This is a genomic window from Streptomyces sp. A3M-1-3, from assembly GCF_024213665.1.
Taxonomy (GTDB): Bacteria; Actinomycetota; Actinomycetes; order Streptomycetales; family Streptomycetaceae; genus Streptomyces.
Map to the genome: position 1 here is coordinate 115,343 of NZ_JANAVP010000016.1, position 51,095 is coordinate 166,437.

Annotated in this window: 51 protein-coding genes and 1 tRNA gene; 19 read left to right on the forward strand and 33 right to left on the reverse strand. The window is 69.9% G+C overall.

Translation table 11 applies throughout. The annotated features are described in order from the left end of the window. Positions 1-65 precede the first annotated feature (65 nt). On the reverse strand, positions 66-419 hold the full coding sequence (gene bldG, locus NLX86_RS19870; protein ID WP_093799810.1) for an anti-sigma factor antagonist BldG: 354 nt from the start codon (positions 417-419) through the stop codon (positions 66-68). A gap of 82 nt (positions 420-501) precedes the next feature. Between bldG and NLX86_RS19875 the strand changes: the two genes are divergently transcribed. Next, positions 502-2,955, forward strand: a complete 2,454-nt coding sequence (locus tag NLX86_RS19875) for a DEAD/DEAH box helicase (RefSeq protein ID WP_254373081.1) — start codon at positions 502-504, stop codon at positions 2,953-2,955. Here the strand turns inward: NLX86_RS19875 and NLX86_RS19880 are convergent. From NLX86_RS19880 to ssd, 7 genes are read right to left on the reverse strand one after another with little or no spacing between them, the layout of a single operon-like run. Beyond that, positions 2,933-3,325 carry an Rv3654c family TadE-like protein gene (locus tag NLX86_RS19880; RefSeq protein WP_308409614.1) on the reverse strand — a complete coding sequence of 131 codons (393 nt, stop codon included), beginning with the start codon at positions 3,323-3,325 and terminating at the stop codon, positions 2,933-2,935. The two genes, NLX86_RS19875 and NLX86_RS19880, sit on opposite strands and share 23 nt — an antisense overlap. Continuing rightward, positions 3,322-3,675, reverse strand: a complete 354-nt coding sequence (locus NLX86_RS19885) for a TadE family type IV pilus minor pilin (protein WP_254373082.1) — start codon at positions 3,673-3,675, stop codon at positions 3,322-3,324. Before NLX86_RS19885 ends, NLX86_RS19880 begins: the two co-directional genes overlap by 4 nt. Next, positions 3,662-3,856 (reverse strand): DUF4244 domain-containing protein, encoded by a 195-nt coding sequence (locus tag NLX86_RS19890; protein ID WP_254373122.1) that lies wholly within the window; start codon positions 3,854-3,856, stop codon positions 3,662-3,664. Before NLX86_RS19890 ends, NLX86_RS19885 begins: the two co-directional genes overlap by 14 nt. Before the next feature lie 47 nt (positions 3,857-3,903). After that, complete coding sequence (locus NLX86_RS19895) at positions 3,904-4,683, reverse strand: type II secretion system F family protein (RefSeq protein WP_254373083.1); 780 nt, start codon at positions 4,681-4,683, stop codon at positions 3,904-3,906. Continuing rightward, the gene (locus NLX86_RS19900; RefSeq protein WP_254373123.1) at positions 4,680-5,483 is read right to left on the reverse strand and encodes a type II secretion system F family protein; all 804 of its coding nucleotides are present in this window, start codon (positions 5,481-5,483) and stop codon (positions 4,680-4,682) included. Before NLX86_RS19900 ends, NLX86_RS19895 begins: the two co-directional genes overlap by 4 nt. Positions 5,484-5,539: 56 nt before the next feature. Then, a complete protein-coding gene (locus NLX86_RS19905) occupies positions 5,540-6,688 on the reverse strand; it encodes a TadA family conjugal transfer-associated ATPase (protein ID WP_254373084.1) in 1,149 nt (382 codons plus the stop codon). Then, positions 6,685-7,806, reverse strand: coding sequence for a septum site-determining protein Ssd (ssd, locus tag NLX86_RS19910; protein WP_254373085.1), 1,122 nt, complete (start codon positions 7,804-7,806; stop codon positions 6,685-6,687). Before ssd ends, NLX86_RS19905 begins: the two co-directional genes overlap by 4 nt. Before the next feature lie 454 nt (positions 7,807-8,260). Here ssd and NLX86_RS19915 point away from each other — a divergent pair, with 454 nt between their 5' ends. Continuing rightward, positions 8,261-9,106 carry an HAD family phosphatase gene (locus NLX86_RS19915; protein ID WP_254373086.1) on the forward strand — a complete coding sequence of 282 codons (846 nt, stop codon included), beginning with the start codon at positions 8,261-8,263 and terminating at the stop codon, positions 9,104-9,106. Between the two features lie 366 nt (positions 9,107-9,472). Here NLX86_RS19915 and NLX86_RS19920 read toward each other — a convergent pair whose 3' ends face one another. Then, positions 9,473-10,294: an oxidoreductase gene (locus NLX86_RS19920; protein WP_254373087.1), complete on the reverse strand. Its 822-nt coding sequence runs from the start codon at positions 10,292-10,294 to the stop codon at positions 9,473-9,475. Positions 10,295-10,396: 102 nt separating this feature from the next. On the opposite strand from NLX86_RS19920, the gene NLX86_RS19925 reads away from it, so the two are divergent. Beyond that, positions 10,397-11,383: an ATP-binding protein gene (locus NLX86_RS19925; protein WP_254373124.1), complete on the forward strand. Its 987-nt coding sequence runs from the start codon at positions 10,397-10,399 to the stop codon at positions 11,381-11,383. Positions 11,384-11,414: 31 nt separating this feature from the next. Here NLX86_RS19925 and NLX86_RS19930 read toward each other — a convergent pair whose 3' ends face one another. Next, on the reverse strand, positions 11,415-12,692 hold the full coding sequence (locus NLX86_RS19930) for a hypothetical protein (RefSeq protein ID WP_254373088.1): 1,278 nt from the start codon (positions 12,690-12,692) through the stop codon (positions 11,415-11,417). 289 nt (positions 12,693-12,981) lie between these two features. On the opposite strand from NLX86_RS19930, the gene NLX86_RS19935 reads away from it, so the two are divergent. From NLX86_RS19935 to NLX86_RS19960, 6 genes are all read left to right on the forward strand, one after another. Continuing rightward, on the forward strand, positions 12,982-15,399 hold the full coding sequence (locus tag NLX86_RS19935; RefSeq protein WP_308409615.1) for a SulP family inorganic anion transporter: 2,418 nt from the start codon (positions 12,982-12,984) through the stop codon (positions 15,397-15,399). Positions 15,400-15,563: 164 nt separating this feature from the next. Beyond that, a complete protein-coding gene (gene acs, locus NLX86_RS19940) occupies positions 15,564-17,561 on the forward strand; it encodes an acetate--CoA ligase (protein ID WP_254373089.1) in 1,998 nt (665 codons plus the stop codon). Positions 17,562-17,771: 210 nt separating this feature from the next. Next, on the forward strand, positions 17,772-19,169 hold the full coding sequence (gene nhaA / locus NLX86_RS19945; protein ID WP_254373090.1) for a Na+/H+ antiporter NhaA: 1,398 nt from the start codon (positions 17,772-17,774) through the stop codon (positions 19,167-19,169). Positions 19,170-19,275: 106 nt separating this feature from the next. Further along, positions 19,276-19,740: a phage holin family protein gene (locus NLX86_RS19950; RefSeq protein WP_254373091.1), complete on the forward strand. Its 465-nt coding sequence runs from the start codon at positions 19,276-19,278 to the stop codon at positions 19,738-19,740. Beyond that, positions 19,737-20,675, forward strand: a complete 939-nt coding sequence (locus NLX86_RS19955) for an alpha/beta fold hydrolase (RefSeq protein ID WP_254373092.1) — start codon at positions 19,737-19,739, stop codon at positions 20,673-20,675. The genes NLX86_RS19950 and NLX86_RS19955 overlap by 4 nt, the downstream gene beginning before the upstream one ends. 115 nt (positions 20,676-20,790) lie before the next feature. Next, positions 20,791-20,970 (forward strand): hypothetical protein, encoded by a 180-nt coding sequence (locus tag NLX86_RS19960; protein ID WP_254373093.1) that lies wholly within the window; start codon positions 20,791-20,793, stop codon positions 20,968-20,970. Positions 20,971-21,022: 52 nt separating this feature from the next. Here the strand turns inward: NLX86_RS19960 and NLX86_RS19965 are convergent, their stop codons facing one another. From NLX86_RS19965 to nth, 3 genes are all read right to left on the reverse strand, one after another. Continuing rightward, on the reverse strand, positions 21,023-22,222 hold the full coding sequence (locus NLX86_RS19965; protein ID WP_254373094.1) for a MarP family serine protease: 1,200 nt from the start codon (positions 22,220-22,222) through the stop codon (positions 21,023-21,025). A gap of 13 nt (positions 22,223-22,235) precedes the next feature. After that, a complete protein-coding gene (locus NLX86_RS19970; RefSeq protein WP_254373095.1) occupies positions 22,236-22,931 on the reverse strand; it encodes a CoA pyrophosphatase in 696 nt (231 codons plus the stop codon). A 66-nt stretch (positions 22,932-22,997) separates the two neighbouring features. Continuing rightward, on the reverse strand, positions 22,998-23,813 hold the full coding sequence (gene nth, locus NLX86_RS19975; RefSeq protein ID WP_254373125.1) for an endonuclease III: 816 nt from the start codon (positions 23,811-23,813) through the stop codon (positions 22,998-23,000). 288 nt (positions 23,814-24,101) lie between these two features. Between nth and NLX86_RS19980 the strand changes: the two genes are divergently transcribed. Further along, positions 24,102-24,776, forward strand: a complete 675-nt coding sequence (locus tag NLX86_RS19980; RefSeq protein ID WP_123460131.1) for a Crp/Fnr family transcriptional regulator — start codon at positions 24,102-24,104, stop codon at positions 24,774-24,776. Positions 24,777-24,892: 116 nt separating this feature from the next. On the opposite strand, the gene NLX86_RS19985 is transcribed toward NLX86_RS19980, so the two are convergent. The 5 genes from NLX86_RS19985 to NLX86_RS20005 all read right to left on the reverse strand — a co-directional run bounded on the left by NLX86_RS19985 (position 24,893) and on the right by NLX86_RS20005 (position 28,410). After that, positions 24,893-25,777, reverse strand: coding sequence for an SPFH domain-containing protein (locus NLX86_RS19985; RefSeq protein ID WP_254373096.1), 885 nt, complete (start codon positions 25,775-25,777; stop codon positions 24,893-24,895). A 114-nt stretch (positions 25,778-25,891) separates the two neighbouring features. After that, positions 25,892-26,722, reverse strand: a complete 831-nt coding sequence (locus NLX86_RS19990; RefSeq protein WP_254373097.1) for an MBL fold metallo-hydrolase — start codon at positions 26,720-26,722, stop codon at positions 25,892-25,894. Next, entirely contained in the window at positions 26,719-27,603 is an 885-nt protein-coding gene (locus tag NLX86_RS19995) for an NUDIX domain-containing protein (protein WP_254373098.1), read from the reverse strand. Before NLX86_RS19995 ends, NLX86_RS19990 begins: the two co-directional genes overlap by 4 nt. Positions 27,604-27,775: 172 nt before the next feature. Then, positions 27,776-28,255, reverse strand: a complete 480-nt coding sequence (locus NLX86_RS20000; protein ID WP_254373099.1) for a RidA family protein — start codon at positions 28,253-28,255, stop codon at positions 27,776-27,778. Beyond that, positions 28,252-28,410 (reverse strand): DUF4177 domain-containing protein, encoded by a 159-nt coding sequence (locus NLX86_RS20005; RefSeq protein ID WP_019063748.1) that lies wholly within the window; start codon positions 28,408-28,410, stop codon positions 28,252-28,254. Before NLX86_RS20005 ends, NLX86_RS20000 begins: the two co-directional genes overlap by 4 nt. Before the next feature lie 72 nt (positions 28,411-28,482). On the opposite strand from NLX86_RS20005, the gene NLX86_RS20010 reads away from it, so the two are divergent. Next, on the forward strand, positions 28,483-29,478 hold the full coding sequence (locus NLX86_RS20010) for an ArsA-related P-loop ATPase (RefSeq protein WP_254373100.1): 996 nt from the start codon (positions 28,483-28,485) through the stop codon (positions 29,476-29,478). Continuing rightward, positions 29,475-30,818: an ArsA family ATPase gene (locus tag NLX86_RS20015; protein ID WP_254373101.1), complete on the forward strand. Its 1,344-nt coding sequence runs from the start codon at positions 29,475-29,477 to the stop codon at positions 30,816-30,818. Before NLX86_RS20010 ends, NLX86_RS20015 begins: the two co-directional genes overlap by 4 nt. A 24-nt stretch (positions 30,819-30,842) precedes the next feature. Here the strand turns inward: NLX86_RS20015 and NLX86_RS20020 are convergent, their stop codons facing one another. Continuing rightward, positions 30,843-31,187 carry a WhiB family transcriptional regulator gene (locus tag NLX86_RS20020; RefSeq protein WP_254373102.1) on the reverse strand — a complete coding sequence of 115 codons (345 nt, stop codon included), beginning with the start codon at positions 31,185-31,187 and terminating at the stop codon, positions 30,843-30,845. Positions 31,188-31,581: 394 nt separating this feature from the next. Between NLX86_RS20020 and NLX86_RS20025 the strand changes: the two genes are divergently transcribed. Next, a complete protein-coding gene (locus tag NLX86_RS20025) occupies positions 31,582-33,831 on the forward strand; it encodes a transglycosylase domain-containing protein (RefSeq protein ID WP_254373103.1) in 2,250 nt (749 codons plus the stop codon). Between the two features lie 89 nt (positions 33,832-33,920). Here the strand turns inward: NLX86_RS20025 and NLX86_RS20030 are convergent, their stop codons facing one another. Continuing rightward, entirely contained in the window at positions 33,921-34,385 is a 465-nt protein-coding gene (locus NLX86_RS20030) for a GatB/YqeY domain-containing protein (RefSeq protein WP_254373104.1), read from the reverse strand. A 100-nt stretch (positions 34,386-34,485) separates the two neighbouring features. On the opposite strand from NLX86_RS20030, the gene NLX86_RS20035 reads away from it, so the two are divergent. Next, positions 34,486-35,424 (forward strand): metallophosphoesterase, encoded by a 939-nt coding sequence (locus tag NLX86_RS20035; RefSeq protein ID WP_254373105.1) that lies wholly within the window; start codon positions 34,486-34,488, stop codon positions 35,422-35,424. 109 nt (positions 35,425-35,533) lie between these two features. Continuing rightward, a tRNA-Pro gene (locus tag NLX86_RS20040) sits at positions 35,534-35,607 on the forward strand. Between the two features lie 77 nt (positions 35,608-35,684). On the opposite strand, the gene NLX86_RS20045 is transcribed toward NLX86_RS20040, so the two are convergent. From NLX86_RS20045 to NLX86_RS20100, 12 genes are all read right to left on the reverse strand, one after another. Beyond that, positions 35,685-36,851 (reverse strand): site-specific integrase, encoded by a 1,167-nt coding sequence (locus NLX86_RS20045; protein ID WP_254373126.1) that lies wholly within the window; start codon positions 36,849-36,851, stop codon positions 35,685-35,687. 215 nt (positions 36,852-37,066) lie between these two features. Continuing rightward, a complete protein-coding gene (locus NLX86_RS20050; RefSeq protein ID WP_254373106.1) occupies positions 37,067-38,227 on the reverse strand; it encodes an AAA family ATPase in 1,161 nt (386 codons plus the stop codon). Positions 38,228-38,357: 130 nt separating this feature from the next. After that, on the reverse strand, positions 38,358-39,254 hold the full coding sequence (locus tag NLX86_RS20055; RefSeq protein ID WP_254373107.1) for a bifunctional DNA primase/polymerase: 897 nt from the start codon (positions 39,252-39,254) through the stop codon (positions 38,358-38,360). Positions 39,255-39,343: 89 nt separating this feature from the next. Further along, positions 39,344-39,859 carry a hypothetical protein gene (locus NLX86_RS20060; protein ID WP_254373108.1) on the reverse strand — a complete coding sequence of 172 codons (516 nt, stop codon included), beginning with the start codon at positions 39,857-39,859 and terminating at the stop codon, positions 39,344-39,346. A 3-nt stretch (positions 39,860-39,862) separates the two neighbouring features. Further along, positions 39,863-40,456 (reverse strand): hypothetical protein, encoded by a 594-nt coding sequence (locus NLX86_RS20065; protein WP_254373109.1) that lies wholly within the window; start codon positions 40,454-40,456, stop codon positions 39,863-39,865. Positions 40,457-40,467: 11 nt separating this feature from the next. Further along, positions 40,468-40,656 carry a hypothetical protein gene (locus NLX86_RS20070; RefSeq protein WP_254373110.1) on the reverse strand — a complete coding sequence of 63 codons (189 nt, stop codon included), beginning with the start codon at positions 40,654-40,656 and terminating at the stop codon, positions 40,468-40,470. A 164-nt stretch (positions 40,657-40,820) separates the two neighbouring features. Then, a complete protein-coding gene (locus tag NLX86_RS20075; protein ID WP_254373111.1) occupies positions 40,821-41,072 on the reverse strand; it encodes a hypothetical protein in 252 nt (83 codons plus the stop codon). A gap of 141 nt (positions 41,073-41,213) precedes the next feature. Next, positions 41,214-43,487, reverse strand: a complete 2,274-nt coding sequence (locus tag NLX86_RS20080) for a cell division protein FtsK (protein ID WP_254373112.1) — start codon at positions 43,485-43,487, stop codon at positions 41,214-41,216. 80 nt (positions 43,488-43,567) lie between these two features. Further along, positions 43,568-43,954 (reverse strand): RRQRL motif-containing zinc-binding protein, encoded by a 387-nt coding sequence (locus NLX86_RS20085; protein WP_254373113.1) that lies wholly within the window; start codon positions 43,952-43,954, stop codon positions 43,568-43,570. Beyond that, positions 43,954-44,604 (reverse strand): GGDEF domain-containing protein, encoded by a 651-nt coding sequence (locus NLX86_RS20090; protein WP_254373114.1) that lies wholly within the window; start codon positions 44,602-44,604, stop codon positions 43,954-43,956. Before NLX86_RS20090 ends, NLX86_RS20085 begins: the two co-directional genes overlap by 1 nt. Then, positions 44,601-45,593: a DUF2637 domain-containing protein gene (locus tag NLX86_RS20095; RefSeq protein ID WP_254373115.1), complete on the reverse strand. Its 993-nt coding sequence runs from the start codon at positions 45,591-45,593 to the stop codon at positions 44,601-44,603. Before NLX86_RS20095 ends, NLX86_RS20090 begins: the two co-directional genes overlap by 4 nt. After that, positions 45,590-45,883 carry a hypothetical protein gene (locus NLX86_RS20100; protein WP_254373116.1) on the reverse strand — a complete coding sequence of 98 codons (294 nt, stop codon included), beginning with the start codon at positions 45,881-45,883 and terminating at the stop codon, positions 45,590-45,592. The genes NLX86_RS20095 and NLX86_RS20100 overlap by 4 nt, the downstream gene beginning before the upstream one ends. A 385-nt stretch (positions 45,884-46,268) precedes the next feature. Between NLX86_RS20100 and NLX86_RS20105 the strand changes: the two genes are divergently transcribed. The 4 genes from NLX86_RS20105 (at position 46,269) to NLX86_RS34785 (ending at position 49,480) form a co-directional block, all read left to right on the forward strand. Continuing rightward, positions 46,269-46,652, forward strand: a complete 384-nt coding sequence (locus NLX86_RS20105) for a GntR family transcriptional regulator (protein ID WP_254373117.1) — start codon at positions 46,269-46,271, stop codon at positions 46,650-46,652. A 218-nt stretch (positions 46,653-46,870) separates the two neighbouring features. Next, a complete protein-coding gene (locus tag NLX86_RS20110; RefSeq protein ID WP_254373118.1) occupies positions 46,871-48,304 on the forward strand; it encodes a helix-turn-helix transcriptional regulator in 1,434 nt (477 codons plus the stop codon). Positions 48,305-48,347: 43 nt separating this feature from the next. Next, positions 48,348-49,031 (forward strand): dihydrofolate reductase family protein, encoded by a 684-nt coding sequence (locus NLX86_RS34780; protein WP_308409616.1) that lies wholly within the window; start codon positions 48,348-48,350, stop codon positions 49,029-49,031. Then, entirely contained in the window at positions 49,028-49,480 is a 453-nt protein-coding gene (locus NLX86_RS34785) for a deaminase (protein WP_308409617.1), read from the forward strand. Before NLX86_RS34780 ends, NLX86_RS34785 begins: the two co-directional genes overlap by 4 nt. A gap of 218 nt (positions 49,481-49,698) precedes the next feature. On the opposite strand, the gene NLX86_RS20120 is transcribed toward NLX86_RS34785, so the two are convergent. After that, on the reverse strand, positions 49,699-51,000 hold the full coding sequence (locus tag NLX86_RS20120) for an ESCO1/2 family N-acetyltransferase (RefSeq protein ID WP_254373119.1): 1,302 nt from the start codon (positions 50,998-51,000) through the stop codon (positions 49,699-49,701). Between the last annotated feature and the right edge of the window lie 95 nt (positions 51,001-51,095).

The following is a 51,095-nucleotide window of genomic DNA, read 5'->3' on the forward strand; positions in this document are numbered from 1 at the left end:
ACGGGCGTGCGACTCAGGGGGCCCGGGCTCAGAGCCCGGCCCCCTGCTCTTCCTCCGGCAAGCCGTCAGTCGGTGGCCGCGACGGCTTCGTCCACCGAGGTGTGGATCGGGAACACCTTGGTCAGACCGGTGATGCGGAAGATCTTGAGAATGCGCTCCTGGTTGCAGACCAGACGCAGCGAGCCCTCATGGGCCCGGACACGCTTGAGTCCACCCACGAGCACGCCGAGTCCGGTGGAGTCGAGGAAGTCCACGCCCTCCATGTCGACAACCAGGTGGTAGCTGCCGTCGTTCACCAACTCGACCAACTGCTCGCGCAGCTTGGGCGCGGTATACACATCAATCTCGCCACCGACCTCAACGACCGTACGGTCGCCACCGGGGCCGGACACATTGCGAGTCGACAGGGACAGGTCCACGGATCCTCCAGCACCTTGCTATCGAGCGGCGCCCCCCAGGGGCATCCCCCATCCGAGGGCGGGGGACGGATTGGCAGCCGCGATGGCATTCAATCACTTACCAGCGGGCGTGCACGACGCCTTGGGACCATTGTCCTTCACGCCAGTGACACACTCGGTGCCGATGGCCAACAATCACCGCCCCGGTCGGAGCACGGAGACCACGGGCACACGCCCCTCCCCCAGCACCGTCCTGGACCGGCTCGCCAAGGGAGCGAACCGGGCTGCGCGCATCACTCATACGGAGCACTTGCCCCCGCGAGCGGGTCGCCATGCAGTCTGGCCCGATCGCATCCGGCCGGAAGTGATCGCAGCCATCCAGGCGGCCGGCATCGAGCACCCCTGGGCACACCAGGCTGCGGCCGCCGAGCACGCCCTCGACGGCAAGTCGGTCGTCGTCGCCACCGGCACCGCCTCGGGCAAGTCCCTCGCGTACCTGGCGCCCGTACTGTCCACCCTGCTCGACGGCGCCGAGGCCCCGAACGGGCGGGGGACGACCGCGCTCTACCTCGCCCCCACCAAGGCCCTGGCAGCCGACCAGCGCCGCGCCGTCAGGGCCCTGGCGGCGCCCCTGGGCACCTCGGTCCGGCCGGCGGTCTACGACGGCGACACGCCGGTCGAGGAGCGCGAGTGGGTCCGGCAGTACGCGAACTACGTCCTCACCAATCCGGACATGCTGCACCGCGGAATACTGCCCTCCCACCCACGCTGGTCCTCCTTCCTGCGCGCGCTGCGCTATGTCGTCATCGACGAGTGCCACACCTACCGGGGCGTGTTCGGCTCGCACGTCGCCCAGGTGCTGCGCCGGCTGCGCCGCCTCTGCGCCCGCTACGGCTCGAACCCCGTCTTCCTCCTCGCGTCCGCCACCGCCGCCGAGCCCGCGGTCGCGGCCGGCCGGCTCACCGGCCTGCCCGTCACCGAGGTCGCCGACGACGCATCCCCGCGCGGCGAGCTGGTCTTCGCCCTCTGGGAGCCGCCGCTCACCGATCTGCAGGGCGAGAAGGGCGCCCCCGTCCGCCGCACCGCCACCGCCGAAACCGCCGACCTCCTCACCGATCTGACCGTGCAGGGCGTACGTACGGTCGCCTTCGTACGCTCCCGGCGCGGCGCCGAGCTGATCGCGGTCATCGCCCAGGAACGGCTGGCCGAGGTGGACCGCTCCCTCCCCCGGCGGGTCGCCGCCTACCGAGGCGGCTACCTGCCGGAAGAACGCCGCGCCCTGGAGCGCGCCCTGCACTCGGGCGAGCTCCTTGGCCTGGCCGCCACCACCGCCCTGGAGCTGGGAGTCGACGTCTCCGGCCTGGACGCCGTCGTCATCGCGGGGTACCCGGGCACCCGGGCCTCCCTGTGGCAGCAGGCGGGCCGCGCCGGACGCTCTGGCCAGGGCGCCCTGGCGGTCCTGGTGGCCCGGGACGACCCGCTGGACACCTACCTGGTCCACCACCCCGAGGCGCTGTTCCGGCAGCCAGTCGAGTCCACCGTGCTCGACCCGGAGAACCCGTACGTCCTCGCCCCCCATCTTTGTGCGGCCGCCGCCGAGCTACCGCTCACCGAGACCGACCTCGACCTCTTCGGCCCGGCCGCCGCCGGGCTGCTGCCTCAGCTGGAGGCCGCCAGGCTGCTCCGGCGCCGGGCTACGGCCTGGCACTGGACCCGCCGCGAGCGGGCCGCGGACCTCACCGACATCCGGGGCGAGGGCGGGCGCCCCGTCCAGGTCGTCGAGGCTGCCACCGGCCGGCTGCTGGGCACCGTGGACGAATCCGCCTCCCATACCGCCGTCCACGACGGCGCCGTCCACCTCCACCAGGGCCGCACCTATCTGGTGAAGCACCTGGACCTGGAGGACTCCGTGGCGCTGGTGGAGGAGGCCAGCCCGCCGTACTCCACCACCGCTCGTGACACCACCTCCATCTCGGTCCTGGAGACCGACACCGAGATCCCCTGGGGGGACGGGCGGCTCTCCTACGGCTCCGTCGAAGTCACCAACCAGGTCGTCTCCTACCTCCGCCGCAAGCTGATCACCGGTGAGGTGCTCGGTGAGGCCAAGCTCGAACTGCCCCCGCGCACCCTGCGCACCCGCGCCGTCTGGTGGACGGTCACCGAGGACCAGCTCGACGCCGCCCGGATCCACCCGGAGATCCTGGGGGGAGCCCTGCACGCCGCCGAACACGCGTCGATCGGGATGCTCCCGCTCTTCGCCACCTGCGACCGCTGGGACATCGGCGGTGTCTCGGTCCCGCTCCACCCGGACACCCTGCTGCCGACGGTCTTCGTGTACGACGGCCACCCCGGCGGGGCCGGATTCGCCGAGCGCGCCTTCCACACCGCCCGCGAGTGGCTCACCGCCACCCGCGAGGCCATCGCGTCCTGCGAGTGCGAAGCCGGCTGCCCCTCCTGCATCCAGTCCCCCAAGTGCGGCAACGGCAACGACCCCCTCCACAAGCAGGGCGCCGTCCGCCTGCTCACCACCCTGCTCACCGGGGCGCCCGAGGACTGACCGGACCCACCGGAACGGGTGGACCGGCCCTGGCCCGGACCGCCGAGGTGAACGGCCCGAAGCCCGCCTCCGCCGTGACGTCCGAGATCTCCCCGTGCACGTGGCACCGCACCAGGCGCGTGCCCTGTGCCCGCGCCACGCCGGCTGCCTTGCCGCAGGCTCCCTCCGGCCCTTCGATCCAGTGGTCCGCGGCGGCGAGCGCGGCCAGGTCCGCCGCCGCGCCCGCGCGGTGACGGACCACCACCGCCTGTCCCATCGCCAGGACGACCGCGAACACCACGCACAGCACGCAGCTGACCACCGCGGCCCACACGGTCGCCGATCCCCGGTCCCCGTCCGCTCCCGGGCACCGGCCCAGAGCCCGCCTCACGGCCCCACCCCCACTGTGTCCTCGGCCAGCGCCACCGCCTGCGCACTCAGGCGCATCGACAGGGCCGACGGTCCCGGTGTCGGCGCCTCCACCCGTACCCGCCACAGCTCCCCCTCCCGCTCCACGGCGACTCGCGCACCGCCCGGGGCCGCCGAACGAGCGGCAGCCACCACGGCAGGCCCGGCCTCGGACCGGGCTGCCGCCCGGGCCCCGGCCCGCGCCGCGTCCACACACTGGATCTGCGCGGACGCCGCCATCAGCGCCCACACCAGGGCCATGGCGAAGAGGACCAGCGCGGGCACCACCACGGCCGCCTCGGCGGTCACATAGCCCCGGTCAGAACTGCGCATCGAGCGCCTTCCCGATCACCGACTGCAGCGCCGACGAGACCGCGCCGCTGGTGACCACCTTGTAGAGCACCGCGGCGAAGCCACACGCCGCGATCGTCCCCATGGCGTACTCGGACGTCGTCATCCCGGCGTCCTCACGCGACCGGCTCAGCGCGTCGCGCACTCGCTCCCACACCCACATACCAACCCCCAAGAAACATTCATTCGGTCGTCACTCGTTTGCCGGAATCAGTTGCCGTTCAGCAGGCCGCTCGCCAGACCGATCACCACCGGGGCCACTCCGACCACCAGGAAGGCCGGCAGAAAGCAGAGCCCCACCGGAGCGGTGATGAGCACGGCGGCACGCTGTGCCCCAGCTGTCGCCGCCCTCGACCGGTCGTCCCGCAGTCCCATGGCCAGCCGGGCGACCGGCTCCGCAGCCGGCGCGCCCGTGCACGCGGCGCGCTCCAGGCAGCCAGCCAGCGATCGCGCTCCCGGTATCTCCGCCAACCGCCCCCACGCGGCGGCCGGTTCACTGCCGAGCCGCAACTCCGCCCCGGCGCGGGCCAGACGCTCGCCCACCGGCCCGCCGAGCGACTCCCCGACCACCTCGGCCGCCTCGCGCGGCCCCGCCCCCGCGGCGAGGCATGCGGCCAGCAGGTCGGCGGCGAGCGGGAGTTGGCGGGCCGCCTCCGCGTCGTCGCCCGCGCCGGCCGGTGGCTTCCGGCCCCGCAGCCATCGCCGTACGCCCCAGGCGGCGGCCAGACCCACCAGGCAGCCGGCCACTCCACCGACCAGGACATAGCCGGTGACCACCGCGCCCACCGGCGCCGCCCAGCCCCTCACCCCAGCCGCCCAAGCACGTGGCAGGCCGCTCGACCGCGAGCCGGGGTCAGCCGCGAGCAGCACCGCCAGCCGGCGCCGCATCGCCCGCTCCCGTATCCGCGCGGCCAGCGCGGAGCCGAGGCACGCCACAGCGGCAGCGACCGACACCACCACCCCCAGCCTGTGGACAACATCACCGGTCATGCGCGCTCCCCCGCTCGTACGATCCGGCCGGCCCAGAACACCCCGAGGCCCTCCAGCAACCCGCCGACCACCAGGCACCCCAGCCCCGCCGGGGTGTGCAGCAGGACCCCCAGCGGACCTGCCCCCAGTGCGGTGCCGATCAGAAGCCCCGCAACCGGCAGGAGCGCGAGCACCACCGCCGTCGATCTGGCCCCGGCCAACTGGGCCCGCAGTTCCTCCCGCTGGTCCCGCTCGGCCCGCAGCGCGGCCTCCAGCCGGTCCAGCCCGGCCGCGAGCCCCGCCCCGCCGTCCACCGACACCCGCCAGCAGGCGGCCACCCCGACGAGCCCTTCCGCACCCGGCTCCCGCGCCGCCTGCAACAGCGCTTCCGGCACGTCCCCGCCGAACCGCGCCGCGGCCACCACCGCCCCCTCGGCGCCACCGAGCCCGCCGGAACCGGGGGTGAAACCACGCACCACCGCCCGCAACGCCTGCCCTGGCTGTAACCCCGCGCGCAGCTCCCCCGCCACCGCCCCGCACAGGGCGATCACCTCCCGGCCCCGCCACTCGCGCTCGCCGGCCCGCTCCCGTGCCCGCAGCCAACGCGCTACGAGAGGCACGGCCAACGCGCCCCCGATCAGCGGCAGCACCGACTCGCCCACGACGGCGATCAGGGCCCCCACCAGCAGGCAGGCCCACTCCCGCCGCACACGGGCCCGCGCGGCGCCCAGCATCCGACCCCACGGAGGACCGGACGTGGCCGGCCCGCCTCCCGAGAGCATCAACGTGGCCCGCCGCAGCGCCTGATCACGCCCGCCCATCAGCCACGCGGCCGCCCCCGCACACACCGCCGCCGCACAGACCTGCGCGACACCCGTCACAGCGCACCCCCGAGCATCGACCGCAGCCGCTCCCAGCCACGCTCATGGACGAAGGCCTCAGCGCCCCACCGCAGCGCCGGCACGGTCACCACCAGCCCCGCCGCATCCCGCTCCAGTACATGCACCTCGGCAACGCGCCGCCGCCCTCCCCGGTCCCGCGCGAGATGGACCACCACCGACAGCGCCGCGGCCAACTGGCTGTGCAGCGCCGCCCGGTCGAGCCCTGCCGCCGTCCCCAGCGCCTCCAGCCGCGCGGGCACATGTGCCGCCGCATTGGCGTGCACGGTCCCGCAGCCGCCTTCATGCCCGGTGTTCAGGGCGGCCAGCAGATCGGTGACCTCCTCGCCCCGCACCTCCCCCACGACCAGCCGGTCGGGACGCATCCGCAGCGCCTGCCGCACCAGGTCCTTCAAGGTCACCAGGCCCACGCCCTCCTGGTTGGCCGGGCGCGATTCGAGCCACACCACATGCGGATGATCCGGGCGCAGCTCCGCCGAGTCCTCGGCCAACACAATCCGCTCCGCGGCCCCCACCAGCCCCAGCAGTGAACTCAGCAGCGTCGTCTTCCCCGAGCCCGTACCTCCGCTGATCAGATACGAGAGCCGGGCGTCGATCAGCGCTCGCAGCACCCGGTCCCCGCCCGGCGGCACCGTGCCCGCCGCGACCAACTCGCCCAGTGAGAAAGCCCGGGGTCGGACCACTCGCAGGGACAGACAGGCTGAGCCGACAGCGATGGGCGGCAGCACAGCGTGCAGCCGGGTCCCGTCCGGCAGCCGGGCGTCCACCCACGGCCTCGCGTCGTCCAACCGCCTCCCGGCCACCGCCGCCAGCCGCTGAGCCAGCCTGCGCACCGCGCCCGCGTCGGCGAACGACACCCCGGTGAGCTCCAGCCCGCGGCCGCGGTCCACCCACACCCGGTCAGGAGCGGCCACCAGAACGTCCGTGACCTCAGGATCCGCGAGCAGCGGCTCCAACGGCCCCGCACCCACCAGCTCGGAGCGCAACTCCTCAGCCACGCCGAGCACTTCCGTGTCCCCGAGCAGCCGCCCCTGGGACCGCAGCGCGGCCGCCACCCGGGACGGGGTCGGCTCCGCACCGCTCTCCGCGAGCCGCCGTCGCACCGCGTCCAGCAATTGAGCGCTCATGACGGAACACCCCCGGCCAGCGCCTGGTCCCAGAACGCCGCACAGAACCTGGCCAGCGGACTCCGCGGACTGCCACCCGGCGGCGCTCCGCCGTCCTGGGCGCCCAGCAGCCCTGCCTCCACCGGCAGTTCACCCGCGAGCGGCAGTCCCAGCAGCCCGGCCACCGACTCGTCATCCAGCCCCGCGGCATACGGCCCGCGCACCACCGCCCGAAGGTCGCGCAGCACCATGCCCGCCATCGACGCCACCCGGCTCGCGGCCGCCACGGCCCGCAGCTCCGCCGGCACCACCAGCAGTCCGAGGTCCAGCTGGGCCAACGCCTCGGCCACGCCCTCGTCCACCCGCCGGGGCAGATCGACGACCACAACCCCGCCCCGCCTGCGCGCCGCGGCCAGCACCGATCGTATGGCCGTCGGCGGAATGACCACCGAATCCCCGCGGTCCCAGCTGAGGACCCGCAGCGCGTGCAGTTCGGGCAGCGACTCCTCCAGCGCCCCACCGCCGACCCTGCCACGCGACCCGGCGAAATCCGGCCAGCGCAGCCCTTCCGCGCTCTCGCCGCCGAGCAGCACATCGAGCCCGCCGCCAAGCGGATCGGCGTCGATCAGCATCGCCCGCTCGCCGCCGCGGGCAGCGGTCACAGCGAGCGCGCAGGCCAGTGTCGAAGCCCCTGCCCCGCCTCGCCCGCCGATCACCCCGACCGTGAGTGCCTGCCGTCCCGCCCCCTCCGCCACATCGGCGATCCGGTCGACGAGCCACGCCTCGGCATCGGGGAGCCGCAGCACGTGGTCGGCACCGATCTCCACGGCCCGCCGCCAGACTTCGGGGTCGTCCTGGTCCCGCCCGACGAGAAGGACTCCCCGCCGGCGCACAGCGCCCCGCACCCGGGTCGCGGCATCGTCCCCGACGAGCACCAGTGGCGCGCTGTCCCAGCCGCCTCCGCCTCTGCCGCCGCCCCCTCGCTCGGGCACCCCGTGGTGCACTTCGGGCTCGACGCCGGCCGCCGCACACAACCGCAACAGGTCGTCGAGCAGCGCCGCGTCCTCGGTGACGATCAGCGGTCTGCTCTGGCGCCCCTCGGCACTCAGCAGTCGCTCGGAAGTGATGGATCCCGCCACGATCTCCGCCCCCTCTCGCTACAAATCCCGCATCCGCGAACTTCGCGGACGGAATCACCGTGCAGCGATCCTGGAAATCGTGTGGATCTTGCTCAAAAACTGTGGACAACTCCCCACTTGTGAATATCCCGCTCACTCATACCAGTGACTTCCGGAGCGCAGCGCAACCACTACACACCGTGACGAGTCTGAGGAGTTGAGGGTCTTCACCTACGAGGCCCGTGAGCCGCAGGGAAGGACCGGAATGAGCCGGAGAGAAGCGGCGAAAACGCGTCCAGACATGCGACGACCCCCGCCGGGGGGGAGAGCGGGGGTCGTCCCCACGGCCGACTCGGGGGGGGAGGAGTCGGACCGGGTTAGCACGGTCGCGAACGATCCGTGACTTCCATGGTGTACCCGAGAGCCTTCTCAGGCAAACCCACGCGCCCCACCTTACGCCGAATGGTGGGCGCATATGCTCGGGCCCGTGGAAAACCACTCCTTGCCGCGAACAGCTGCGTTCTTCGACCTGGACAAGACGGTCATTGCGAAGTCGAGCACTCTGACCTTCAGTAAGTCCTTCTACCAAGGCGGCCTGATCAACCGCAGAGCGGTACTGCGGACCGCATATGCCCAGTTCGTCTTTCTCGCGGGCGGCGCCGACCACGATCAGATGGAGCGGATGCGCGAGTACCTCTCCGCGCTCTGCAAAGGCTGGAACGTCCAGCTGGTCAAGGAGCTCGTCGCGGAGACGCTGCACGATCTCATCGACCCGATCATTTACGACGAGGCGGCGTCCCTCATCGAGGAGCACCACAGGGCCGGCCGCGACGTTGTGATCGTTTCCACCTCCGGCGCGGAGGTCGTCGAGCCCATCGGCGAGCTCCTCGGCGCCGACCGGGTGGTGGCCACGCGCATGGTGGTCGGCGAGGACGGCTGCTTCACGGGCGAGGTCGAGTACTACGCGTACGGCCCCACCAAGGCGGAAGCGATCAGGGAACTGGCCGAATCCGAGGGATACGACCTGGACCGCTGTTTCGCGTACAGCGACTCCGTCACCGACGTCCCGATGCTGGGCTCGGTGGGCCATCCGTACGCCGTCAACCCGGACCGTGCGCTGCGCCGCGAGGCGCTCTCCCGCGGATGGCCGATTCTCGTGTTCAACCGGCCGGTCCGGCTCAAGCAACGGCTGCCCGGGTTCTCGATGCCGACGCGCCCCGCGCTGATGGCGGCCGCCGCTGTGGGCGCGGCCGCGGCTACGGCCGGACTGGTCTGGTACGCCAGTCGGCGCCGCGCCGCCGTCCTCCCGGCGCCCGCCTGACCTGCGGCAATTCTCGGCCGCCCGATTGCATTGCATTTGAACCCAAAAGTAAAGAACCGCAGTCAGGGCTTCCGCTTGCCTCACCTCAGGAGTAGAAAGGAGTTAACGGCCCGCGAGACCAAGGACAGATCCGAGAGGATGACCTTCAGAACGCAGTAAGGCCCACGGACCGATGCATGAACGCCGAGCACCCACGCGACGTCGACCCGTCGATTACGGGCCAGCCGCACCAGGTGACGGGCAGAGTTCCCGACCTGATGGGCAAATATCGAGGACGCTTGGTAACTGGGCTGACATGCCAGCGGCGACACCACAAGCTTCACGGTGTCGCCGCAACCCTGTCTCCGGCCCGGTATCCGGCTCCTGCTACGCGGCCCCGCGCTGCAGCGCCTCGCACACCGCCGTCGACTCCCTGACCCCCAGCTCCACCGCGCGCCCACAGTGCGCGATCCACGCCCCCATACCCTCGGGCGTCCCGGAGACATAGCCGTCGAGGGCCGCGACATAGGCCGCGCGCCCCAGCTCCGCATGGCCCACCTCGGCCGGGCAGATCGACTTGGGGTCGAGACCGCTGCCGATCAGCACGATGCGCTCGGCGGCCCGCGCGACCAGCCCGTTGTACGAGCCGAAGGGGCGCAGCGTGAGCAGTTCCCCGTGCACCACCGCGGCCGTGACCAGCGCCGGGGCGGAACCGCCCGCGATGATCAACTGCGACAGTCCCTCCAGCCGACCCGCCACCTCCTCCGCGTCCGGCAGCGGCAGCTCGACGAGCGGTTCGTCGACCGGCTCGGCCGAGAAGCGCGGCCGACCGACCGAGTCGTCGGGCGCCGCACCCCCAGCCGCGACCAGGTGCAGTCGCGCCAGCACGCGCAGCGGCGACTGCCGCCAGATGCTCAGCAGTTGGCCGGCCTCCGCGGTCAGCCGCAGGGCCGCACCGACGGTCAGCGCCTCGGCGTCACTGCTGAAGTCGGTGCGTCGGCGCACCTCCTCGAGCGCCCAGTCGGCGCCGGACAGCGCAGCGCTGCCGCGCGCCCCACGCAGCGCGGCCTCGGAGGTGACCTCGGTCCCGCGCCGGCGCATGACGCGGTGTCCGTAGACCCGGTCGACGGCCTTGCGTACGGAGTCCACGGATTCGTCAACGCCGGGAAGAGAGCCCAGTGCGGCGAGCGGATCGGCTGACGTACTCATAAGTAAGGAGCCTACGCACCCGTAGCGCGCGCCCCACCTTGGAGTGGTCTTCTTCACTCAGATCGACAACAAGGGGCAATCATGCGATTACCCTTGGTGAACATGAAGATCGCTTTCGTAGGGAAGGGCGGCAGCGGTAAGACCACGCTGTCCTCGCTCTTCATCCGCCACCTTGCCGCCAATGAGGCCCCCGTCGTCGCGGTGGACGCCGACATCAACCAGCACCTGGGGGCCGCCCTCGGTCTCGACGAGGAGCAGGCCGGCGCGCTGCCCGCGATGGGCGCGCACCTTCCCCTGATCAAGGAGTACCTGCGGGGCTCGAACCCCCGGATCGCCTCTGCCGAGACGATGATCAAGACGACCCCGCCCGGTACGGGGTCACGTCTGCTGAAGGTCCGCGAGGACAACCCGGTGTACGAGGCGTGCGCCCGCCCCGTACCGCTCGACGACGGCGTGATCCGGCTGATGGCCACCGGGCCCTTCACCGAGTCCGACCTCGGTGTGGCCTGTTACCACTCCAAGGTCGGCGCGGTCGAACTGTGCCTGAACCACCTCGTCGACGGCCCGGACGAGTATGTCGTCGTCGACATGACCGCGGGCTCCGACTCCTTCGCGTCCGGCATGTTCACGCGGTTCGACATGACCTTCCTGGTGGCCGAGCCGACCCGCAAGGGCGTCTCGGTGTACCGCCAGTACAAGGAGTACGCGCGGGACTTCGGCATCTCCCTCAAGGTTGTCGGCAACAAGGTGCAGGGCGAGGACGACCTCGACTTCCTGCGCGAGGAAGTGGGGGACGACCTGCTGGTCACCGTGGGGCACTCCGACTGGGTGCGCGCGATGGAGAAGGGCCGCCCGCCGCGCTTCGAGTTGTTGGAGGCCGCCAACCGCCTTGCCCTGCAGGCTCTGCAGGACGCGGCCGAGGATTCCTACGAACGCCGCGACTGGGCGCGCTACACCCGCCAGATGGTGCACTTCCACCTGAAGAACGCGGAGAGCTGGGGCAACGCGAAGACGGGTGTCGATCTGGCTGCCCAGGTCGACCCCGCCTTCGTGCTGGGCGAGCACACGCCCGTTCCCCAGCCCAGCTGAGGCACGGGCGGGTGGTGCCCTACACCATTCCCTAGCGCCGGCCGGCCTCGGCATGCGACGCGGGAGCCGTGCCCGCCGGGAAAGCCGGCTGGGCGGTCAGGAATGCCGCCCAGCCCTCCTTCGGCGCCTTGCCGACGCCGAGCGTTCGCATCCGTTCGATCAGCTGCGGATCCTGCGCGTCCAGCCAGTCGACGAGCTGGCGGAAGGACACACAGCGCACGTCCTGCTGGACGCAGACCGTCTTGATGGTCTCCTCGATGGCCCGCATGTACGTGCCGCCGTTCCAGGACTCGAAATGGTTGCCGATGATCAGCGGAGCCCGGTTTCCCCGGTACGCGCGGTCGAACGCCTGCAGTAGCCCGTCGCGCATCTGGTTGCCCCAGTATTCGCGCATCGAGGGGGCGCCCTGGGAGGTCTTCCCGGACTGGTTGACCATGAAGTTGTAATCCATGCTGAGCGTCTCGAAGCCCCGCCCGGGCATCGGGACCAGTTGGAGCGGCAGGTCCCACAGGCCCTCGGCCTTCTTCGGCCAGATCTGCTTGCTGATGCCGCTGGAGTCGTACCGGAACCCCAGTTCCGGTGCTGCCCGCATGAAATTGCGCCGGCCCTCCAGGCAGGGTGTGCGGCCGCCGATGAGCTCCTTGTCGTAATCGAAGGGCAGGGGCTCCTCGTCCGGCAGGCCGGCGTTGGTCTTCCAGTTCTTCACGAAGGACTTGGCCTGCGCGATCTCGCTCTTCCACTCCGCTACGGACCAGGTCCCGACCCCACCGTCGGGACCGCAGAAGTGGCCGTTGAAGTGGGTGCCGACCTCGTTGCCGTCCTGCCAGGCGCCGCGCAGATGCTCCACGGTCTCCTTGATGCCCTCGAGGTCGCCGAAGCCGATGTCGGAGCGGCCGGGCGCGTGCTGGGGAGGGTCGTAGAGGTGACGTTTCTCCTCAGGCAGCAGATAGACCCCGCTGAGGAAGTACGTCATCTGCGCGTCGTACTTCTTGCCCACCTTGCGGAAGTGGGAGAAGAGCTTCTGGCTGTCCTCACCCGCGCCGTCCCACGAGAACACCACGAACTGCGGGGGCTTCTGGCCGGGCTTCAGCTTCTCCGGCTTCCGGATGTTCGGCTGGCGGCCCGTGAACGCGGTCGAGCCGTCGCCGATCAGACCGAACTTCTCCTGGGGCGCGCCCGGGGCGGGGACTCCCTTCTGCGGGCCCGGTGCGCCCTCCTTGGCGGGCTCACCGCTTGTGCAGCCGGCGATTCCCCATGCCAGCGCCGCGGCAACGATGCCGCCTGCGACCTTCTTCGTGGCGCCCATCATCCGCCCACCTCTTCCCGGGATCTCTCAGCGTCGAAGCGGCCGCCGACACGGCGCGCGGCTCAACGTCGCACGCCCCCGGGTCGAGGAAAGTTATGACAAGCCGTATTAAATGCTTATTCACTCTGGAGGGTGAATGGATAAGCCATTTGCCCGTAATATTCCCCCATTGCCTTTACTCTGCATTACGATTCATTTACCGAGAGTTGAGAATCCCGCCGCTGCACAGCCGTGACCCACGGCCGCGACCCCACGTTCCGCGACCGCGCTGCCCCGGAGGAGACGGGAAACCATGTCTGCCTGCGTCCCCACCCGCACCGACCGCTCTTCACGTACTAACCCCAGCCGGCGGCCACACGGCCCCCCGCCCCAGGGCAGCCGGCGCTTCCGCCGCCTGGGTCCCGACCCGGGCGCCGATCTGTCCGCCTCGATCGCCGTCTTCCTGATCGCGCTGCCCCTGTCCCTCGGCATCGCCCTCGCCACCGGCGCTCCGCTCCAGGCCGGCCTGGTGGCAGCCGCCGTCGGCGGGATCGTCGCGGGTCGGCTCGGCGGCGCGCCCCTGCAGGTCAGCGGGCCTGCCGCCGGACTCACCGTGGTCACGGCCGAGTTGATCCAGTGGTACGGCTGGCGCACCACCTGCGCCATCACCGTGCTCGCCGGAGTCGCGCAACTCGGCCTGGCCTTCCTGCGGACCGCCCGGTCCGCACTGATGGTCAGCCCCGCGATCGTGCACGGGATGCTCGCGGGCATCGGCGTCACCATCGCCCTCGCCCAGCTGCACATCGTGCTCGGCGGCATCCCGCAGAGCTCCGCCGTGGACAACGTCCTCGGACTGCCGGCCCAGTTGGCCGACCTGCACCCGGTGGCGCTGGGCGTCAGCGCGCTCACCGTCCTCGTCCTGCTGTCCTGGCCGCGCATCCCCGGCCGTACCGGACGGCACCTGAGGAAAGTGCCGGCCGCTCTCGCGGCCGTGGGCACCGCGACCGCTGTCGCCGCACTGACCGGACTGAGCCTGCCGCGGGTGGACCTGCCGTCCTGGCGCAGCCACGCCCTGCCCGAGCTGCCACAGGGAGCGGTACTCGGAATCCTCGCCGCCGTCCTCACCATCACCCTGGTCGGCAGCGTCGAATCACTGCTGTCCGCGGTGGCCACCGACAAGCTGGTGGCCGCCCGCAAGGCTCCCGCGTCCCCTCCCCGCGCTGCCCAGGCTGCCCAGGCCCGACAGGCCGTCAGGCCGCCGCGCACGGACCTCGACCGGGAACTGCGCGGGCAGGGCGCCGCGAACATCGTCTCCGGTGCCCTCGGTGGACTGCCGGTCACCGGAGTCGCCGTGCGCAGTGTGGCGAACGTCAACGCCGGTGCGGTGAGCCGCAGATCGACGATGCTGCACGGCGTGTGGGTGGTGCTCGCGGCGGGGCTGTTCGTGCCCGTACTCGATCTGATCCCTCTCGCCGCACTGGCAGCGCTGGTGATGGTCGTCGGCTTCCAGATGGTCAACATCACGCACATGCGCAGCGTCACCCGCCACCGCGAAGTGCTGGTGTACGCGTCCACTGGCGTCGCCGTCGTGTTCGCCGGAGTGCTGGAGGGGGTCGCCGTCGGGATCGCCGTGGCCGTGTCGGTCGCCCTGCACCGGCTGGCGAGAACCCGGATCACATCCGAGGTACGGGACGGGGTCCACCGGATTCGCGCGCGCGGGCAGTTGACGTTCCTGGCGGTCCCCCGGCTGAGCCGGGCACTGAACCAGGTCCCGCAGGGTGCCGACGCGATCGTCGAACTCGACGGGTCCTTCATGGACCACGCGGCGTACGAGACTCTGCAGGGCTGGCAGGACGCGCATATCGCGCAGGGCGGCGCGGTCGAGGTCACCGGCCGGGCGGGCACCCGGATCGCCGAGCCCGGCCGGGACGCGCACACCTGCTGCCGGCCCTGGACCCCCTGGCGCAACCACTGCGATCACAAGGCCCTGGCCCCGACAGACCAGGCCATAACCCCCGCTTCCGCTTCCCCTTCCCCCTCCACCCACGGCTCCCCGAAGCCTCGCGGTCAACTGGCCAGTGGCATCAGCGCGTTCCAGCGCGACACCGCGCCCCTCGTCCGCAGCGAACTAGCCCGACTGGCGCGCGAGGGACAGCGGCCCTCGCAGCTCTTTCTCACCTGCGCCGACTCACGACTGGTCACCAGCATGATCACCTCCAGCGGTCCGGGCGATCTGTTCACCGTGCGCAATGTGGGAAACCTGGTGCCGCTGCCGGGCGCCGAGTCGACAGACGACTCGGTCGCCGCCGCCATCGAGTACGCGGTGGACGTACTGAAGGTGAACAGCATCACCGTCTGCGGGCACTCCGGGTGCGGGGCGATGCAGGCGTTGCTGAACGCCACACCCCGCATGCCGCAGACCCCGTTGTTCCGCTGGCTGCGGCACGGGCTGCCCAGCCTGGACCGGATGGCAAGCCGGCATCACGCCTGGGCGCGGATCTCCGGCCGGGCCGCGGCCGACGCGGCCGAGCAGCTCTGCCTGACCAATGTGGTCCAGCAGTTGGAGCATCTGCGCGCCCACGAATCGGTGGCGCGACGTCTCGCGGAGGGCACGCTCGAGCTGCACGGGATGTACTTCCATGTCGGCGAGGCTCAGGCCTATCTGCTCTCCCACCAAGATGCGGTGTTCGACAGCGTCGCGCCGGCGGCGTTCGCGGAAACACCCGCCTGAACTGGCTGAACCGTCCTCCCGCCCCGTCCGTGAGACCGTATGGCCTCTCTCCTGCGCCGCCCGGCAGAGGAGAGGCCGTACCCCGTAGTCAGCCCTCCGGAAGAACACAGGTCTAAACCAATTTTCGGTAGACCCTTGCCACCTGGGCATCGGACTGATGAGCTATGACCCGGGACACAACGGACACCCTGGGAAAGGGAGATGTCGTGAGCAACGAAAGCCTGGCCAACCTGCTCAAGGAGGAGCGGCGGTTCGCGCCGCCGTCCGGACTGGCCGCCCACGCCAACGTCACGGCGGCGGCATACGAACAGGCCGAGGCGGACAGGCTGGGCTTCTGGGCCGAGCAGGCCCGGCGGCTGACCTGGGCCACCGAGCCGACAGAGACCCTGGACTGGTCGAACCCGCCCTTCGCGAAGTGGTTCGCCGACGGCAAGCTCAATGTCACGTACAACTGCGTGGACCGCCATGTCGAGGCCGGCAACGGCGACCGCGTGGCCATCCACTTCGAGGGTGAGCCCGGCGACAGCCGCGCGATCACCTACGCCGAGCTCAAGGACGAGGTCTCCAAGGCCGCCAACGCCCTGACCGAGCTGGGTGTCGAGGCGGGCGACCGGGTCGCGGTCTACCTGCCGATGATCCCCGAGGCCGTCATCGCGATGCTGGCCTGCGCCCGCGTCGGCGCCGCGCACTCGGTGGTCTTCGGCGGCTTCTCGGCCGACGCCGTCGCCTCCCGCATCCAGGACGCCGACGCCAAGCTGGTCATCACCGCGGACGGTGGCTACCGGCGCGGCAAGCCCACCGCGCTCAAGCCGGCCATCGACGAGGCCGTCGCCAAGTGCCCGCAGGTCAAGAACGTCCTGGTGGTACGGCGCACAGGCCAGGAGACCGCCTTCGCCGAGGGCCGGGACCTCTGGTGGGACGAGTTTGTCGGGCAGCAGCCGGCCGAGCACACCCCCGAGGCGTTCGAGGCGGAGCACCCGCTCTTCATCCTGTACACCTCCGGTACGACGGGTAAGCCGAAGGGCATCCTGCACACCTCCGGCGGCTACCTCACGCAGACGTCGTACACGCACCACGCGGTCTTCGACCTCAAGCCGGAGTCCGACGTCTACTGGTGCACCGCGGACATCGGCTGGGTGACCGGCCACTCATACATCGTCTACGGGCCGCTGGCCAACGGCGCGACCCAGGTCATCTACGAGGGCACACCGGACACCCCGCACCAGGGCCGGTTCTGGGAAATCATCCAGAAGTACGGCGTGACGATCCTCTACACCGCGCCGACCGCCATCCGTACGTTCATGAAGTGGGGAGACGACATCCCCGCCAAGTTCGACCTGTCCTCGCTGCGCGTCCTCGGCTCGGTCGGCGAGCCGATCAACCCTGAGGCCTGGATCTGGTACCGCGAGCACATCGGCGCCGGCAAGACCCCGATCGTCGACACGTGGTGGCAGACCGAGACCGGCGCGATGATGATCTCGCCGCTGCCGGGTGTCACCGAGACCAAGCCCGGCTCGGCCCAGCGCGCGCTGCCCGGCATCTCGGCCACCGTCGTGAACGACGAGGCGAACGAGGTCCCGGACGGTGGCGGCGGCTACCTCGTCATCACCGAGCCGTGGCCGTCGATGCTCCGTACGATCTGGGGCGACGACCAGCGCTTCATCGACACCTACTGGTCGCGTTTCCAGGGCAAGTACTTCGCAGGCGACGGCGCCAAGAAGGACGAGGACGGCGACATCTGGCTGCTCGGCCGGGTCGACGACGTGATGCTGGTGTCCGGCCACAACATCTCGACCACCGAGGTCGAATCCGCGCTCGTCTCGCACCCCAAGGTCGCCGAGGCGGCGGTCGTGGGGGCCGCGGACGAGACGACCGGTCAGGCCATCGTCGCCTTCGTCATCCTGCGCGGTACGGCATCGGAGGACGAGAACCTCGTCAACGACCTGCGCAACCACGTCGGCGCGACCCTCGGCCCGATCGCCAAGCCCAAGCGGATCCTCCCGGTGGCCGAGCTGCCGAAGACCCGCTCGGGCAAGATCATGCGCCGGCTGCTGCGCGATCTCGCGGAGAACCGGGAGCTGGGAGACGTCACCACACTCACCGACTCCTCGGTCATGGACCTGATCCAGAACAAGCTGCCGAGCGCGACCGCGGAGGACTGATCCGGCAACACCACAGAGGGCATCCGGCGCCGCGCGCCGGATGCCCTCTGTGTACTTAAGGTGATATTTGCCAGCTGCGCCCTTGTGCGCCCCGGGTAAAGTAAGCACCGCGTCAACATCGCGACAAGAATTTCATCAGGGTGCGCCGGGAAGTCTGGTCGGCAACTGTTTTGCCATGCAATCTGCCGAACCGACCGGAGGTCTCCACCCGTGGCCGCGCCCACCCCCACGCCCCGCAAGTTCCTCGGCCGGCTCTCCCTCCCCGAGCGAACGTTCGTCGCAGACGCGCTGCGTGCCGAGACCGTCGGCGGCGTTCTCCTTCTCGTGGCCGCGATCGCCGCCATCATCTGGGCGAACACCCCCTTGCAGGACAGCTACGAAAGCACACGCGGCTTCCACATCGGCCCCGCGTCGCTCGGGCTCGACCTCTCCCTCCAGCACTGGGCGGCCGACGGCCTCCTCGCCGTCTTCTTCTTCGTCGCCGGCATCGAGCTCAAGCGTGAGCTGGTCGCGGGCGAACTGCGCGACCCCAAAGCCGCCGCCCTCCCCGTCATCGCCGCGATCTGCGGCATGGCCGCGCCGGCCGGCGTGTACGTCCTGGTCAACACGCTCGGCGACGGGTCGCTGGACGGCTGGGCGGTCCCGACCGCCACGGACATCGCCTTCGCCCTCGCCGTGCTCGCGGTCATCGGCACCTCACTGCCGTCCGCGCTCCGCGCCTTCCTGCTCACGCTCGCCGTCGTCGACGACCTCTTCGCGATCCTGATCATCGCGGTCTTCTTCACCAAGGAGATCGACTTCACGGCGCTGGGCGGCGCCGCGGTGGGCCTCGCCGTCTTCTGGCTACTGCTGCGCAAGGGCGTACGCGGCTGGTACCTCTACATCCCGCTCGCCCTCGTCATCTGGGGCCTGATGTACAACAGCGGGGTCCACGCCACCATCGCCGGTGTCGCCATGGGCCTGATGCTCCGCTGCACCCGGCACGAGGGCGAGACGCACTCCCCCGGCGAGCACATCGAGCACCTCGTGCGCCCCCTGTCGGCAGGCCTCGCCGTACCGCTGTTCGCGCTGTTCTCCGCCGGGGTGTCCGTCTCCGGCAGGGCCCTGACCGACGTGTTCACCCGGCCCGAGACCCTTGGCGTCGTTCTCGGCCTGGTCGTGGGCAAGACGATAGGCATCTTCGGCGGCACTTGGCTGGCCGCCCGCTTCACCAGGGCGGAGCTCAACGAGGACCTCGCGTGGCCCGATGTGCTGGCCGTCGCCTCCCTCGCCGGGATCGGCTTCACCGTCTCGCTGCTGATCGGTGAACTCGCCTTCGCCGAGGACCCGGGGCTCGCCGACGAGGTGAAGGCCGCCGTGCTGCTGGGCTCGCTCATCGCCGCCGTACTCGCCGCGATCCTGCTCAAGCTGCGCGACCGCAAGTACCGCGCGCTCACCACGGAGGAGGAACGCGACGACGACCTGGACGGCATCCCCGACATCTACGAGCTGGACAATCCCGAGTACCACCTGCGGATGGCCGCGATCTACGAGAAGAAGGCCGCCGAGCACCGCCGGATGGCGGAAGTGACGGCAGGAGCGGGCAAGGACGGCGACAGTCCGGCATGATCGGACATCAGATCCGTAGCTGACAGGCCCGTAGCTGACAGGCCCGTAGCAGACGGGCCCGTAGCAGACAGCCCGTGGCAGACAGGCTGAGAAGAGGAGAGAGCTGATGAGCGCAGCGGACCAAGAGGCCGAGCGCAGTCTCGGCCAGCTGGTCGCCTCGGCCACCGCCGAGATGTCCGCCCTGGTGCACGACGAGATCGCACTGGCCAAGGCCGAACTGCGGCAGGACGTCAAGCGGGCGGGTATCGGGGGCACCGCGTTCGGTATCGCGGGAGTGCTCGCCCTCTTCTCCCTGCCCGTGCTGAGCTTCGCCGCCGCGTACGGCATCCACAACCTGGGACTCGGCCTGGCCTGGTCGTTCCTGATCGTGGGCGTAGTGTTTCTGCTGATCGCCGCGCTGGCCGCACTGCTCGCCGTGTCCAAGTTCAAGAAGGTCAAGCCGCCGGAGAAGTCCATCGCCTCGGCCAAGCAGACCGCCGCCGTCCTGGGGACCGTCAAGCCGCATCCCCGTCCCGTCACCAGCATCGCGGTCAGTGACCGGCCGGTGGCTGTGGCACGCTCATCTTCATGACGGCCCCTGATTCCGGCTCCGGTACACCTTCCTCTGTCGTCCGTCTCGACGGTCCCTGGACCCACCGTGACGTCGCGGCCAATGGTGCGCGCTTCCATATCGCCGAGCTGGGTGACGGGCCGCTGGTGCTACTGCTGCATGGCTTCCCGCAGTTCTGGTGGTCCTGGCGACACCAGCTGACCGCGCTCGCCGACGCCGGTTTCCGGGCAGTGGCGATGGACCTGCGCGGGGTAGGCGGCAGCGACCGTACGCCCCGGGGTTACGACCCGGCGAACCTCGCCCTGGACATCACCGGGGTCGTCCGCTCACTCGGCGAACCGGACGCGGCGCTCGTCGGCCACGACCTGGGCGGATACCTCGCCTGGACCGCGGCCGTGATGCGGCCCAAGCTGGTGCGCCGGCTGGCGATCTCGTCCATGCCGCATCCGCGCCGCTGGCGGTCCGCGATGCTCTCCGACTTCAAGCAGACCGCGGCGGGGTCGTACGTCTGGGGCTTCCAGCGGCCGTGGCTCCCGGAGCGTCAGCTCGTCGCCGACGACGGGGCCCTGGTGGGCGACCTCATCCGCGACTGGTCCGGGCCGCGGCTGCCCGACGAGGAAGCCGTCGAGGTCTACCGGCGCGCGATGTGCATCCCTTCGACGGCGCACTGCTCGATCGAGCCGTACCGCTGGATGGTCCGCTCGATGGCACGGCCCGACGGGATCCAGTTCAACCGCCGGATGAAGCGGCCGGTGCGGGTCCCGACTCTGCACCTGCACGGCTCGCTGGACCCGGTGCTGCGTACGCGCAGCGCGGCCGGTTCCGGGGAGTACGTGGAAGCGCCCTACCGGTGGCGGCTGTTCGACGGCCTGGGGCACTTTCCGCACGAGGAGGATCCCGTGGCCTTCTCGACCGAGCTCGTAAACTGGCTCAAGGACCCCGAACCGGACCGTTGAGTTCAGGTGAAGCGGGGGAACGGTTGTCTGACGAACAGCCAAATGCCTCGCGCATAGGCCAATTGGCCGTCTCCAAGGCGGTTACCGACCTTGAGGCACGGGCAGACGTCGGGGTATGGGCTGGACGCACGACTACGGTGACGCACCACGCAACCGCCGCTCGGCCACGTCGCTGAGCACCTACGAGAGGGGCGGCCCGCAAGATCAGGGCCATGATCCCCGGCTCGGTATTCCGCGCATCCTCCGCCGCCGGGCCCGCTGGGTCTCGGCGCGCCTGCGTCAGCCTCGCGGCTGAGGCCACTGAGGCGGGCTGAGGCGACTGAGGCCGCACAGACGCCTCAGACGCCTCAGAGCGCGCAGCCCTGACTGTCGACCTGCTGGTTCGCGGCGAGGCCGAGCTGGATGTCCTCGCGGACCTCGTCGATGGTCAGCGCGTACCCGGTGTCGGGGTCGTCCAGCGACTTCGCGAACACGACGCCGTACACCTGGCCGTCGGGCGTCAGCAGCGGACCGCCGGAGTTGCCCTGGCGGACCGTCGCGAAGAGCGAGTAGACGTCACGCTGCACCGTGCCGCGGTGGTAGATGTCCGGACCGTTGGCATTGATACGGCCGCGGACGCGGGCGGCCCGGACGTCGTACGAGCCGTTCTCCGGGAAGCCCGCCACGATCGCGCTGTTCCCGCTGCGCGCGTCGGCCTCGGCGAACTGCAGCGGCGGCGCCTTGAGCGTCGGCACGTCCAGGACCGCGATGTCGCGCTGCCAGTCGTAGAGCACGACCTTCGCGTCGTACAGCTTGCCCTCGCCGCCTATCTGGACGGTCGGCTCGTCGACGCCGCCGACCACATGTGCGTTGGTCATGACCCTGCGGTCGGCGAAGACGAAGCCGGTGCCTTCCAGCACCTTGCTGCAGCTCGTCGCCGTACCGACCACCTTGACGATGGACTGCTTGGCTCGGGCCGCCACCGGGCTGTTCGCCAGCGCCGGGTCCGGGGCCTGGACCTCGGTGATGGGCTCGTTGGAGAAGGGACTGAAGACCTGTGGAAAGCCGTTCTGCGCGAGGACCGAGCTGAAATCCGTGAACCAGGTGTTGGCCTGTTCGGGCATCACCTGTGAGACGCCCAGCAGCACCTTGGAGTTACGGACCTCCTTGCCCAGCGTCGGCAGGGAGGTGCCCGCGAGGGCTGAGCCGATCAGCCAGGCCACCAGCAGCATCGCCACGACGTTCACCAGCGCGCCGCCGGTCGCGTCCACAGCCCGCGCCGGCGACCAGGTGATGTGCCGTCTGAGTCTGTTGCCGAGATGCGTGGTGAAGGCCTGGCCGACCGAGGCGCACACGATGACGATCACGATCGCGACGACGGCCGCGGTCATGGACACCTCGGACTCGTTGGTCAGCTGGTCCCAGATCAGTGGGAGCAGGTAGACGGCGACGAGTCCGCCGCCGAGGAACCCGATCACCGACAGGATGCCCACGACGAAGCCCTGGCGGTAGCCCACGATCGCGAACCACACGGCGGCGACCAGCAACAGAATGTCGAGCACGTTCACGTGGGCCACCGTCTCATGCGCGCCAGTCGAGCGGGACCTGCTTGGCGCGGTCCCACGGCCGCTCCCAGCCCGCGAAGTACAGAATCCGGTCGATCAGCCCGGCGGTGAACCCCCAGACGAGAGCCGATTCGACTAGAAATGCGGGGCCTTGGTGGCCGCGTGGATGCACACACGTCACGCGGTTGTCCGGATCCGTGAGATCCGCCACGGGCACCGTGAAAACCCTGGCCGTCTCGGCCGGATCGACCACGCGCACCGGGGTCGGCTCGCGCCACCAGCCGAGGACGGGGGTCACGACAAAGCCGCTCACGGGGATGTAGAGGCGGGGCAGCACGCCGAAGAGCTGGACACCCGCCGGATCCAGCCCGGTCTCCTCCTGAGCCTCGCGCAGCGCCGCCCGCAGCGGGCCGGCGGTCCCCGGATCGCCGTCCTCCGGATCCAGCGCACCGCCGGGGAAGGAGGGCTGGCCCGCGTGCGACCGCAGGCTGCTCGCACGCTCCATCAGCAGCAGATCGGGACCCGACTCGCCCTCCCCGAACAGGATGAGCACGGCGGACTGCCGGCCCAGGCCGCTCTCCGGGGGCAGAAAGCGGCTGAGCTGCTGCGGCTGCACGCTCTCCGCGGCACGCGCCACCGGGGTCAGCCACTCGGGCAGACCCCGGCTCGTCACGGCGACCTCGCCGTCGTACGTCTCGCTAGCGCGTGTCATAGGCACCCCCGTCGTCTGTCACAACGCCCGGCGTCCGGCAGATCGTTCCGCTCGCACCGTCACCCTTCAAGCGTCACCCGCCTCCGACGGGGCCATCGGCTTCGCCGCGATCCCGCCCGATTCCAGATACGCCTGCGGCGGGCTCAGTCGCTGGCCCGGGTAGCCGCCCATTTCGTACTTCAGGAGCTTCTTCGCCTTCTCCGGGTCCGTCTCGCCCTCGCCGTACGACGGGCAGAGCGGCGCGATCGGGCAGGCGCCGCAGGCGGGCTTGCGGGAGTGGCAGATCCGGCGGCCGTGGAAGATCACCCGATGCGAAAGCATCGTCCACTCACCCTTGGGGAAGATCGCGGCGATCTCCGCCTCGATCTTCACGGGGTCCTCCTGATCGGTCCACTTCCAGCGCCGCACCAGCCGCGCGAAGTGGGTGTCGACCGTGATCCCGGGGACGCCGAAGGCATTGCCGAGCACGACGAAGGCCGTCTTGCGGCCCACGCCCGGCAGCGTGACCAGGTCGTCGAGGCGGCCCGGCACATTGCCGCCGAAGTTGTCCCGCAGGGCCGCGGAAAGGCCCATGAGCGACTTGGCCTTCGCCCGGAAGAAGCCGGTCGGCCGGATGAGCTCCTCCAGCTCCTCCGGGACCGCGGCCGCCATGTCCTCCGGCGTCGGATACGCGGCGAAGAGGGCGGGGGTGGTCTGGTTGACCCGGAGATCGGTGGTCTGGGCGGACAGAACCGTCGCCACCAGGAGCTCGAAGGGGTTCCGGAAGTCGAGCTCCGGATGGGCGTACGGATAGACCTCGGCCAGCTCCCGATTGATCCTGCGCGCCCGGCGGACCATGGCTAGCCTGGATTCCGGTTTAGACTGTTTTGTCGCCCTTTCGATGGGCGTTGCCTTCTTCGCGGGCTTACGTTCGCCCACAGCGGAATCGCGGCCTGCGTTCACTCGCGCGGCCCCTTTGGCCTGTGCTCTCACCGGCGTATTGGACACCCGGCCAGCCTAAAGGCAGGGACTGACATTCGCCCCGGCCCTAGCCGAACACCACTCCAATTGGCCCCCTGCCGCACAGCACGCCACACACGTCCGGCAAACTTGTGATTGATCGCACTGTTTGAACCGTCCGGCAAAATGGGGACCACGGTCCCCTGAGCAGGTCGACATAGGAGAGAACTCGTGGACGACGTTCTGCGGCGCGCCCCGCTCTTCGCGGCGCTCGATGACGAGCAGGCCGCGGAGCTCCGCGCCTCGATGAGCGAGGTGACCCTCGCACGCGGCGACGCCCTGTTCCACGAGGGCGACCCCGGAGACCGGCTGTATGTCGTCACCGAGGGCAAGGTGAAGCTGCACCGCACTTCCCCCGACGGCCGCGAGAACATGCTGGCCGTCCTCGGCCCCGGCGAGCTGATCGGCGAGCTGTCGCTCTTCGACCCGGGCCCCCGTACCGCCACCGCCACCGCGCTGACCGAGGTCAAGCTGCTCGGCCTCGGCCACGGCGACCTCCAGCCCTGGCTGAACGTTCGCCCCGAAGTGGCCACGGCCCTGCTCCGCGCGGTCGCCCGCCGGCTGCGCAAGACCAACGACCAGATGTCCGACCTGGTCTTCTCCGATGTGCCCGGCCGCGTGGCCCGCGCGCTCCTCGACCTGTCGCGCCGCTTCGGCGTGCAGTCGGAGGAGGGCATCCACGTGGTGCACGACCTCACGCAGGAAGAGCTGGCCCAGCTGGTCGGCGCCTCCCGCGAGACAGTCAACAAGGCCCTCGCCGACTTCGCCGGGCGCGGCTGGCTGCGCCTGGAGGCGCGTGCGGTGATCCTGCTGGACGTGGAGCGCCTCGCGAAGCGTTCACGCTGACACCGCGCAGAGCGGCTCGTACGTACGAAGCAGAGCGGCTCGTACGTACGAAGGGGCGCCCCGCCAAGCGTTCGGCGGGGCGCCCCTTCGTACGTACGACCGGAGCCCGGGGCGCCTCAGCGCTTGGAGCCGTCCACGATCACCGGCGTGCCGCTGCCCGACCCACAGGGCACCGCGTACACCGGATTCTTCTGCGCGGCTTCCTTGAACGCCTCGATGCACTGGTTGAACAGCACCTTGTCGCTCAGCGACTCGTTCAGGATCTTGTTGGCCTTCGCGATGCTCTCTGCCTCGATCCGGCGGCGCTCCGCCTCGGCCTTGGCCGTACGGGAGGCCTCGGTCGCCCGCTCGGTGGACTGCTGTTGCTGGATCTTGCGGTCGATCTGGCTCTGCAGCTGGTCGGAGGGCTTCACATTGCGCAGGTTCACGGTCGTGACGGCGATCCCACGCGGCGCGAGCCGCTCCTTGATCAGCTCGGCGATCTCGGTGTTGATCTTCTCGCGGGCGGTGGCGTAGCCCTGCTCGCTGGTGTGCCGGGCGAAGACGTTGCGGACGATCTCCCGGCTGTCGGGGTAGACGAGCCGCTGCTGGATGGCCGACTCACTGCCCGCGAGCCGGTACAGCTCCACGGCCTTGGACGGGGTCACCGCCCACTTCACGGTCACCTCCGCGTACATCACGCCGCCCTGCGAGGAGCGCACCTCGATCACGTCCTTGTCGGAGAGATTGAGATCCACCGGGCGGGTGGAGAAGGACGTGACGTTGGTGAACGGCGACTTGAGGTGCATACCCGACGTCATGGGCGTGCCAACCTTGCCGAAGGCCACCGGCACGCCGACCTCGTAGGCACTCACCACGTACAGGCAGCTGGCTATGGCGGCGAACACGCCGGCGACGAGAGTCGCCCAGGCGCCGGCCTTCAGTCCCTTGCCGTCGCGCGCACGGGCGACGAAGTACAGCACCACGGCGGCGATGACGAGCAGGATGGACAGCACGAACACAGCGGTTCCCCCCAGGAACGGCGAAAGATTGCGAACGGAGCGTAGGGCACGCGGGAGAACTCCGGGTCAGACACCCCCCTAGATCCAATACCGGCGATTTAGCCGGTATTGCCCCTAGATCAGTCCGTGCTCCTCCAGATACTCGAGCTGCGCGCGTACGGAGAGCTCGGCCGCCGGCCACAGCGAGCGGTCCACGTCCGCGTACACATGGGCCACCACCGCCGCCGGCGCCGAGTGGCCGTTCTCCACCGCCGTCTCGACCTGCGCCAGCCGGTGGGCGCGGTGGGCCAGGTAGAACTCGATCGCCCCCTGCGCGTCGTCGAGCACCGGCCCGTGGCCCGGCAGGACCGTGTGGACCCCGTCGTCGACGGTCAGCGAGCGCAGCCTGCGCAGCGAGTCGAGGTAGTCCCCGAGGCGGCCGTCGGGGTGCGCGACCATCGTCGTACCGCGGCCGAGCACCGTATCGCCCGTCAGCACCGCCCGGTCCGCGGGGAGATGAAAGCAGAGCGAATCGGACGTGTGGCCGGGAGTCGGCACCACCCGGAGCTCCAGGCCGCCGGTGGTGATCACGTTCCCGGCCGCCAGGCCCTCGTCACCGAGGCGCAGGGCGGGGTCGAGAGCACGTACCGGAGTGCGTGTCAGCTCGGCGAAACGCCCGGCGCCCGCCGCGTGGTCGGAATGGCCGTGGGTGAGGAGGGTGAGCGCGATCCGCTTGCCGGCCCTCTCGGCGGTGGCGATGACCGCCTGCAGATGTACGTCGTTCAGCGGGCCGGGGTCGATGACGACGGCCAGGTCGGAACCGGGCTCGGAGATGATCCACGTATTGGTGCCGTCGAGGGTCATCGCGGAGGCGTTGGGGGCCAGCACATTGACGGCCCGGCGGGTCGCGGGCCCGGAGAGGACACCGCCGCGCGGCTGTCCGGGGAGGGCTGTGGCGTCGGTCATGGGGTACCTCCAGCCGGGAGGCGTTTGGTGAATTCCTCGTGGCCCGGCCAGCTGAGCACCAGCTCGCCTTCCTCCAAGCGTGCCTCAGCCAGTACGGGTGTGAGGTCCTGGCCGGAAGCACCGGCCAGCGCCTCGGCGGCCGTGCCGTACGGCAGAAGCTCGCGCAGCGTCGAAATCGTCGGCGGCATCATCAGCAGCTCGCCCTTGTCGTACCCCTCGGCCGCCTCGGCAGGGCTGATCCACACCACCCGGTCCGCCTCGGTGGAGGCGTTACGGGTGCGCTGTCCCTCGGGCAGCGCGGCCACGAAGAACCAGGTGTCGTACCGGCGCGGCTCGAACTCGGGCGTGATCCAGCGCGCCCAGGCACCGAGCAGATCGGAGCGCAGCACCAGGTCCCGCCGGTCCAGGAAGTCCGCGAAGGACAGCTCGCGGGCGACGAGAGCGGCCCGGTCCGCCTCCCAGTCGTCGCCGGTGGTGTCGCTGACCACCGTGTCGGCCGTGTGTCCGGCGAGCAGGACGCCCGCCTCCTCGTACGTCTCGCGGACCGCCGCGCACACGATGGCCTGCGCGGAGGCGGTGTCCGTGCCCAGCCGCGCGGCCCAGTCGGCGAGTGAGGGCCCGGCCCAGCCGACCAGGTGGTCGTCGTCTCGGGGGTCCACACCGCCGCCGGGATACGCGTACGCGCCTCCGGCGAAGGCCATGGAGGCGCGTCTGCGCAGCATGTACACGGCGGGCCCGGCACTGGCGCCCGCGGGATCCGCGGAGTCGCGCAGCAGCATGACGGTGGCGGCCCGCCTGGGGGCCACCGGTGTGAGTTCACCGCTCGCGAGGGCGCGGATCCGGTCGGGCCATTCGGGCGGGTACCACTGACCATTGGACATGGCCGGATGCTATGCGCTGCCGCTGGGATGTTCGAGAGGCAACCTGCCGGGACGGGACCTTGCCCGCTGAGACGGCTGAGCCCGGCGCACGCTGAGCCCGGCGCACGCTGGGCTCAGCACCCGCTGAGCCCGGCACCCGCCGAGCCCGGTCAGCCCTGCGTCCGCTTCGCGCTCAGTCCTGGACGAGCTCGACCTGGACCTCGACCTCGACCGGCGCGTCCAGCGGCAGCACCATGACGCCCACCGCGCTCCGCGCGTGCACGCCCTTCTCGCCGAGGACTTCGCCCAGCAGCTCGCTCGCACCGTTGATCACGGCCGGCTGGCCGGTGAAGTCGTGGGCCGAGGCGACAAACCCGACCACCTTCACCACGCGCGCGATGCGGTCCAGGTCACCGGCGACCGACTTGACGGCGGCCAGGGCGTTCAGCGCGCAGATGCGCGCCAGGTCCTTGGCCTCCTCGGGGGTCACCTCGCCGCCGACCTTGCCGGTAACCGGAAGCTTGCCCTCCACCATGGGGAGCTGGCCCGACGTGTAGACGTACACGCCCGACCGGACGGCCGACTGGTACGCGGCCAGCGGCGGGACGACCGAGGGGAGGGTCAGGCCGAGTTCCGCGAGCTTGGCCTCGACGGCACCGGTGCCCGCGCTCATGCCTTCTCCCGCTTGAGGTAAGCCACCAGCTGCTCGGGGTTGTTCGGCCCGGGCACGACCTGGACGAGCTCCCAGCCGTCCTCGCCCCAGGTGTCCAGAATCTGCTTGGTCGCGTGCACGAGCAGCGGCACGGTCGAGTATTCCCACTTCGTCATGGAGCCGAGCGTAATGCCTGGGAAGGGCAGCCTCGTGCGTAGCCCGCGGCCCGACTGGTTAGGCTCGAAGACGTGAGCAGGCTCCAGGTCGTCAGCGGCAAGGGCGGTACCGGAAAGACCACGGTCGCCGCCGCACTCGCGCTCGCCCTCGCGACCGAGGGCAGACGCACACTTCTGGTGGAGGTGGAGGGCAGGCAGGGCATCGCGCAGCTCTTCGGGGCGGAGGCGCTCCCGTACGAGGAACGGAAAATCGCGGTCGCACCGGGCGGCGGCGAGGTGTTCGCGCTGGCCATCGACGCCGAGCGGGCACTTCTCGACTACCTCCAGATGTTCTACAAACTGGGCGGTGCGGGCCGGGCGCTGAAGAAACTCGGCGCGATCGACTTCGCGACGACCATCGCACCCGGCGTACGGGACGTGCTGCTGACGGGCAAGGCCTGCGAGGCCGTCCGCCGCAGGACACCTCCCGACTCGAAGCACGGTCAGGGCAAGTACGCGTACGACTACGTGGTGATGGACGCCCCGCCCACGGGCCGCATCACCCGCTTCCTGAACGTGAACGACGAGGTGGCGGGCCTGGCTAAGTTCGGCCCGATACACAACCAGGCGCAGGCCGTGATGCGGGTCCTCAAGTCGCCCGAGACGGCTGTCCATCTCGTCACCCTGCTCGAGGAGATGCCGGTCCAGGAGACCGCCGACGGCGTCGCCGAGCTGCGCGCCGCCGAACTGCCCGTCGGCCGGGTCGTGGTGAATATGGTCCGGCCGCATCTGCTCGACGAGGAGGCCCTGCAGTCCGCGGCCGGCAACCGGCGCGCGGACGTGGCCAAGGCGCTCTCCCAGGCCGGGCTGGGCGGGGCGCGCCGTGGCGGTCTCGCCGAGCGGCTCGTGGACCCGCTGCTGGAACAGGCCAAGGAGCACGCCGAGCGGGTCGAGCTGGAGCGCGACCAGCGGTCCGCGCTGGACCGGCTGGGCGTACCGGCGTACGAACTTCCGCTCATCGGCGAGGGCATGGACCTCGCGGGGCTCTACCGACTGGCAACGGAACTGCGGAAGCAAGGGACTTCATGACTCTGGACGCTGCGCCCCTGCTCGAGGTCGACCCACTGCTGGATGATCCTGGTACCCGGATCATCGTGTGCTGCGGGGCCGGCGGAGTCGGCAAGACCACGACCGCGGCGGCCCTGGGAGTACGGGCGGCCGAGCGCGGGCGCAAGGTCGTGGTCCTCACGATCGACCCGGCCCGCCGGCTCGCCCAGTCCATGGGCATCGACTCGCTCGACAATGTGCCACGTCGGGTGAAGGGCATCGACGGGGGCGCGGGCGGAAGCGCCGGCGGCGAGGGCCAGGGCGAACTGCACGCCATGATGCTCGACATGAAGCGGACCTTCGACGAGATCGTCGAGGCGCACGCGGACGGCGAGCGGGCCCGCGCGATCCTGGAGAACCCCTTCTACCAGTCCCTGTCGGCCGGCTTCGCGGGCACGCAGGAGTACATGGCGATGGAGAAGCTCGGGCAGCTCAGGGCCCGCGACGAGTGGGACCTGATCGTCGTGGACACCCCGCCGAGCCGGTCCGCGCTGGACTTCCTGGACGCTCCGAAGCGGCTGGGGTCCTTCCTGGACGGCAAGTTCATCAGGGTGCTGATGGCGCCCGCGAAGGTGGGCGGCCGGGCCGGGATGAAGTTCCTCAATGTCGGCATGTCGATGATGACCGGCACGCTGGGCAAGCTGCTGGGGGGTCAGCTGCTGCGTGACGTACAGACGTTCGTGACCGCCATGGACACCATGTTCGGCGGCTTCCGGACCCGCGCCGACGCCACCTACCGGCTGCTCCAGGCGCCCGGCACGGCGTTCCTCGTGGTCGCCGCGCCCGAGCCGGACGCGCTGCGGGAGGCGGCGTACTTCGTGGAGCGGCTGGCCGCCGAGGACATGCCGCTCGCCGGTCTCGTACTGAACCGGGTGCACGGCAGCGGCGCCGCCCAGCTGTCGGCCGAGCGGGCGCTTGCCGCCGCAGAAAATCTTGACGAGAGCCGCATGGTGGATCAGGAGGCTGGGAAGGCTGGTGGGGGTGACCCCACCGTCACCGACCCTGGCTCGGTCACCGACCCCCACCCGGTCACCGATGCCGACCCCTCACCCGTCACGGACTCCGCCACCGAGACGGACACCATCGGCCGACCCGACGAGTCTGCCGTCGAGCCTTCCGTCGAGCAGCTGACGGCAGGCCTGCTGCGACTGCACGCCGAGCGCATGCATGTCATCACGCGTGAACAGCGAACGCGTGACCGCTTCACCTCGCTCCACCCCGAAGTGGGGGTGGCCGAAGTGGCCGCCCTCGCCGGTGATGTGCACGACCTCACCGGTCTGCGGGCCATCGGTGACCTGCTCGCGACCGGTCGCCCGGCCTGAGCTCTCAGCACGCCCCGCTGAGCGCTAGCCCACCGCTGCGTACGTCTCGTAAGCCTCGTCGACCTCCACATCGACGGGCAGGATGCCCGTGCTGCGCTCGTACTCGGTACGAGCGGTCTCGAGCAGCCGGCGCCATGAGGTGACGGTGGGACGCCTGCGCAGCAGTGCGCGGCGCTCCCGCTCGGTCATACCACCCCACACGCCGAACTCGACGCGGTTGTCGAGCGCGTCGGCCAGGCACTCGGTCCGCACCGGGCAACCGGTGCACACCGCCTTGGCCCTGTTCTGCGCTGCCCCTTGTACGAACAGTTCATCCGGATCGGTAGTGCGGCAGGCTGCCTGCGCACTCCAGTCGGTTACCCAGCCCATGCCGGCGCCGTCCTCTCCCGAATCGAGGCTCCCCCACGGCGGCAGCGGCATATTCACCGCTGCCAGTTGAGGACGTTACGGAAGGTGGGCACAGCGCAACACCCCCTTCGGGCCCAATCTTGAATGGCCCGAACGGACTATGCGTAAGCGGCAGATCACCCGACGGAGTGAGCGGGCGACATGCGTGACATACCCGGCAAAACCGGAAATTTCAGTTGGGTCACAACGGGCGCCGAATGACGCATGAGGCGGATTCGGACATGCATCCGCCCTATTCGGAGATAGCGGATTCCACGAGGGGGGTTGATACGAAACCCCACTGCTGTGACAGTTGAGAGCAGCTTAGGCCAAGGCATGTACGCGTGTCCGGCGAATGAGAACGTAGGCTGCCTCCATGCCAAAGACGCGCTCGGGCGGAGGTCTCACGGGGCCCCAGCAGGCCGCCAAGTTCCTCGGTGTCGCCGTGCTCTCCGGAGCCGTGCTGGCTGGCATCGCGCTGCCGGCGGCCGGAGCGCTCGGTCTCGCGGCCAAGGGCACCGTCGAGGGATTCGACGAAATCCCGGCCAACCTCAAGACACCGCCGCTGAGTCAGCGCACCACGATCCTCGACGCCAACGGCGGCCAGATCGCGACGGTCTACTCGCGCGACCGCCAGGTGGTGCGGCTCAAGGACATCTCGCCGTACATGCAGAAGGCGATCGTCGCGATCGAGGACGCGCGCTTCTACGAGCACGGGGCGATCGACCTGAAGGGCATCCTGCGCGCGCTCAACCGCAACGCGCAGTCGGGCGTCGCCGCGCAGGGCGCCTCGACCCTCACTCAGCAGTACGTGAAGAACGTCTTCGTCGAGGAGGCGGGCGACGACCCGACCAAGGTCGCCGAAGCGCAGCAGAAGAGCCTCGGCCGCAAGATCCGCGAGCTCAAGTACGCGATCCAGGTCGAGGAAGAACTCGGCAAGAAGAAGATCCTCGAGAACTACCTCAACATCACCTTCTTCGGGCAGCAGGCGTACGGAATCCAGTCCGCCGCGCAGCGCTACTTCAGCAAGCCCGCCAAGGATCTGAAGCTGGAGGAAGCCGCGCTGCTTGCCGGCATTGTCCAGTCGCCGAGCCGCTACGACCCGGTCAACGACTCCGAAGAGGCCACGAAGCGGCGCAACATCGTGCTGCAGCGCATGGCCGACACCCGCGACATCTCGCAGGGCGAGGCGGACAAGGCCAAGGAAATCCCGATCAAGCTGAAGGTGAGCAAGCCGAAGAACGGCTGCATCACCGCGGTCAGCGGGGCCGGCTTCTTCTGCGACTACGTACGCGAGGTCTTCCTCAGCGACTCCGTCTTCGGAAAGACCAAGGAGGAGCGGGCCAAGGTGTGGAACCAGGGCGGCCTGACGATCCGTACGACGCTCGACCCGCAGGCGCAGGAGTCGGTCCAGGCTTCGGTGAAGGAACACGTCTACCAGCGGGACAAGGTCGCCGCGGCGGTGACGCTGGTCGAGCCCGGCACCGGCCGGATCCTCGGCATGGGACAGTCCAAGCCGTACGGCTTCGGGAACAACGAGACCCAGATCAACTACTCGGTCAACAAGCGGGTGGGCGGCTCGAACTTCGGCTTCCCGACCGGTTCGACCTTCAAGCCCTTCCTGGCCGCGGCGGCCGTCGAGGGCGGCATGCCGGCGACGCAGAGCTACCCGGCGCCGTACAAGATGCGGTACCCGGAGTCGGTGCAGACCTGCAGCGACAAGCCGTGGGTGAACAACGGCGGGTTCACGGCGGAGAACGAGAACAGGTCCGAGGTCGGGCCGTACGCCATGAAGGAGGCGACGGCCAAGTCCGTCAACACCTACTTCGTGCAGATGCTCGAGCAGACCGGCATGTGCCCGGTGATCGAGATGACCGACAAGCTGGGCGTCGTCCAGGGCGACGGCAGTAAGCTGCCCGAGTCGCCCGCCGCCCTCTCCCTCGGCTCGAACGGCATCTCGCCGCTGACGATGGCCAACGCGTACGCGGCCTTCGCGAACCGCGGCATGTACTGCACGCCGATCGCCATCAAGTCCATCCAGACGGCGAACGGCAAGAGCATCCCGGTCCCGAAGTCCCACTGCTCGCGTGCCATGTCGGAGCAGACCGCCGACACCATCAACACCCTGCTGCGCGGTGTGATCGACTCCGGTACCGGTGAGCAGGCCGGCCTGGGCAGCCGGGACAGCGCGGGCAAGACGGGTACGACGGACGAGCGCAAGAACGCCTGGTTCGTGGGCTACACCCCGAACATCTCCGGAGCGGTCTGGGTCGGCAGCGCCAGCCAGCAGGTCGAGATGGAGAACATCACCATCGGCGGCCGCTACCACGGCAAGGTCTTCGGCGGTCAGGTCCCCGGCCCGATCTGGAAGGACGCGGTGAGCGGCGCGCTGCAAGGCAAGCCCGCGCCCTCCTTCAACACCGTCCACATCCCAGACCCACCGAGGGAAGAGGACCCGGAGGACGACGAGGAGCGGCCGGATGACGACAAGCCGGGCAGGCCCGGCCGGCCGGGCGGCGGCCAGAAGCCGTGGCCCGGGATCTCGTTCCCGCCGGACCTGATCGGCGGCGGCCAGAACCGCGGCCAGAGCAACGGCGGCCAGGACGGCGGCGGCAGCGGCCCGTAAGAGGGGGATAGCGCGGATACGGAGAGGGGCACCCGGCGCACTGGCGCCCCTCTACGTATCACTCTCTACGTATCACGTCAGCCAGTCACTCAGCCGGCGAGCAGCTTCTTCACCACCGCGGCCACCCGGCCGCCCTCGGCCAGACCCGCCACCTTCGGGTTCACGATCTTCATGACCGCCCCCATCGCGCGCGGCCCCTCGGCGCCCGCCGCCCTGGCCTCCTCGACGGCCTGCGTGACGATCGCGGTCAGCTCGTCGTCAGACAGCTGCTTCGGCAGGTACTCGGCGAGGATCACGCCCTCCGCCTTCTCCCGCTCGGCCTGCTCGGCACGGCCACCCTGGGCGAAGGCCTCAGCCGCCTCGCGGCGCTTCTTCGCCTCGCGGGCGATCACCTTCTGCACCTCGTCGTCGGACAGCACACGCGCCGACGTACCCGCGACCTCCTCCTTGGTGATCGCGGAGAGGGTCAGCCGGAGCGTCGCGGAGCGCAGCTCGTCGCGCGCCTTGATCGACGCGGTGAGGTCTTCCTGCAGCTTGGACTTGAGCGTGGTCATGGGCCCAGTGTGGCAGGTTGGCCGGGACGAACGCCCGTCAGTTTCCCCAGGTTCCACAGGGGCGCGGACCGCGCGTACGGCCGTCTGCGACGATGGGCACATGCGTGCACGCTTCGGAGCCCCCCTGAGAATCACCGCAGGAATCGCGGCAGTCGGCGCGGCCGGCCTCGCCTACGCCGCCGGCTTCGAGGCCCGGTCCTTCAGGCTCAGGCGGATCACGCTGCCTGTGCTGCCGCAGGGCATGCGGCCGCTGCGCGTCCTCCAGGTCTCCGACATCCACATGGTCAGCGGGCAGCACAAGAAGCGGCGGTGGCTCCAGTCGCTGGCCGGGCTGCGCCCCGACTTCGTCGTCAACACCGGAGACAACCTCTCCGACCCGGAGGGCGTGCCGGAGGTGCTCGATGCGCTCGGGCCGCTGATGGAGCTCCCCGGTGTGTACGTCTTCGGCTCCAACGACTACTACGGCCCCAAGCTGCGCAACCCGGCCCGCTACCTGATCGAGAAGGCCCATGGCCGGCACGGTCTGAACGGCAACGCACCTGCCGTCGGCGTCGTCCACAACCCGTGGGAGGGGCTGCGCGACGCCTTCGACGCCGCGGGTTGGCTGGGCCTCAGCAACACCCGCGGCAGTCTCAAGATCGACGGCTACGAGATCGCCTTCACGGGCCTGGACGACCCGCACATCAAGCGGGACCGGTACGAGCGGGTCGCGGGCGGCCCCGAGACCGGCGCCGACCTGTCCCTCGCTGTCGTCCACGCGCCGTACCTGCGCACGCTCGACGCCTTCACCGCGGACGGCTACCCGCTGATCCTCGCCGGCCACACGCACGGCGGGCAGCTGTGCATCCCCTTCTACGGGGCGCTGGTCACCAACTGCGACCTCGACACGGACCGGGTCAAGGGCCTCTCCACCCACCGGGCGGGCGGAAACCGCTCGTACCTCCACGTCTCGGCGGGCTGCGGCACCAACCGCTACACCCCCGTTCGCTTCGCCTGCCCGCCGGAGGCGACCCTCCTCACGCTGACCGCCGGCGACTGACCCCGGCCACGCGGCTGCCGCTCACCGCCTGTGCCCGGCGAAAACCTGATTTCGTCTCCGGCCGTCGGTCCGCTAAAGTAATCGATGTCGCCGCGACGAGCGGGACAATCGGGGTGTAGCGCAGCTTGGCAGCGCGCTTCGTTCGGGACGAAGAGGTCGTGGGTTCAAATCCCGCCACCCCGACAGCTAAGTAGCAGGTCAGAGGGCAGGTACTGAGTTCAGTACCTGCCCTCTGGCGTTGTGCGTGACTAACTGCGTGACTACGGCTCCGGGTCGATCTTGAAGATGCCGTCCATCACGGTCGCCCCGGTCTGGATCACGGGACGGATCTGCTTCCGGTAGACCTCCTCGGTGACGGCCGTACCGGAGTGCCCCACCAACCGCGAGATCTCTTCGAGCGGTACCCCCTTGTCGGAGAGCAGCGACACAAAGCTGTGCCGCAGCTCACGCGGGGTCCACTCCTTCGCCTCCACTCCCTCGGCGTCGGCGATGGCCTGTCGGAAGGCCCGGCGAACGTTGGTGGAGTCCAGCTCCGTACCCGTGGCGGAGGAGAAGACGAGACCGCGCTCCTCCCACTTCTCCCCCGCTGCGAGGCGGTCCCAGCCCTGGTCCTCCCACTGCTGCCAGAGCGCGTCCACGCAGCGCGCCGGGAGCGCGATCGTCCGTCGGGACTTCTTCGTCTTGGTGTCGCCACCGGTCCGGACCGACCGCCACACCGCGATGTGCGGCGGGACGGGAGGGTTCGCGTCCGGGTCTCCCTTCAGGAAGACGTGGTTCCAGGTGAGCGCCCGCAGCTCCTCCGTACGGGCCCCGGTGAGCAGGGCCAGCACGATGTACGCGTGCGCGGACGTACCGGCGGCGGACTTGAGGACCGCCTCCGCCTGGGCGAGGGTGAGCGCCTTCGACGGCCGGCCGGGCTGCCCGGTCGGGATGGCGCACAGCTCCACGATGTTCCGCTTCACCTTGTCTCGCACCATGGCCCGCTTGACCGCGCGGTTCAGGCAGGAGTGGATGCCCTGCAGCGTCCGCGTGCTCAGCGTCTTGGACTTCTCGGCGAGCCACCTGTCCACGTCCTCACCGCTCAGCTCACGGAGCTTCCGGGCGCCTAGGGCGGGGATGACGTGGTTGCGGCTGAGAGACGTGCAGGCGTCCAGGGTGCCCTTGTCCCGACCGGCCAGCCCGTACATCAGCCAGTCGTTGACCGCGTTCTCCACCGTGTAGTTGGTGGGGGCGATGGCGAGTCCGTCCTCGTGGTCCCGCAGTACCTCCTTCAGCTTGTTCTTGGCCTCGGTCTTGGTCTTGCCGCTGCCCCGCTTCACGATGCGCTTGCCGCTCGGGTCGTACCCGAGGTGCGCGGTCGCGATCCAGCGCTGACGCTTCTCGTCCCAGTGCAGGCCGCCGTCTCCCCTGCTGCGGCGCGTGGTCACTCGTGTTCTCCTGCCTCGCGCTCCAGCAGCGCGACGTACTCGTTGATGGCGGACACCGGGATGAACCGCGCGCGGCCCCTCCTTCACCGTGCGGAGACGGCCCGTGCGGATCAGGTCGTAGACGACGGTGCGGCTCATGCGCAGGACTCGCGTGGCGTCCTTCACTCGGTAGAGAACGGGCTCGGCGAGCGTGTCCGGCTCGGGGACGGCGAGAGTCACGGGGTCCTCCGGTTGTCGGGCGAGGGGCGACCGGACAGCCCGGACAGGTCGAATTCCGACTGTCCGGGGTGTTCAGGCTGGTCAGACGGGATGACCGGACAGTCGGACAGCTCGGACACATCCGGAGTGCCCTGCGTCCGGCTCTGTGTGTCCGGGAAGTACTGGCCGCCGGCGTCTTTCGTGAGCTGTCCGTCGGCGGCCATGCGCGAGCAGGTGCGCCGGATAGTGTCGGCGTCGACGTTCGGGAGTGCAGCCGCCATGTCCTTCGGCCTCGCCCCGGGGTTGGTCCGGACAAACTTGAGGATGGCGGCTCGGGTGTCGCCGACGGTGTGGTCGGAGACCGGTCCGTCGAGCAAGTGCCAGGCGCCCGAGGCAGCTTGGAACTGGAGGGCATACTCCGCTTCGTCGACGTCGCGACCGGTGACGTGGAGAATCCCGTCAGCCTGCCCACGGGCCCGCTTGAGTACGAGCGTGGCGTCGGCCGCCCCCGCAATGCCGTTGGTGCCAGAGACCTCGGTGAGGAAGTCCTCGGAGGCCATCTTGCGGACGTGGTGGACCAGGACGACGGCGATGCCGTAGTGGTCCGCGAGCCGCTTGGCGTAGCCGACGGCGACGTAGTCGGCGTCGTACGCGGACGCTCCCTGTGGGGCTTGGCCGCGCATCTTGGCGAACACGTCGATGACGACCATGCGGGCGTCCGGGTTGCGGTCGAGCCATCCGGCGATGGCCTCCACCCCGCCCTGCGGGAAGGGCGGGCACTCGGTCACGAGGGTGAGACCGGCCGGCGCCTTCTGGCCTCCCAGGAGCTTGCCCATGCGGGTCTGAAGACGGCGCGGGGTGTCCTCCAGGGCCAGGTACAGCACCGGGCCTCCCTGAACGGGAACGGAGTCGAAGGCGTTGCCCCCGGCGGCGACCGAGAGGCCGAGACCGAGGGAGAGCCAGGACTTGCCCACCTTCGGCGGACCGGCGAGCAGGCTCACGCCCTCGGCGAGGATGCCGGGAACAGCCCACTTCGGCTCGGGGAAGTCCGCGGCCATGAGCTGATCGGCGGTCCACGCAGTCCGCGGGCGCTCCCGCTTCGACGGCGCCTCGGGAGCAGCGGGCTGGTCGCTGGGAACGGAGTACAGGTGCAGCGGCGGAATCGGGTTGGTGCTCATGCTGCTGTCCTGCCTTCCTGCGAGTCAGAGCCAAGAGCTGAAAGGACGCCTTCGGCGACGACCTTCGAGGCGCCCACGGCCCGTACGGGGCAAAGCTGTTTGGCGGCGCTGGGCTGATTGGTGGTGGGAGTCACGAAGCCCTCCCGGCGCTAAGCCCGTTGGTGACGGCCCGGTGGGCGTAGGACGCGGGGACGCCGACGGAGACGGCGGTATCGATGATCTGCCGCTCGATGGCGTCGAGTCCGCAGGGTCCGGGGCACTGCTCGTGCTGTGCTCCGAGAAAGCGGGCCACGCCGAACGCCTGCGATCCGGCGCCCGAATCGCTACGGCTGCGAACCAGGGCGAGGCCCCGTTCGAGGCCGGTGCGGACGTATGCCTCGGTGTGCCTGCACCCGGTGGCCACGGTCCTGTCCCACTCGGCGCGGGCCGGTGATGAAGAAGCCACCCCCCGCGGGGGCGGGGTGGTCTCTTCCCTCTCCAGGAGCGCGTGGACGGCCGTCGGCAGATCCGACAGGGTGCCGCTACCGGGACCGAGCCAGCGGGCGTATGCCATGCGGGACTTGATGTCCACACCCGGCCGGACTGAATTCGCCGAGGCGACGGTGCCCCGGTAGATCCAGTGCTCGCCCCGTGTCGTCTGCACCGTGCGGGTGGCCGGCAGAGTCCGGCGGGCCCACACGACCGCATCGGCGTGGTCCAGGTCGACAACGGTCAGCCCAGCCCCGGCGGGGTGGTAGGCCACAGCCACGGCGCGGCGCCAGGCACCCGCCCATGCGTGGGAGGTGAGCACGTTGGCGTTGGTGGTGGCCGCTGCCCAGCCGTGGCACGGAGCCGGGCACTGGCAGGTGCCCGCGCTCTTCATGTGGGGGCGCCCACCGCAGGCACCGTCGGCGCAGGCGCGGCAGTTCCCGAACGGGACCTTGCCCTCCCGCAACGGCAGCACCGGCACACCGGCTCGTGCAAGCTTCAATGCGTGCAACAGGAGCGGCCGGTGATCGTCTCGCCGGATGGGGATCGAATAAGTCATGCTGGGAGTTCTCCTGTCTGTCTTCGTGCAATCAGGGAGAACCGCGGCGGCGGGCGACCTTGGTGGGGAGTCCCGCCGCCGCGGCGTTGCTACTTGTTTTTGGCCCACAGGCCGTACTCCTGGCGGACGTAGCCGCGGGGGTCGGCGATGGCCTCGGGGTGCTCCGGCCAGTACGGGGTGCCGCCGTAGTTCCCGACTCCGTCGCGGTCGACATCCAGCAGCTTGCGGGCGGCGTTGAGCGCGACCTCGGGGGCGTCAGTGTGGATGCCGGCGGTCCTGTCGTCCAGGGCGATGCGGTCCAACAGGGCGGCCTTGCGGAGCCAGAACTCCCGCACGTCCGACTGATGCACGGGCCACAAGGCCTCGCGCGCCCTCTGGGCGGTCCAGCCGATCTCGCTGATGATGTTCGGCGCCTTGGCGTACGCCTGCTCCGGCGTCGGCCACTTCTCGGTGTGCTCGCGGTGCTCGGCGGTGACGTACAGCCGCTCCTTGTCCGAGGTGCGGGAGGGCGAGCGCCGTACGGCTCCGGTCGTGAACGCCTGCGCGAGGGCGGTGGTGACCCGCTCGGTGTCGGTGGGGTCGCAGATGATGCGGATCTCGAACATGTCTCAGTGCTCCTTGGTGATCTCGATGGCGGCCGCTCGGGTGAGGGCGAGCGGGTCGAAGCCGGGCAGCGCGGCGCGCTGGGTGAGGGCCTGCGCGAGGGCGGTGGCGTAGGCGGCGCTCTCGCGGGAGACCTCGATCTGTGTTCCGGCCCGCATCGCTTCCACGCGTTCGACGTGGGCGTGGTCCTCGCGGCGCTCGGTGATGCGGCGCTCGTACGCGGTGGTTTCGCGGCGGTCGGTGCGCCAATACCGGGCGGCGAGGCCGTACGCGACGGCGGTGGCCAATGCCCACAGCAGCAGCGGGAGGGAGAGGCCGTCGGCGTATCCGGCGACCCCGGCGAGGGCGAGTCCTCCGGCGGCGGCGAATGCGGTTCCGGCGATGGTGCTGTCACCGCGGCGTCCGGCGGAGGCGAAGGCGCCGGCCGTGGCCGCTCCGGTGGCGAGCACGACCATCAACGCGGCGTTTCCGGTGGAGTGTTCGGCGCCGTTGGTGTTCCAGATCCGGCCGAGGATCAGCACCGTGGACGTAGCGACCGCGGGGGCCGCCTTGGGGGTGGCGTGGGCGAGCCAGTGCCGGTGGAGGATCGGTTCGTTCATGACCGGGCTCCCTACAGGTTGGGTATGGCGTCGATGACGGCGGTGGCGAGTTCGTTGATGGGTCCGGAGGCGCCGGTGGAGGCGAGGAAGAACCCGAACATCACGGCGATGAACGCGGAGCCGTAGCCGAGGGTCTTGGAGCGCAGGAGGAAGAACAGGACGAGTCCGAAGAGCAGGACCAGGGAGACGGTGACGGCCATGCTGGAAACTCCTTTGACGGCGGTTTGGGGCGGCTGGCTAAGCTGCGGACGCCCCTCGGGTGCTGGCAAGCTCAGGGGTTTGGCCGACGGTTGCGCCCGCCTAGCTCCTGCTCGGAGCGGGGTACGTCTCATGACGGGCCCCGTCGGCCGCTTTGCGTCCGGGGTCAGCGGGTGCCTGCGCGGTAGGTGTGGGCGGCGCGGTTGTAGAGCCAGCGGCCGATGCGTATGCGCTTGCCGTGGCCCTTGCAGCGGCGGCAGGTCTTGCCGCGCTTGGGCTTGCCCTTGCGGTCGGTCGTGAGGGCGAAGCCGAATCCGTTGCACTTGCGGCAGGTTCCGAACGGCGAGGCCGCACACAGGGATGCGTAACTGAGCGTGATGAACAGCAGGAGTGCGATAGCGAGCAGGGCAGGGGTCATCGGGGGCCCTCCCAGGGCTGATTCTGGGGTTCTTGCAGGTGGGCCGCTATCGGCTAGCGGCCTGATCAAGTGCCATAGGGGCCGCTAGCGGGACCTCTAGCGCTAGAGGGTCGGACCCCTAGCGCTAGAGGTCCCTGGCGGTCAGCTCGCGTCCCGCCTATGGTCACGCTCCGCAATCGCGGTGGGGATGCGGGAGCGCTCGAACCCGGTCCGGTTGACGGTCTTGCCGTTGATCCGGCGGGCCACCTGGCCGGTGGTGACGCCGTACGGCTTGAGCGCGGTGGTGAGCTGGCGGGCCTTGTCGGCGGGCTCCATCTCCGCCCACGGCCCGTACAGCTCGGGGCGGAGTTCGGCGAGCCGGTCCACGGTGACGTCGTTCCACGGCTTGGCCTCATCCGGCGGGGTGACGGCGAGGACGTCCTCCAGCAGCGTGTCCGCTGCCGCCCGCCGCTCCGGAGCGATGCCGGCCGCGAGACCGGACAGGGTTCCCGCGTCGATGCGGGCCTTCCTGGCGCGGTCGCAGATGGCGTCCGCCGCGGGGTTGTCCATGTAGTAGCCGCGGACGATCTGCGGATCGTCGGAGGCGCCGACCAGGTAGCCGATGCCCTTGTCCGACTTGGTGAACGACGTCGCCCGGATACCGTTCTTGTACGTGGAGGTACCGAGGATCATGTCGTTCTCGATCTGGCCCATGACCCGCAGACAGAACCGCGTCCCCACGTTCGCGCTGATCGCGGGCGGAAGCGAGTCCTTGTCGGGCCGCTGCGTCGCGAGCAGCAGGATCACCCCGAGGGCCCGGCCGCGCTTGATGATGGCCGTGCACAGGGCCCCGGCTTCCTTGCCGTACTTCTCGTGGGAGAACAGCTCCTGGCACTCGTCGACCGCGAGCACCAGCGGGTGCAGCCCCAGCGACCGGTTGCCTGCCAGGGACGGGATGACCTTGTTCTCCGGGCACTTGTCCTTGGGCAACGAGGCGATCACCTTCGCCCGCCGCTCCAAGTCCTTGTGCACGTACCGGATCGAGTCCAGCGCGGCGGCACAGGTCTCGTCGTCCGGGCCGGAGCCGTAGTCGGCGGCGACCTTCTTCAGCGGGTCCAGGTCGCCGGTGCCCTTCAGCTCCCAGATCAGCAGCTCTGCCAGCGGATCGAGAGCAGCGGCCAGCAGCGGCGTGCGCAGGGAGAACGTCTTGCCCATGCCCGGCATGGCGCCGATCAGGACGTTGTCGTACATCACCGTGATGTCGACGTTCCGGCCCCGCTGGTCGGTGCCGAACGGCAGCGGCTTGAACAGCGACACCGACCCGCCCTTGGCCAGCGGCCACGGCGCCTTCGGGGTCTTGTTCAGGGCCTTGTCACCGACCCAGAGCATCATCCGGCCGGCGTGCTCATCGGCCACCGGCTCCGGCCACACGCACCCCAGCGGGCGCCGCAGGCCAGAGGCGAGCTTCTCGCGCCGGTCCAGGATGTCCGGCACGGTCACGCCGTAGGGCAGGTCGACGTCCGCGCGCCACCCCGGTCCGTCGCGGGTGATCGGAGCGGGGAACTTGATGCCCTCCCCACCCTTGGCCAGAGCCTTGTTGATCTCCGCGATGCCAAGCGCGCCGAGGGCCCGCTCCACGATCCCGGACGTCAGCCGCTCCACCTCGGTCGCCACGACCGCCCGGGAGATGACCGGCTTGTCGGCCGGCGCCCCGAGGAACCCGAGTCCGGCCGTCAGTACCGCCACCGCGATGACCGTGAGCCAGGTCGGGGCGAGCACGAACAACAGCAGGGCCAGGACCGGCCCGAGGATGAAGGCGAGGACGGCGAGGATGCCGCGGAGCTTGACCCGGTTGTCGCGCTGCCGGGAGAGCTTGAGGTACTGCTCGACGTCCTCGCGCCGGGCGGCGACCTGCCGCAGCGGCTCGCCCTCGGCGTCGGCGACCCAGCGCATCGCGCCGCCGATGAACTTCGCTGCCCCGGACGGGGCCTGGAACGCGAGCCGCAGCCCGTACCAGGGCAGGCGGACCGTGTGGAACGCCGTGGTGTGCCACGCGTACCCGCCCAGCCAACCGAGCGCGTCCAGGAACTCCGGCTTCGACCGGGCCCATCCGGGGATCACGTCGCGGCGCTTGCCGCCCCGGACCTTGTCCATCAGACCCGGTCCGGTTGGCGCGGGCCCGTCGACCATCACGGCCGTCGACTCGTCGTCGCCGGGGTCGGCCGACCGGTCGGCCGTGGTCTGGCCCGACTCGTCGGGCTGGGAGTCGGGCGACGCGTCGATGTCGGGTCGGGTGGCGGGGTCAGCCGACTCGGTGCGGGCGGATCGGGCCTTATCGAGGTCGACCACGTCGGCCCCTGCGTCGGGCGACCAGTCGGTGGCCATGTCGGCTTCGAGTCGGTTGAAGAAGTCGTTCTCTTCGTCGGGGTGCTTCACTGAAGCTTCCTTCTCTCGGGAGGGAACAGGCGGGCCCGGCCGACGCTGTGGAAGGTTGGCGGTCGGGCCCGTTGACTTGGTCAGGCGGCGCGCTGTTCGTCGGGGTAGGCGCAGGGGACACAGGTGCCGAGGGAGGTCGGGATGACGTATCCGGCGTCGGTGCGGCACTGCGGACAGGTGCGCCGGGCGAGCATCGCCAGGGCGAGCGCGCCCCACTTGCGGGAGGTCATCGGCCGGACCGGCTTGGCGAGGTCGATCCGGTAGAGGTGGCCGACCAGGACACCGGACTTGCGGCCGCGGCTGCGGCGCATGACCTGAGCGGCCACCGGCTGACCGCCGGGCCGGAGTCCGAGGGCACGGAGCTGGCGGCGGGTGGCGTAGCCGTCGGGGGCGTAGCGCCACGGGTAGGTCGGTATCCCGAACTGCGCGCCGGTCGGGTCGAAGCACTTCCCGAACGTGGGCGACATCAGGCAGACGCCACGATCGGCGGTGCGTCGGTGCGGGCGCCTCGGCGTCCGGAGCGGCGGCCGGCCACCGTGGCGAACAGCCGCCCCAGCCCCGCCCGCCGGACCCCGGCCCGTGCCTGCTTGGCCGCGTACATGGCCTCATCCGCGCGACCCAGGAGCCGGGAGAGGTTGTCGCTCGGGTAGTCGGCGGCGCGGACCCAGCCGAGCGACACCGTGGTCGCGACGTGCGGGTTGGTGGGGTCGGCGGGGCGGGCCAGTACGCCGTGCAGGACGGCGAGCAGGTCCGCAACGGTGCCGTGGGTGTCGATGACGACGGCGGCGAACTCGTCGCCCCCGAGGCGCCCGGCGACGCCGTGCGGGCCGACGTAGTGGGCGAGGCGTTCGGCGGTGGCCTTCAGCAGCGCGTCGCCTGCTGCGTGGCCGTGGCGGTCGTTGATCTGCTTGAAGTGGTCGACGTCCGCGAGGATCACGACCGCCCGCTCATCGCGCAGGAGCGCGGTGGCGCGGCGGGTGAAGCCCTCCCGGGTCCGCAGCCCGGTGAGCGGGTCGCGGCGTGCGGTGCGGAGTCGACGCCGGAGCCACAGCACGTGGCCGGACCAACCGGCAGCCAGTGGCCCTGCAGTTGCGAGGGCGGTTAAGAGCGTGTTCATGCCGCGACCTCCTCAGGCGTCTCGGCGGTCTCGATGGAGTGAAGCGGCCGGCCGTCGGCCCGCTCGACGAGCAGCGCATCCCGCAGGGTGCGGGAGTTCGCGGCCGAGCAGTGCAGCGCGGTCCGGATTGCCTCGGCGTTGATCGCGTCCTCGGCCCAGTCGGCGGTGGCCTCGCGGGCCTCGGCCAGCAGCTCGGCCGCGGTCCGGGGCGTCTTCGGCGCCTGCTTCTTCGGGCGCGGGGCCCGCTTGCGCGGCGCCCGCTCCTTCGGCTCCTGCGGCGGTACGGGCGGCTCCGGAGCCTCTTCCGGCTCCGGCTCGGGCTCGGCGCCCTCGGGAGCGAGTTCACCGAGGCGGAGGAGAACGCGCTCGCGCCGTGGTGTCTTCGAGCGCCACCGGCGCCCGTATTGCTCGCGCAGGTCAGCGCGGGCGAGCTGCCGCTCCTTCTCACGGGCGAGCGCGTCGGCGTAAGAGGTGATCTCCCACAGCGTCATCCGGCGCCACAGCGAGAACGTGGAAGGGAAGGCAAGCAGCCAGCGGGAGGCACGGATCTTGTCCATCCGCCGGCCGGTCACGGCCCCGATCCGTACGGCGTAGATGTGCGCGCCGATCTCGGAAAACACCACCCACAGCAGCGGCATCGTGCCGTGCGCGACCTTCGCCCACACCCCGTGTCCGGCGGCGACGTTCAGACCGCAGGTCACCAGGGTGAGGACCCAGGGCACGAACCTGACCCACGCCAAGGCCATGTCCATCCGGATCAACAGCAGATTGGCCACGGTGAACACCGGAATCGCCACGTCGATACCGACGGGCAGCATCCACGGCTCACCGAACCCCCAGCGGGCCGCGGCGGCGGACACCGCGTCGAAGGAAGAGATCAGGCCCAGCGCTCCGACGCCGGCCGCGGCGAGCGCGCCGATTCCGGCGAGGCCCATCTCCGGCCGCGTCAGCGGCGGAACCCCCGGCCGCTCCACGGTCAGTGCGGTCATGCCGCCGCTCCCTTCCGGGAGCGCGACCGCCGGGTGGCCGGCCGGATCAGCGGGACGACGTTGAACAGCTCCGGGGCGTACGCCTCGATCGCCTCGGCGGCGACCCGGCTCACGTCGTCCGGCAGGTTCGGGTTGTCCGCGAGGATGTCGCGCGCCGCGTCCAGACGGGCCGCGCGCTCCTCCTCGCTCTCGCCCTCCACCCCGAGCCACAGCTCCACCGGGGTACCAAGGGCCAGTTCCACGAAGTCGTTGCTGCTGACGGCCAGGTGGCCGCCGATGTACGTACGCATGGTGCTCTCCTGGAATCGCAGGAACAGGGAGAACCCGGCGGCAGGCGACCTTGGTGGGGAGTCCCGCCGCTCAGGCGTGGTGCGTGCCCCGGCTAGGAGTCGAACCCAGCCCGAAGACCATCGGGGCTGCGCGGACCTGAGCCGCGCTGACCGCCTTTTCGAAGGAGACGGTGACCTCGTCACGCTGTTGAGTTGTCAAGGAACGGTGGCTTCTGAGGAGCGCGGTATCCCAGGTCAGGGCTCCCGTTCGCACGGGGCTCGTCAGCACCGACACCAAACAACCTAGGTTGATTGGCTGTGAGCCGAAAACTACCTAGGTCGCTTCGTGGCGTCAAGAGTTGCGAGCGATGGGCTCAAACTGACCTAGGTTGGATAGGCTCTAGCTATGGACTGGAAGCTTGATACGCCCCCGAGTGCCAAGGACATTGCAGCCAAGTTCAGGGCCGACATCGCCGACGGCACCTACAGCCCAGGAGCGCGGCTGCCTGGCGCCCAGGGCCTCGCGAAGAAGCTGGGCGTCGCGCTCATGACGGTCCAGAGCGCGTACAGGCAACTTGCGGAAGACGGGCTCGTGGAGGGGCGCCCCGGCAGTGGGACCTACGTGATCGACGCGGGGAAGGGCGAACCCTCGGCTCAGCTCGCGGCCGCAGGCTTGCGTGACCTTCAAGACCAGGTGAAGCACGTCACCACCCAACTCGGCGATCTCTTGGAGCGGGTGAAGAAGCTTGAAGCGGAAACGGCCGCACTCGCGCCGCATCGTGACAAGTGAGATGCCAGTGAGTCCGGCACCCGGGTTCACCAGGCAGCGGAGTAGCGCCGGCATCTGCTGCCGAGTCATTGCCGTGGTCACGATCCAGCCCCTTCACTCGCATGGAATGCAGAGCCTCAACCTGCGCCGATAGGTTGGGAATCCGCGTCTGCATCTTTTGTAGCGGCGGAACTTGACTGGGCGACAGACACGCCATGTGGCCGCCCACGGGCGGCCACATGGACCTCATCGGGGAGGACGGAGTGGGACAGCGACCGAATGAGCTGACACCTCATGCCAGCCCACAGCACTACCTCGGTGCCGAGATGCGGGCGTGGAGGAGCCAGCGGGGCTTATCCCTGGGGACGCTCGGCAAAGCCATCGTGTTCAACAGCAGTTATATGGCGCGGGTGGAGCGCGGCGATCAAGCTGCCTCCGCCGATCTCGTCCGTGCGTATGACAGCGCTTTGGGCGCGAGCGGCTCGCTGGTGCGGCTCCACGAATCGATCACCCAGGGGGCCAGCCTTGACGCCCTGCGCACTCACCATGTGGCCAATCCAAGGACTCATGTGTCCAACCCGCCTGTGACCCTGGCTGGCGAATCGGATGGCGAGGCACCGTCTTCGGAGGGACTCTCCGTCCCTGTACGAACCGATGACGGAAGGATCATCTTCGTGTCGCTCTCACGCAGGGCCCTGATCGGCGCGCTCGGAGCAGGTGCAGCGATCGCTGCCGCCTCGGAACTCCCGGCGGCCGCACGGACCTCCAGCCTCAGTGCGTCCGGGGCGAACCCGATCGAGCTTCTCAAGGCGACGCGCAAGGTCCTGATCGACAACGACAACCGCTTTGGTCCGGCCCGCGTCATCCCAGTCGTCCAGCAGCAGATCGCGGCCATCAAGGATCTCCGGGCCGACCGCCGCGGTTCTGACCGGCGCCAACTCCTCCAGCTTCAGACCCAGTACTCCGAACTCTGCGGCTGGCTCTACCAGGACCTTGGAGACTTCCGCGCTGCTCAGCACTGGATGCGCGAGGCTCTCGAAACGTCACACATGTCGGGCGACACGGACCTGACCACTTACATCCTCGCGAGGCGCAGCCAACTGGCCGGCGACATGCGGGACCCAATCGAAGCCGTTGACGTCGCGGAGGCCGCAGAAGATCTAGCGGCTCCGCAAAGTCGCTTGGCGGTTGTCGCGGCGACGTACGGCGCCCACGGGCATGCTCTTCGCAGCGATCCGTCGATGACCCAGCAGGCGTATGAGCACGCGCTGAACCTTCACGCGAATATGGACCCGGACCCTAACTCACCTTGGGGCGTGTGGCTGGACGCTGCGTACATAGAAGTGCAGCGCGCACACAGCCTCGCCGTCCTCGGCGATCATCGGGGCGCGGCTGAGGGGTTCCGCAGTGCCATCAGTCGTCTCCCGGCCGGATACCACCGTGACCGAGGCGTCTATCTCGCCCGGGAAGCCGTGGCGCTCGCCAGTGCCGGGGAGGCTGAACAGGCCGCCTCGGTCGGCCTCCAGGCCCTGAGCATCGGAGCGGAAACCGGCTCAGCGCGCATCAACCGAGAGCTGGCCCAGCTCGATGACGCCATGACGCAGTGGCGTTCGGTCCCGAGCGTGGCCGACTTCAAGGACGCCATGACCGCGGCTGTACTGCAACAAGCCTGATGGTCACGCCTACCCTCACCCAGCGATGCCAAGGAGATTCCCAGTGCCCCGTCCGTACGTACTGCTGAGCGTCGCGACCTCCGTCGACGGCCACATCGACGACACCAGTGCCGATCGGCTCCTCCTCAGTAACAGCGAGGATTTCGACCGTGTCGACCAGGTGCGCGCCGAGTCCGACGCCATCCTGATCGGCGCAGGCACGATGCGCGCCGATAACCCACGGCTCCTGGTCAACAGCGAGGAACGGCGGGCTCTGCGCGTCGCTGCCGGAAAGCCTGCGTACCCACTGAAGGTCACGATCTCGGCCAGCGGAGACCTGGACCCGAACTTGAAGTTCTGGCACCACGGCGGCGAGAAGGTCGCTTACACGACAGACACTGGGGTTGAGAAGCTTCGGGAGCGGCTGGCCGGCCTCGCCGACGTGGTGTCCTTGGGGCCCGCCATCGACTTCGCCGCTTTGCTCGATGACCTGGGCGGGCGCGGTATCGAGCGCCTGATGGTCGAAGGTGGCGGACAGATTCACACGGCCTTCCTCTCCCAGGGCCTGGCCGATGAGGTCCACCTCGCGATCGCACCGCTCGTCGTTGGGGAGGCTGACGCTCCGCGGTTCCTCAACCCCGCCAGCTACCCGGGAGGTTCAACGCACCGCATGCACCTCGCTGAGGCCCGCACCATCGGTGACGTCGTCCTCCTCCGCTACCTGCCCAAGCAGGAGGGCCGCGCATGACGCTTGCCGAGGACCGAGCCTGGATGGAACGGGCCATCGACCTTTCGCGCAAGTGTCCACCCGCAGAGGGTGCCTTCTCGGTCGGTGCCATCATCGTGGGCGACGACGGCGAGGAAGTCGCTCACGGCTACTCCCGCGAGACCGACGCCCACGTCCACGCCGAGGAGTCGGCCCTCGCCAAGCTCCCCGTGGACGACAATCGCCTTGCCGGGGCCACGATCTACAGCACGCTGGAACCTTGCTCTGAGCGCCGCTCCCGCCCGCTCACCTGCACGCAGTTGATCCTTCGCTCCCCCATCCGTCGCGTCGTGATCGCCTGGCGGGAGCCGAGTCTGCTCGTGGCCGACTGCGTCGGCGTAGAGAAGCTCCGTGAGGCAGGTGTCGAGGTCCTGGAACTCCCTGACCTCGCCGACGCGGCCCGCGCTGTGAACGCGCACCTACTGGAATAACCGGGGTGTCCCAGCTGTCCGACTGTCGGTTTTGGGCGCTGACCTGCAATATCCGCCCGGACAGTGAAGGTGAGGGCTGTCCGGGTGTCCGGTCACAGGCGGCTGCAAACACCCAGGGGGTGTTTGCAGCCCGTTGGCGAAGCCGGCCCTCGTGAGGGCCGATGGACGGTGGCCTGACCGTGATACCGCTGAGGCGACACAGGAAGCCCCCTGGCGGGTCAGTTGATCCAGATGCCCTCGGGTGAGAGCCGACGGGCGAGGCGCCGGCCAGCGTCACTGATTGGACTCGACCAGGACACATCAGCAACCTCGCACCCGAAGTCGGCGGCGAGCGCCCGCACTAGCGTGGCGCCGACGCCCTGGCGCCGGTAGGCGTCCGCCACCCAGATCAGGTCGATGCTTGGGCGCAGGGTGCCGTCCTCGTCGCCGTACGGTGACCCGTCGATCAGATCCCAGCGGCGGTGCTCGTTTGGGTCGTGGGCAGTCAGGTATCCGATGACGTATCCGTTCGCCTTCAACAGGTACGCCCGCACGTTGTCCGGGGTCACCTCAGGCTCACCGAGGTGGGACCAGGAGGGGAAGTCGTAGTGGTTCTCCCTCTGCGGCATCCGCGCCACCTTGTACGTCAGCCTCCGCCACGCGATCGGCGACTGTGTCGTCACGACGGCCAAGTCGCTCAACCATTCGAGGTTCTTGGGCACCCGCGTGCCCAACGCCCACGCTGCGTGATGGGCGGTGTGTGCCCTGTCGCCGTTCCCGCTCTCTCGCAGGCTCATGCCGCATGGGCAGTTGCCGCCGAGCTGCGTCTGCGCAGCGAGGAACTGGACGGGTATCGAGCCGTAACTGAGGTCCTGGTCACTGCCGCCCACCCAGGGTCGGATGGGTGCATCATCCGAATCGACATAACCGGTCCAGCGGTCCACCCAGCCGGGGTACTGCTCGGGGAACATCTCCCGATTCTGCTTCTGAGCGGGCGGCAGCGTCGGGCGAACCCACACGCCCCCAGCCGTGGCCCGACCATTGAGGCTCACTCCGCACTCCTTGGCCTTGCCACGCAGGAACTTCAGAAACGCGCTGGGCGGCGGGTCGAAGTCGACGCCGCGGATCAGCTCCCGCTCGCCGGGAGCAAGCCAGTCATCGACGGGCAGCGCCAATCGGTCGGCGAGCGTGTGGAGCCGGCTGTAGTCGCGATCGAGCTCAGCTGCGCGCAGTGCTTCGACCGCAGCCTCGACGTATGGGAACTGAACGAACAGGGTGACCCATCGCGAACCGCCTCCACAAGCGAAGCTGCCCGGGTAGCCGTCGTACCAGATGCGGTCCACAGACGCGTCGCGCGCCCTGTCGACCGCTTCTATGAAGGCAGCGGGCAGCTCGGGGTCGTGTCCCAGCGAGGACGCGGTATCGACGTATGCATCGCGGTCGAGTTCGACGCTGGCGTACCAGCGGGCGGCCCGGACGTGGATCTTCCGGGAGTCGCGGGTGCGTGGATCAGGGTTGAGGTGAGTAGTCCGCTCAGCCATGCGCTCTCCTCCATAGCTCTAGGGTCTGTTGCGAAAGTGCTGGTCGCAGAAGTGCGTTGTCGGTCGTGTTGTGCTTGCATACCCCGGTGAATCGA

Coding starts and splice junctions, on each gene's coding strand:
- NLX86_RS20000 (WP_254373099.1), bottom strand. CDS start 28,255: ATGAGCGCGGGCACCGGTGCCGTCGAGGCCAAGCTCGCGGAACTCGGC.
- NLX86_RS19920 (WP_254373087.1), bottom strand. CDS start 10,294: ATGAGTACGTCAGCCGATCCGCTCGCCGCACTGGGCTCTCTTCCCGGC.
- NLX86_RS20075 (WP_254373111.1), bottom strand. CDS start 41,072: ATGACCCCTGCCCTGCTCGCTATCGCACTCCTGCTGTTCATCACGCTC.
- NLX86_RS19970 (WP_254373095.1), bottom strand. CDS start 22,931: ATGACACGCGCTAGCGAGACGTACGACGGCGAGGTCGCCGTGACGAGC.
- NLX86_RS19960 (WP_254373093.1), top strand. CDS start 20,791: ATGGGCTGGACGCACGACTACGGTGACGCACCACGCAACCGCCGCTCG.
- NLX86_RS20050 (WP_254373106.1), bottom strand. CDS start 38,227: ATGAGCACCAACCCGATTCCGCCGCTGCACCTGTACTCCGTTCCCAGC.
- NLX86_RS20035 (WP_254373105.1), top strand. CDS start 34,486: ATGCGTGCACGCTTCGGAGCCCCCCTGAGAATCACCGCAGGAATCGCG.
- NLX86_RS19885 (WP_254373082.1), bottom strand. CDS start 3,675: ATGCGCAGTTCTGACCGGGGCTATGTGACCGCCGAGGCGGCCGTGGTG.
- NLX86_RS19930 (WP_254373088.1), bottom strand. CDS start 12,692: ATGATGGGCGCCACGAAGAAGGTCGCAGGCGGCATCGTTGCCGCGGCG.
- NLX86_RS20005 (WP_019063748.1), bottom strand. CDS start 28,410: ATGACGAAGTGGGAATACTCGACCGTGCCGCTGCTCGTGCACGCGACC.
- NLX86_RS20110 (WP_254373118.1), top strand. CDS start 46,871: ATGGACCTCATCGGGGAGGACGGAGTGGGACAGCGACCGAATGAGCTG.
- NLX86_RS20065 (WP_254373109.1), bottom strand. CDS start 40,456: ATGAACGAACCGATCCTCCACCGGCACTGGCTCGCCCACGCCACCCCC.
- NLX86_RS20105 (WP_254373117.1), top strand. CDS start 46,269: ATGGACTGGAAGCTTGATACGCCCCCGAGTGCCAAGGACATTGCAGCC.
- NLX86_RS19875 (WP_254373081.1), top strand. CDS start 502: ATGGCATTCAATCACTTACCAGCGGGCGTGCACGACGCCTTGGGACCA.
- NLX86_RS20120 (WP_254373119.1), bottom strand. CDS start 51,000: ATGGCTGAGCGGACTACTCACCTCAACCCTGATCCACGCACCCGCGAC.
- NLX86_RS19895 (WP_254373083.1), bottom strand. CDS start 4,683: ATGACCGGTGATGTTGTCCACAGGCTGGGGGTGGTGGTGTCGGTCGCT.
- NLX86_RS20090 (WP_254373114.1), bottom strand. CDS start 44,604: ATGAACACGCTCTTAACCGCCCTCGCAACTGCAGGGCCACTGGCTGCC.
- NLX86_RS20030 (WP_254373104.1), bottom strand. CDS start 34,385: ATGACCACGCTCAAGTCCAAGCTGCAGGAAGACCTCACCGCGTCGATC.
- NLX86_RS20100 (WP_254373116.1), bottom strand. CDS start 45,883: ATGCGTACGTACATCGGCGGCCACCTGGCCGTCAGCAGCAACGACTTC.
- NLX86_RS19915 (WP_254373086.1), top strand. CDS start 8,261: ATGCTCGGGCCCGTGGAAAACCACTCCTTGCCGCGAACAGCTGCGTTC.
- NLX86_RS20060 (WP_254373108.1), bottom strand. CDS start 39,859: ATGTTCGAGATCCGCATCATCTGCGACCCCACCGACACCGAGCGGGTC.
- NLX86_RS19900 (WP_254373123.1), bottom strand. CDS start 5,483: ATGGGCGGGCGTGATCAGGCGCTGCGGCGGGCCACGTTGATGCTCTCG.
- NLX86_RS20085 (WP_254373113.1), bottom strand. CDS start 43,954: ATGTCGCCCACGTTCGGGAAGTGCTTCGACCCGACCGGCGCGCAGTTC.
- NLX86_RS19950 (WP_254373091.1), top strand. CDS start 19,276: ATGAGCGCAGCGGACCAAGAGGCCGAGCGCAGTCTCGGCCAGCTGGTC.
- NLX86_RS19890 (WP_254373122.1), bottom strand. CDS start 3,856: ATGTGGGTGTGGGAGCGAGTGCGCGACGCGCTGAGCCGGTCGCGTGAG.
- NLX86_RS19905 (WP_254373084.1), bottom strand. CDS start 6,688: ATGAGCGCTCAATTGCTGGACGCGGTGCGACGGCGGCTCGCGGAGAGC.
- NLX86_RS20070 (WP_254373110.1), bottom strand. CDS start 40,656: ATGGCCGTCACCGTCTCCCTGGTCCTGCTCTTCGGACTCGTCCTGTTC.
- NLX86_RS20020 (WP_254373102.1), bottom strand. CDS start 31,187: ATGGGCTGGGTAACCGACTGGAGTGCGCAGGCAGCCTGCCGCACTACC.
- NLX86_RS20095 (WP_254373115.1), bottom strand. CDS start 45,593: ATGACCGCACTGACCGTGGAGCGGCCGGGGGTTCCGCCGCTGACGCGG.
- NLX86_RS20055 (WP_254373107.1), bottom strand. CDS start 39,254: ATGACTTATTCGATCCCCATCCGGCGAGACGATCACCGGCCGCTCCTG.
- NLX86_RS19925 (WP_254373124.1), top strand. CDS start 10,397: ATGAAGATCGCTTTCGTAGGGAAGGGCGGCAGCGGTAAGACCACGCTG.
- NLX86_RS34785 (WP_308409617.1), top strand. CDS start 49,028: ATGACGCTTGCCGAGGACCGAGCCTGGATGGAACGGGCCATCGACCTT.
- NLX86_RS19935 (WP_308409615.1), top strand. CDS start 12,982: ATGTCTGCCTGCGTCCCCACCCGCACCGACCGCTCTTCACGTACTAAC.
- NLX86_RS20015 (WP_254373101.1), top strand. CDS start 29,475: ATGACTCTGGACGCTGCGCCCCTGCTCGAGGTCGACCCACTGCTGGAT.
- NLX86_RS20025 (WP_254373103.1), top strand. CDS start 31,582: ATGCCAAAGACGCGCTCGGGCGGAGGTCTCACGGGGCCCCAGCAGGCC.
- NLX86_RS19995 (WP_254373098.1), bottom strand. CDS start 27,603: ATGTCCAATGGTCAGTGGTACCCGCCCGAATGGCCCGACCGGATCCGC.
- NLX86_RS19955 (WP_254373092.1), top strand. CDS start 19,737: ATGACGGCCCCTGATTCCGGCTCCGGTACACCTTCCTCTGTCGTCCGT.
- acs (WP_254373089.1), top strand. CDS start 15,564: ATGACCCGGGACACAACGGACACCCTGGGAAAGGGAGATGTCGTGAGC.
- NLX86_RS19990 (WP_254373097.1), bottom strand. CDS start 26,722: ATGACCGACGCCACAGCCCTCCCCGGACAGCCGCGCGGCGGTGTCCTC.